The sequence below is a fragment of the Candidatus Thiothrix putei genome (assembly GCA_029972225.1).
Lineage (GTDB): Bacteria > Pseudomonadota > Gammaproteobacteria > Thiotrichales > Thiotrichaceae > Thiothrix > Thiothrix putei.
Window position 1 is genome coordinate 2,283,267 of record CP124756.1, and the last position, 56,093, is coordinate 2,339,359.

At 52.4% G+C, this 56,093-nt stretch carries 60 protein-coding genes, 1 tRNA gene, 3 pseudogenes and 1 riboswitch (2 of these 65 cut by a window edge); of the genes and pseudogenes, 37 read left to right on the top strand and 27 right to left on the bottom strand.

What is annotated here, in order from left to right; translation table 11 throughout:
* From QJT81_11615 to QJT81_11630, 4 genes are all read left to right on the top strand, one after another.
* A protein-coding gene (locus QJT81_11615) for an SDR family NAD(P)-dependent oxidoreductase (protein WGZ92523.1) crosses the window boundary here: on the top strand, positions 1-31 show its 3' portion. Its footprint begins 704 nt before the window's first position; only the last 31 of its 735 coding nucleotides appear in the window; its start codon lies beyond the left edge, outside the window; the stop codon is at positions 29-31.
* Between the two features lie 21 nt (positions 32-52).
* A complete protein-coding gene (locus QJT81_11620) occupies positions 53-322 on the top strand; it encodes a hypothetical protein (protein WGZ92524.1) in 270 nt (89 codons plus the stop codon).
* On the top strand, positions 319-1,659 hold the full coding sequence (locus QJT81_11625; protein ID WGZ92525.1) for an AarF/ABC1/UbiB kinase family protein: 1,341 nt from the start codon (positions 319-321) through the stop codon (positions 1,657-1,659). The genes QJT81_11620 and QJT81_11625 overlap by 4 nt, the downstream gene beginning before the upstream one ends.
* A 160-nt stretch (positions 1,660-1,819) precedes the next feature.
* A complete protein-coding gene (locus QJT81_11630) occupies positions 1,820-2,269 on the top strand; it encodes a PAS domain S-box protein (protein ID WGZ92526.1) in 450 nt (149 codons plus the stop codon).
* A 38-nt stretch (positions 2,270-2,307) separates the two neighbouring features.
* Here the strand turns inward: QJT81_11630 and QJT81_11635 are convergent.
* Positions 2,308-2,424, bottom strand: a pseudogene (locus QJT81_11635) (lipocalin family protein).
* 16 nt (positions 2,425-2,440) lie between these two features.
* Positions 2,441-3,373, bottom strand: coding sequence for an NAD(P)H-binding protein (locus QJT81_11640; GenBank protein WGZ92527.1), 933 nt, complete (start codon positions 3,371-3,373; stop codon positions 2,441-2,443).
* 195 nt (positions 3,374-3,568) lie between these two features.
* Between QJT81_11640 and lon the strand changes: the two genes are divergently transcribed.
* The 3 genes from lon to QJT81_11655 all read left to right on the top strand — a co-directional run bounded on the left by lon (position 3,569) and on the right by QJT81_11655 (position 8,001).
* The gene (lon, locus tag QJT81_11645; GenBank protein WGZ92528.1) at positions 3,569-5,908 is read left to right on the top strand and encodes an endopeptidase La; all 2,340 of its coding nucleotides are present in this window, start codon (positions 3,569-3,571) and stop codon (positions 5,906-5,908) included.
* A 61-nt stretch (positions 5,909-5,969) separates the two neighbouring features.
* Positions 5,970-6,653, top strand: coding sequence for a response regulator transcription factor (locus QJT81_11650; GenBank protein WGZ92529.1), 684 nt, complete (start codon positions 5,970-5,972; stop codon positions 6,651-6,653).
* Positions 6,634-8,001 carry an ATP-binding protein gene (locus QJT81_11655; GenBank protein WGZ92530.1) on the top strand — a complete coding sequence of 456 codons (1,368 nt, stop codon included), beginning with the start codon at positions 6,634-6,636 and terminating at the stop codon, positions 7,999-8,001. Before QJT81_11650 ends, QJT81_11655 begins: the two co-directional genes overlap by 20 nt.
* Here QJT81_11655 and QJT81_11660 read toward each other — a convergent pair.
* On the bottom strand, positions 7,979-8,413 hold the full coding sequence (locus tag QJT81_11660; protein ID WGZ92531.1) for a hypothetical protein: 435 nt from the start codon (positions 8,411-8,413) through the stop codon (positions 7,979-7,981). The genes QJT81_11655 and QJT81_11660 overlap by 23 nt on opposite strands.
* 88 nt (positions 8,414-8,501) lie before the next feature.
* Here QJT81_11660 and QJT81_11665 point away from each other — a divergent pair, with 88 nt between their 5' ends.
* The 4 genes from QJT81_11665 (at position 8,502) to QJT81_11680 (ending at position 12,144) form a co-directional block, all read left to right on the top strand.
* A complete protein-coding gene (locus QJT81_11665; protein ID WGZ92532.1) occupies positions 8,502-8,813 on the top strand; it encodes a TraR/DksA family transcriptional regulator in 312 nt (103 codons plus the stop codon).
* Between the two features lie 18 nt (positions 8,814-8,831).
* On the top strand, positions 8,832-9,116 hold the full coding sequence (locus tag QJT81_11670) for a DUF333 domain-containing protein (GenBank protein ID WGZ92533.1): 285 nt from the start codon (positions 8,832-8,834) through the stop codon (positions 9,114-9,116).
* A gap of 30 nt (positions 9,117-9,146) precedes the next feature.
* On the top strand, positions 9,147-11,420 hold the full coding sequence (locus QJT81_11675; GenBank protein WGZ92534.1) for a hypothetical protein: 2,274 nt from the start codon (positions 9,147-9,149) through the stop codon (positions 11,418-11,420).
* Between the two features lie 109 nt (positions 11,421-11,529).
* Positions 11,530-12,144, top strand: coding sequence for a hypothetical protein (locus tag QJT81_11680; GenBank protein ID WGZ92535.1), 615 nt, complete (start codon positions 11,530-11,532; stop codon positions 12,142-12,144).
* 124 nt (positions 12,145-12,268) lie between these two features.
* On the opposite strand, the gene QJT81_11685 is transcribed toward QJT81_11680, so the two are convergent.
* From QJT81_11685 to QJT81_11700, 4 genes are all read right to left on the bottom strand, one after another.
* Positions 12,269-12,345: transfer RNA gene (locus QJT81_11685), tRNA-Met, on the bottom strand.
* Positions 12,346-12,484: 139 nt separating this feature from the next.
* Positions 12,485-12,685, bottom strand: coding sequence for a DUF11 domain-containing protein (locus QJT81_11690; protein ID WGZ92536.1), 201 nt, complete (start codon positions 12,683-12,685; stop codon positions 12,485-12,487).
* A 14-nt stretch (positions 12,686-12,699) separates the two neighbouring features.
* On the bottom strand, positions 12,700-15,162 hold the full coding sequence (locus QJT81_11695) for an SdrD B-like domain-containing protein (protein ID WGZ92537.1): 2,463 nt from the start codon (positions 15,160-15,162) through the stop codon (positions 12,700-12,702).
* Between the two features lie 112 nt (positions 15,163-15,274).
* Positions 15,275-15,643 (bottom strand): hypothetical protein, encoded by a 369-nt coding sequence (locus QJT81_11700; protein WGZ92538.1) that lies wholly within the window; start codon positions 15,641-15,643, stop codon positions 15,275-15,277.
* A gap of 108 nt (positions 15,644-15,751) precedes the next feature.
* Between QJT81_11700 and QJT81_11705 the strand changes: the two are divergent.
* Positions 15,752-17,076 (top strand): annotated as a pseudogene (locus QJT81_11705) (UPF0236 family protein).
* Between the two features lie 18 nt (positions 17,077-17,094).
* On the opposite strand, the gene QJT81_11710 reads toward QJT81_11705, so the two are convergent.
* Positions 17,095-17,559, bottom strand: coding sequence for a hypothetical protein (locus QJT81_11710; protein WGZ92539.1), 465 nt, complete (start codon positions 17,557-17,559; stop codon positions 17,095-17,097).
* Positions 17,560-17,668: 109 nt separating this feature from the next.
* Here QJT81_11710 and QJT81_11715 point away from each other — a divergent pair, with 109 nt between their 5' ends.
* On the top strand, positions 17,669-18,346 hold the full coding sequence (locus tag QJT81_11715; protein ID WGZ92540.1) for a dienelactone hydrolase family protein: 678 nt from the start codon (positions 17,669-17,671) through the stop codon (positions 18,344-18,346).
* Here the strand turns inward: QJT81_11715 and QJT81_11720 are convergent.
* On the bottom strand, positions 18,334-18,939 hold the full coding sequence (locus tag QJT81_11720) for a PIN domain-containing protein (GenBank protein WGZ92541.1): 606 nt from the start codon (positions 18,937-18,939) through the stop codon (positions 18,334-18,336). The two genes, QJT81_11715 and QJT81_11720, sit on opposite strands and share 13 nt — an antisense overlap.
* Before the next feature lie 199 nt (positions 18,940-19,138).
* On the opposite strand from QJT81_11720, the gene QJT81_11725 reads away from it, so the two are divergent.
* Genes QJT81_11725 through QJT81_11750 form a run of 6 tightly spaced genes read left to right on the top strand, consistent with a single transcriptional unit; the run spans position 19,139 to position 23,826 of the window.
* A complete protein-coding gene (locus QJT81_11725; protein ID WGZ92542.1) occupies positions 19,139-19,573 on the top strand; it encodes a hypothetical protein in 435 nt (144 codons plus the stop codon).
* A gap of 14 nt (positions 19,574-19,587) precedes the next feature.
* The gene (locus QJT81_11730; GenBank protein ID WGZ92543.1) at positions 19,588-19,833 is read left to right on the top strand and encodes a hypothetical protein; all 246 of its coding nucleotides are present in this window, start codon (positions 19,588-19,590) and stop codon (positions 19,831-19,833) included.
* 3 nt (positions 19,834-19,836) lie between these two features.
* Positions 19,837-20,490: a CHAT domain-containing protein gene (locus QJT81_11735; GenBank protein ID WGZ92544.1), complete on the top strand. Its 654-nt coding sequence runs from the start codon at positions 19,837-19,839 to the stop codon at positions 20,488-20,490.
* A gap of 29 nt (positions 20,491-20,519) precedes the next feature.
* Entirely contained in the window at positions 20,520-20,792 is a 273-nt protein-coding gene (locus QJT81_11740) for a hypothetical protein (protein ID WGZ92545.1), read from the top strand.
* Between the two features lie 17 nt (positions 20,793-20,809).
* The gene (locus QJT81_11745; protein WGZ92546.1) at positions 20,810-21,751 is read left to right on the top strand and encodes an ISAzo13 family transposase; all 942 of its coding nucleotides are present in this window, start codon (positions 20,810-20,812) and stop codon (positions 21,749-21,751) included.
* A complete protein-coding gene (locus tag QJT81_11750; protein ID WGZ92547.1) occupies positions 21,718-23,826 on the top strand; it encodes a tetratricopeptide repeat protein in 2,109 nt (702 codons plus the stop codon). Before QJT81_11745 ends, QJT81_11750 begins: the two co-directional genes overlap by 34 nt.
* Positions 23,827-23,830: 4 nt before the next feature.
* Here QJT81_11750 and QJT81_11755 read toward each other — a convergent pair.
* The 3 genes and pseudogenes from QJT81_11755 to QJT81_11765 form a co-directional block, all read right to left on the bottom strand.
* A pseudogene (locus QJT81_11755) lies at positions 23,831-25,369 on the bottom strand (IS66 family transposase).
* A gap of 77 nt (positions 25,370-25,446) precedes the next feature.
* Positions 25,447-25,821 (bottom strand): IS66 family insertion sequence element accessory protein TnpB, encoded by a 375-nt coding sequence (gene tnpB, locus QJT81_11760; protein WGZ92548.1) that lies wholly within the window; start codon positions 25,819-25,821, stop codon positions 25,447-25,449.
* A complete protein-coding gene (locus QJT81_11765; GenBank protein WGZ92549.1) occupies positions 25,821-26,111 on the bottom strand; it encodes an IS66 family insertion sequence element accessory protein TnpB in 291 nt (96 codons plus the stop codon). Before QJT81_11765 ends, tnpB begins: the two co-directional genes overlap by 1 nt.
* 43 nt (positions 26,112-26,154) lie before the next feature.
* Here QJT81_11765 and QJT81_11770 point away from each other — a divergent pair, with 43 nt between their 5' ends.
* The gene (locus QJT81_11770; protein WGZ92550.1) at positions 26,155-26,529 is read left to right on the top strand and encodes a tetratricopeptide repeat protein; all 375 of its coding nucleotides are present in this window, start codon (positions 26,155-26,157) and stop codon (positions 26,527-26,529) included.
* Positions 26,530-26,631: 102 nt separating this feature from the next.
* On the opposite strand, the gene QJT81_11775 is transcribed toward QJT81_11770, so the two are convergent.
* From QJT81_11775 to gcvT, 9 genes are all read right to left on the bottom strand, one after another.
* On the bottom strand, positions 26,632-27,237 hold the full coding sequence (locus QJT81_11775) for an HNH endonuclease (protein ID WGZ92551.1): 606 nt from the start codon (positions 27,235-27,237) through the stop codon (positions 26,632-26,634).
* On the bottom strand, positions 27,234-27,548 hold the full coding sequence (locus QJT81_11780) for a hypothetical protein (protein WGZ92552.1): 315 nt from the start codon (positions 27,546-27,548) through the stop codon (positions 27,234-27,236). Before QJT81_11780 ends, QJT81_11775 begins: the two co-directional genes overlap by 4 nt.
* Positions 27,549-27,584: 36 nt before the next feature.
* Positions 27,585-28,175 carry a putative adenosine monophosphate-protein transferase Fic gene (locus QJT81_11785; protein WGZ92553.1) on the bottom strand — a complete coding sequence of 197 codons (591 nt, stop codon included), beginning with the start codon at positions 28,173-28,175 and terminating at the stop codon, positions 27,585-27,587.
* Positions 28,159-28,908 carry a YhfG family protein gene (locus tag QJT81_11790; GenBank protein ID WGZ92554.1) on the bottom strand — a complete coding sequence of 250 codons (750 nt, stop codon included), beginning with the start codon at positions 28,906-28,908 and terminating at the stop codon, positions 28,159-28,161. Before QJT81_11790 ends, QJT81_11785 begins: the two co-directional genes overlap by 17 nt.
* Positions 28,905-29,483, bottom strand: a complete 579-nt coding sequence (locus QJT81_11795; protein WGZ92555.1) for a ComF family protein — start codon at positions 29,481-29,483, stop codon at positions 28,905-28,907. The genes QJT81_11790 and QJT81_11795 overlap by 4 nt, the downstream gene beginning before the upstream one ends.
* Before the next feature lie 374 nt (positions 29,484-29,857).
* Positions 29,858-30,913 carry a transposase gene (locus QJT81_11800; protein WGZ92556.1) on the bottom strand — a complete coding sequence of 352 codons (1,056 nt, stop codon included), beginning with the start codon at positions 30,911-30,913 and terminating at the stop codon, positions 29,858-29,860.
* A gap of 604 nt (positions 30,914-31,517) precedes the next feature.
* On the bottom strand, positions 31,518-34,403 hold the full coding sequence (gcvP, locus tag QJT81_11805; GenBank protein WGZ92557.1) for an aminomethyl-transferring glycine dehydrogenase: 2,886 nt from the start codon (positions 34,401-34,403) through the stop codon (positions 31,518-31,520).
* Between the two features lie 70 nt (positions 34,404-34,473).
* Positions 34,474-34,860 carry a glycine cleavage system protein GcvH gene (gene gcvH / locus QJT81_11810; GenBank protein ID WGZ92558.1) on the bottom strand — a complete coding sequence of 129 codons (387 nt, stop codon included), beginning with the start codon at positions 34,858-34,860 and terminating at the stop codon, positions 34,474-34,476.
* Positions 34,861-34,877: 17 nt separating this feature from the next.
* The gene (gene gcvT / locus QJT81_11815) at positions 34,878-35,960 is read right to left on the bottom strand and encodes a glycine cleavage system aminomethyltransferase GcvT (protein WGZ92559.1); all 1,083 of its coding nucleotides are present in this window, start codon (positions 35,958-35,960) and stop codon (positions 34,878-34,880) included.
* 198 nt (positions 35,961-36,158) lie between these two features.
* Positions 36,159-36,259, bottom strand: a riboswitch (glycine riboswitch).
* A gap of 256 nt (positions 36,260-36,515) precedes the next feature.
* Between gcvT and QJT81_11820 the strand changes: the two genes are divergently transcribed.
* Genes QJT81_11820 through QJT81_11880 form a run of 13 tightly spaced genes read left to right on the top strand, consistent with a single transcriptional unit; the run spans position 36,516 to position 47,587 of the window.
* Positions 36,516-37,025 (top strand): Na+/H+ antiporter subunit E, encoded by a 510-nt coding sequence (locus tag QJT81_11820; GenBank protein ID WGZ92560.1) that lies wholly within the window; start codon positions 36,516-36,518, stop codon positions 37,023-37,025.
* Entirely contained in the window at positions 37,018-37,278 is a 261-nt protein-coding gene (locus tag QJT81_11825) for a monovalent cation/H+ antiporter complex subunit F (protein WGZ92561.1), read from the top strand. The genes QJT81_11820 and QJT81_11825 overlap by 8 nt, the downstream gene beginning before the upstream one ends.
* Entirely contained in the window at positions 37,278-37,616 is a 339-nt protein-coding gene (mnhG, locus tag QJT81_11830; GenBank protein WGZ92562.1) for a monovalent cation/H(+) antiporter subunit G, read from the top strand. The genes QJT81_11825 and mnhG overlap by 1 nt, the downstream gene beginning before the upstream one ends.
* Positions 37,613-37,867: a DUF4040 domain-containing protein gene (locus QJT81_11835; protein WGZ92563.1), complete on the top strand. Its 255-nt coding sequence runs from the start codon at positions 37,613-37,615 to the stop codon at positions 37,865-37,867. Before mnhG ends, QJT81_11835 begins: the two co-directional genes overlap by 4 nt.
* Positions 37,860-38,558: an MnhB domain-containing protein gene (locus tag QJT81_11840; GenBank protein ID WGZ92564.1), complete on the top strand. Its 699-nt coding sequence runs from the start codon at positions 37,860-37,862 to the stop codon at positions 38,556-38,558. The genes QJT81_11835 and QJT81_11840 overlap by 8 nt, the downstream gene beginning before the upstream one ends.
* Positions 38,558-38,914, top strand: coding sequence for an NADH-quinone oxidoreductase subunit K (locus QJT81_11845; GenBank protein ID WGZ92565.1), 357 nt, complete (start codon positions 38,558-38,560; stop codon positions 38,912-38,914). The genes QJT81_11840 and QJT81_11845 overlap by 1 nt, the downstream gene beginning before the upstream one ends.
* A complete protein-coding gene (locus tag QJT81_11850; protein WGZ92566.1) occupies positions 38,908-42,039 on the top strand; it encodes a proton-conducting transporter membrane subunit in 3,132 nt (1,043 codons plus the stop codon). Before QJT81_11845 ends, QJT81_11850 begins: the two co-directional genes overlap by 7 nt.
* A 14-nt stretch (positions 42,040-42,053) precedes the next feature.
* Positions 42,054-42,944, top strand: a complete 891-nt coding sequence (locus QJT81_11855; protein ID WGZ92567.1) for an NADH-quinone oxidoreductase subunit H — start codon at positions 42,054-42,056, stop codon at positions 42,942-42,944.
* Positions 42,945-42,948: 4 nt separating this feature from the next.
* Positions 42,949-43,590, top strand: coding sequence for an NADH-quinone oxidoreductase subunit B family protein (locus QJT81_11860; GenBank protein WGZ92568.1), 642 nt, complete (start codon positions 42,949-42,951; stop codon positions 43,588-43,590).
* 5 nt (positions 43,591-43,595) lie between these two features.
* Positions 43,596-44,132 carry an NADH-quinone oxidoreductase subunit C gene (locus QJT81_11865; GenBank protein WGZ92569.1) on the top strand — a complete coding sequence of 179 codons (537 nt, stop codon included), beginning with the start codon at positions 43,596-43,598 and terminating at the stop codon, positions 44,130-44,132.
* Positions 44,125-45,297: an NADH-quinone oxidoreductase subunit D gene (locus QJT81_11870; protein ID WGZ92570.1), complete on the top strand. Its 1,173-nt coding sequence runs from the start codon at positions 44,125-44,127 to the stop codon at positions 45,295-45,297. Before QJT81_11865 ends, QJT81_11870 begins: the two co-directional genes overlap by 8 nt.
* Positions 45,294-47,096, top strand: coding sequence for an FAD-dependent oxidoreductase (locus QJT81_11875; protein ID WGZ92571.1), 1,803 nt, complete (start codon positions 45,294-45,296; stop codon positions 47,094-47,096). The genes QJT81_11870 and QJT81_11875 overlap by 4 nt, the downstream gene beginning before the upstream one ends.
* Positions 47,093-47,587, top strand: coding sequence for a ferritin family protein (locus QJT81_11880; GenBank protein WGZ92572.1), 495 nt, complete (start codon positions 47,093-47,095; stop codon positions 47,585-47,587). Before QJT81_11875 ends, QJT81_11880 begins: the two co-directional genes overlap by 4 nt.
* Positions 47,588-47,608: 21 nt before the next feature.
* Here QJT81_11880 and QJT81_11885 read toward each other — a convergent pair whose 3' ends face one another.
* Positions 47,609-47,827, bottom strand: a complete 219-nt coding sequence (locus QJT81_11885) for a hypothetical protein (GenBank protein WGZ92573.1) — start codon at positions 47,825-47,827, stop codon at positions 47,609-47,611.
* Between the two features lie 286 nt (positions 47,828-48,113).
* Here QJT81_11885 and QJT81_11890 point away from each other — a divergent pair, with 286 nt between their 5' ends.
* The gene (locus QJT81_11890) at positions 48,114-48,647 is read left to right on the top strand and encodes a YceI family protein (protein WGZ92574.1); all 534 of its coding nucleotides are present in this window, start codon (positions 48,114-48,116) and stop codon (positions 48,645-48,647) included.
* Here QJT81_11890 and QJT81_11895 read toward each other — a convergent pair.
* From QJT81_11895 to QJT81_11915, 5 genes are all read right to left on the bottom strand, one after another.
* Positions 48,622-49,197 (bottom strand): PqiC family protein, encoded by a 576-nt coding sequence (locus QJT81_11895; GenBank protein WGZ92575.1) that lies wholly within the window; start codon positions 49,195-49,197, stop codon positions 48,622-48,624. The genes QJT81_11890 and QJT81_11895 overlap by 26 nt on opposite strands.
* A gap of 11 nt (positions 49,198-49,208) precedes the next feature.
* Entirely contained in the window at positions 49,209-50,864 is a 1,656-nt protein-coding gene (locus QJT81_11900; GenBank protein ID WGZ92576.1) for an MlaD family protein, read from the bottom strand.
* Entirely contained in the window at positions 50,861-51,493 is a 633-nt protein-coding gene (locus QJT81_11905) for a paraquat-inducible protein A (protein WGZ92577.1), read from the bottom strand. Before QJT81_11905 ends, QJT81_11900 begins: the two co-directional genes overlap by 4 nt.
* Entirely contained in the window at positions 51,486-52,100 is a 615-nt protein-coding gene (locus QJT81_11910; GenBank protein ID WGZ92578.1) for a paraquat-inducible protein A, read from the bottom strand. Before QJT81_11910 ends, QJT81_11905 begins: the two co-directional genes overlap by 8 nt.
* A 177-nt stretch (positions 52,101-52,277) precedes the next feature.
* Positions 52,278-53,147 carry a PfkB family carbohydrate kinase gene (locus tag QJT81_11915; protein WGZ92579.1) on the bottom strand — a complete coding sequence of 290 codons (870 nt, stop codon included), beginning with the start codon at positions 53,145-53,147 and terminating at the stop codon, positions 52,278-52,280.
* Positions 53,148-53,233: 86 nt separating this feature from the next.
* On the opposite strand from QJT81_11915, the gene QJT81_11920 reads away from it, so the two are divergent.
* From QJT81_11920 to hflC, 3 genes are all read left to right on the top strand, one after another.
* A complete protein-coding gene (locus QJT81_11920) occupies positions 53,234-54,193 on the top strand; it encodes a serine protease (protein WGZ92580.1) in 960 nt (319 codons plus the stop codon).
* A 147-nt stretch (positions 54,194-54,340) separates the two neighbouring features.
* On the top strand, positions 54,341-55,534 hold the full coding sequence (gene hflK / locus QJT81_11925) for an FtsH protease activity modulator HflK (GenBank protein WGZ92581.1): 1,194 nt from the start codon (positions 54,341-54,343) through the stop codon (positions 55,532-55,534).
* Positions 55,534-56,093 carry the 5' portion of a protease modulator HflC gene (gene hflC, locus QJT81_11930; protein WGZ92582.1) on the top strand. 313 nt of this gene lie beyond the right edge of the window, so 560 of the gene's 873 nt are visible here — the first part of the coding sequence; the start codon lies at positions 55,534-55,536; the stop codon falls past the right edge of the window. The genes hflK and hflC overlap by 1 nt, the downstream gene beginning before the upstream one ends.

Sequence of the window (56,093 nt, forward strand, 5' to 3'; positions counted from 1 at the left end):
TGACTTCATGGGTTTGCCGTTCGCGCCCTAAACCTTGTGACAGGAACTCCCCATGTACCGAGCCAAACTGCAAGCCCAACTCAAATCCCTCAGCAACGTTAACCCCACCACGCAATGCTGGGAGTGGCAGGGACAAATTTCCAATAGTGGGCGCGGACGTATTATGATTCAGGACGACGGAATGCCGCGTACAGTCGGTGCAGACGATGCCAGTTACATCGCCTTTTTCGGCGTGATTCCGCCTAAAACGCTGGTGCGTCAAACGTGTGGTAATCGCTTGTGCATCAATCCTGAACACCTTGAGTTAATGAAACTGCCATGACGACTATCGACGAAAAACACAATGCCAGCGTCCCCGCCGGACGCTTTGCCCGTATGGCGCGTCTCGGTTCACTCGCCACGGGTGTCGCGGGTGGCATGATCGCCGAAGGGGCGCGGCAGCTTGCCCAAGGTAATCGCCCCAAAGTCAGCGAGTTGCTGTTAACCCCCGCCAATGCCAAGCGTGTTGCCGACGAACTGGCACGGCTACGTGGGGCAGCGATGAAAGTCGGGCAACTGCTATCGATGGACGCAGGGGATATGTTGCCCGCCGAACTCACCGACATCCTCTCGCGGCTGCGTTCTGATGCCAAACCCATGCCCTTGAGCCAATTGGCAAAAGTGCTGGATGACAACTGGGGCAAAGGCTGGAACGCTCGCTTCCAACAATTTTCGTTCCAACCCTTAGCAGCAGCGTCGATTGGGCAAGTGCATTCGGCGCATACCAAAGACGGGCGGCATCTCGCGCTGAAAATCCAGTACCCCGGCGTGCGCGAAAGCATCAGCAGTGACGTGGATAATGTCGCGGCGTTATTGCGCATTTCGGGACTGATCCCCAAAGGCATCGACTATCAACCACTGCTCGAAGAAGCCAAGCAGCAATTGCATCAAGAAGCGGATTATTTGCAGGAAGCCGCGTACATGCAACGTTACCAAACCTTGCTGGCGGATAGCCCTGAATTTACCCTCACCGCCGTGCACGACGATTTCACCACCGTGAATATTCTAGCCATGACGCATATTGGCGGCGTGCCGATTGAATCGCTGATCCATGCGCCACAGGAAGAACGTGACCGCGTGGTGAGCTTGCTGATGGGCTTGTTATTCCGCGAAATTTTCCAGTTCCGGTTGGTGCAAACTGACCCGAACTTTGCCAATTACCGTTACGACCGTGACGCGCAGCAATTGATTTTGCTCGACTTTGGCGCAACGCGTGAATACCCCGCGACGATTGCCGAAGGTTATCAGCAAGTGATGCAAGGCGCGGTTCAACAGGATCGTGCCATGATGGATGCGGGCGCGGCGCAAATCGGTTTCTTTCAGGCATACATCAAACCCGAACAACGCGCCGCTGTGCTGGATTTATTTGCCCAAGCCTGCGAACCGTTGCGCTGGCAAGGCGCGTATGATTTCGGCACCTCAAATCTTGCCAGCCGAATTCGTGACGCAGGCATGGCGTTGAGCATGGAGCAGGATTACTGGCATACCCCGCCTGCGGATGCGTTATTTTTGCATCGCAAGCTGGGCGGGCTGTATTTACTAGCAGCGAAATTGCGGGCGCGGGTGGATGTGGGCGGCTTATTTGCGCAATACGCTACGCTGCCCACTTGCGCCCGTTAGCCGCTTAGCGCAAAGCAACGACAAATATATGTGCTATCGGGACTTGACATTTAGTAGGATGTTAAATAGGGCAAGCAGTTTTTCAGGAATAAGCCTACTACTGGTAGCCACTGCTCCAGCCCTTTATAATGATCTGCTATAAACCATGCAGGATACTCCCATGCGTAACGAACAAGAGTTCCCCATTCGCCCCGATTTATTATTGGCATTAATCGACCATGCCGAACACGGCATCACCATTGCTGAGCGCGAAGGCAGTGATACGATTTTGCTGTACGTCAACCGTGCTTTTGAAGAATTAACGGGCTATTCATCCGAGGAATGTTTATACCGTGATTGCCGTTTTTTACAAAACGGCGAACGTGAGCAAGCAGGCTTAGCCAACATCCGTGAAGCAATTGAGAATGACCAACCTGTGCGGGTGGTATTGCGTAATTACCGTAAAGACGGTAGCTTGTTTTGGAATGACCTGACGATCACCCCCTACTTCGATACAGAAGAAGGCGTGACTTACTACATCGGGGTACAAAAAGATGTCACTGATCTGGTCACCCTCCAGCAAGAACTGGAGGCTGCCAAAGCAAGAATTAAGGCGTTAGAACAAAGCTAAACGGCTGTATTCACAGTTAGTTTTGCTTCACCAAAATCAATATCCCCGTCATCACGCTGGCTGTATTCCGCTGTCACTTGTTCCAGACCTCGCTCGAAGGAATGATCCAAACGGGCAATTTCATACCATTTACCAAGGTAGCGTTCGACATTAAACCCGGTAGTTTCATACTCAACCTTTTGTATTCAAGTAAGCTAAATTTTCCAATGCAAAGCGCTTGGGCTGAATACCGAAGAGTTGCCAAGCCGACATATCGCTACACGTATTGCCTTCCAACAACATCACAATCTGATCACGGGTAATCGGAAACCATGCTTGCTTATCCAATAAGCCCGCCACCACTTTGAGAATTTCTGCTGGGGCTGGCACAGCAAGTTTGCGCTTACGCCCTGACGCCTGTGCCAACGTTTGAATAATGGTTTTCCAACTCACTGCATCCGTACCGCACAATGTGAAGGTTTTGCCAAGTGCTGACGAATTATCCAATGCTCCCGCGAATGCTTGCGCCACATCGGTGACATGCACTGGCTGCATCTGAAATTCACCGGCTTGCAAAATACTGACGCCGCCAAAGAACAGCGGTGCGGGGATCGGTGGTAATACCAGTTCTTTTTGCAATTGAGTACAAAATTCTGCCTTACCACGCGGGTCGCCGAAAATGACAGAGGGGCGAAAGATTGTCCACTGCAAACCAGATGCTTTCACACATTCTTCGGCGCGAAACTTGGTGTCTTGGTATTGCGTGCCGCCCGCTTTCACGCCATTGGCACTCATTAAAATGAAATGTTTCACGCCTTGGCGTTGTGCCGCAGCAACCGTGCGCTCCACACCCTTAAATTGGCTTTCCTCGTAAGTAATTCCTTTAGCGGGAAATTCGCGCAGGATACCAATGAGATAAATCACTGCATCCGTGCCTTGCAGACAACGATCGAGTGCTGTGGTGTCACTGATGTCACCGGAAACGATTTCACATTGACTGGGGGCTGCGAGCTTGCTCTCGCTGCCCGCACGCACTAACACGCGCGGCGTATGTCCTGTTTGCAGTAAAGCGTCAATGAGGTAAGTACCGACGAAACCCGTGCCGCCGATGATGCTGACTTTCATATTGGAATCCTTGTCATTGGGTGATACATACATTGTCTTACTCTAGTATAAGGCTTGCCAAATAACCGGAATTCACTTGAGCCGATTCGTCAACACGCTGAACACCTCCTCTTGAAATAACGCAAGCCATCACAATCTTATACAACAGTGATACTTGATATATTTACTGGGTTTAATCCCAACCGAGGTAACAGAATGAACGAATCTCTTATCCTAATCCCCATGCGTGACGTGGTACTGTTCCCCGGCATGGCGATTCCCATCACCATCGGGCGCGAACAGTCACTCGCTGCTGCCCAAGAAGCCGTGAAAAGTGGGCGTAAAATCGGTTTAGTGTTGCAAAAACAAGCCGAAACCAACACTCCTGAAGGCCATCATTTGCACAGCATGGGCACAATTGCCAACATCTTGCGGTATGTCACCACTTCCAGTGGCACACACCATTTGGTCGTGCAAGGCGAAGAACGCTTCCGCATCGTGAATTACGTGCAAGATCAGCCGTATCTAGAAGCAAACGTCGAGATTATTCCCGAAGTCGAAACCGATGACGCTGACATCAAAGCCCGGATGCGCCATTTGCAAGAAAAAGCCATCGAAACAGTACAATTGTTGCCGCAAGCACCGCCTGAAGTCGTGAGTGCTATCCAAAGCATCGAATACGCGGGTGCCTTGGCAGACTTAATCAGCAATTTCCTTGACATCAGCCCGCAGGAAAAGCAAGCGATTCTCGAAACCACTGCTTTGCGCGAACGCCTCGACAAAGTTGCCGAGCATGTGCGTCACCAGCTCGAAGTGCTGAAACTTACCCGCGAAATCGACCAACAAACCCAACAGTCGATGGATGCCCGTCAGCGTGAATTCATGCTGCGCGAACGCCTCAAAGCCATCAAAAAGGAGTTGGGCGAAGACGATGACGACAGCAACCAAGCCGAAATCGACGAACTGAAACAGGCTATTGCCGACGCGAATATGTCTGATGAAGCCGCTGAACAAGCGCGTAAGGAACTCAAGCGTCTGCAAAAAATGCCAGAAGCTTCCGGTGAATATTCAATGATTCGTACCTACCTCGACTGGCTCACTAACCTGCCTTGGAACGTGCTCGCCACCGAAAACATCGACATTGCCAAAGCCCGTGAAGTACTCGACGAAGACCATTACGGCTTAGAGAAAATCAAAAAACGTATCCTCGAATACCTCGCGGTACGTAAACTCAACCCGCAAGGCCGCAGCCCGATTCTGTGTTTTGTAGGGCCTCCCGGTGTTGGCAAAACCTCCTTAGGCAAAAGCATTGCACGCTCCCTAGGCTTACCCTTTGTCCGCACCAGCCTTGGCGGGGTACATGACGAAGCCGAAATTCGGGGACATCGACGTACTTACATGGGTGCACTTCCCGGCAATGTGATTCAGGAATTGCGTAAAGCCAAACACCGTAACCCCGTGTTCATGCTCGATGAAATCGACAAGCTCGGCGGCGGCGGTTATCACGGTGACCCCGCAGCGGCATTGCTCGAAGTGCTTGACCCAGCACAAAATGAAACCTTCCGTGACAACTATTTAGCGTTGCCGTTTGACTTGAGCAAAGTGGTATTTATTGCTACTGCCAACGTGCTGGACGCTATTCCGGGACCATTACGTGACCGCATGGAAGTGATCAGCCTACCCGGCTACACCGAAGACGAAAAAGTGGAAATAGCCAAACGCTATTTGTTGTCCCGCCAGCTTGAGGCACACGGTTTAAAACCGGAGCAAGTGCATGTCAATGAAGCCGCTTTACGCAGCATTGTTGCCGACTACACCCGTGAAGCGGGTTGCCGCAATCTGGAACGTGAACTTGCCGCCGTCATGCGCAATGCGGCGATTCAGATTGCCGAAGGCAAGACCGAGCGCGTGGCGATTACCCCCGCAGAATTGCCCGATATTCTTGGGGCGCAACGTTTTGAGAGCGAGGTAGCCATGCGTACCAGCGTCCCTGGCGTTGCCACGGGATTAGCATGGACACCTGTGGGCGGCGATATTCTATTCATCGAAACCACCAAAATGCCGGGCAATGGCAAGCTGATCATTACCGGACAATTGGGTGATGTGATGAAGGAAAGTGCACAAGCTGCGCTCAGCCTGATTAAATCGCAGGCAAGGCGTTTCGGCGTTGACCCGCAAGTGTTTGAGAAACACGACATTCACCTGCACGTTCCGGCAGGTGCAATCCCCAAAGATGGCCCTAGTGCTGGGGTGTCGATTTTCACCTCACTGGTGTCTTTGCTGAGTGAGCGCAAGGTACGCAGTGATGTAGCCATGACGGGTGAAATCAGCTTACGTGGTTTGGTGTTACCGATTGGCGGGGTAAAGGAAAAATGCCTTGCTGCCTTACGAGCAGGGATTCATACCGTGATGTTACCTGCACGTAACCGTAAAGATCTGGAAGATGTGCCGGAAAATGCCCGCAAACAACTTAATTTTGTGTGGCTGGAACGGGTGGAAGATGCGATTGGCGCAGCACTGGAGACAGCGGAATTAGACATGCAGGCTGCTGCATGATAGCTGAACATTACAAGATGTTCATCGCACAAGCAGCGGCAAGTGTTTTATCCTTTGCATCATGAATATCCTAATCGTTGAAGATGACCGCCAAACCGCCAGTTTCATCCAGAAAGGCTTGATGGAAAGTGGCTATATTGTTGACCATGCTGCTGATGGCGAGGATGGTTTGCACCTTGCCCTGCAAGGCCATTACGATGTGTTGATTGTCGACCGTATGTTGCCCAAACGCGATGGCTTATCCTTGATCCAAACCCTACGCGCTCAGGGGATGCAAACACCGGTGCTGATTCTTAGCGCCTTGGGCGATGTGGATAATCGGGTGGAAGGCTTACGTGCCGGTGGGGACGATTATCTGGTCAAACCTTACGCTTTCAGTGAATTACTGGCGCGTTTACAAGCGCTGTTGCGCCGTACCCAACCTGCACAAGAATACACCGTCCTCAAAGTGCGTGATTTGGAAATGGATTTGCTGAAACGCCGCGTAACCCGCAGTGGGACGGTCATTCCCCTGCAACCTCGCGAATTCAACTTGCTCGAATACTTAATGCGCCACGCAGGACAAGTTGTCACCCGCACCATGTTGCTGGAGAAGGTGTGGGATTACCATTTCGACCCGCAAACTAACGTGATCGACGTGCACATTAGCCGTTTGCGTGGCAAGATTGACAAAGATTTTGACCCGCCATTGCTGCACACTATCCGAGGCGCTGGGTATTTATTGCATGACCCGCAAACTGCTTAATACCTCTGTTTTTCGGCTCTCACTGGTGTATGCGCTACTTTTTAGTACCGTAGCGGCAGGTGCATTGGGTTTTATTTACTGGATGGCGAAAGGGCAAATGGAACAGCAAACCGATGCCCGCTTACAACTGGAAACCGATGCCCTGCTTAACCTTTACCGCAGTCTTGCGGTCGAAGGCTTAACCGGCGCTATTAGTATGCGTAACAGTGAAAACGGCTCGCGCTTTCTGATTTCGCGCCTGATTCACCGCAGTCAGCAAGATTTGACCCGTGACCTTCAGTTTGACAGCTTCACGCAAAACCCCAAACAAATTGTTGCCAGTTTACCGCTCAGCATTATTACCGGAAAAAAAGACCATACTGAACCCGCCCGCATGATGCTCACCATTTTGCCCGGTGGCTATCAATTGTTAGTCGTCACAGACCTAAAAGAACAGCACACCCTGCAAGATCGCTTATTCCAAACCGTGCTGGGAGCCATTGGCATTATTGTCGCGTTAGCCTTAGCGGGGGGGATTTTCATGGGGCATAACGTGCAACGGCGTATCAATGCGGTGGGGCGTACTGCCAATGACATTATGAGCGGCGACTTAGCTCGCCGAATGCCCGTTACAGGGCGCAACGACGAATTTGATAGCCTCAGCCGGGTACTCAATACCATGCTGGCACGTATCGAACACCTGATGCAAAGTATGCGCGACGTGACCGATAACCTAGCCCACGACCTGCGCAACCCACTTAATCGCTTACGCAATCGTCTGGAAACCAGCCAGTATCACCCCACTGCACACACCGATTACCCACAACTGATCCAAGACACGATTGTAGAAGTCGATGAACTCATCAAAACCTTCAACGCCCTGCTCAGCATTGCGCAAATAGAATCCAGCAGGCAACGTCAGGATTGGGCAGACATCGACTTAACCCTGTTGATTGAAGAATTAGCTGACCTGTATACGGCGGTTGCTGAAGAACAAAATCTCACCCTAACCTATCAAGCGGAGGCGGGTTTGCATCTGCATGGCAACCGCCAATTAATCGCTCAAGCCATTACCAACTTACTGGACAATGCCGTGAAATATACCCCCCCAAGCGGGGCTATCCGCTTGGAAGCCACGCAGCAGCCCAAGCAGATATGCATTAGCGTGGCGGATAATGGGCCGGGCATTCCCGAAACACAGCGTGAACAAGTCTTCAAACGCTTTACCCGTCTCGATAATGCCCGCAGCACCCCCGGTAACGGGCTGGGGTTAAGTCTGGTGAAAGCAGTAGCTGAATTGCATGGTGCAAGCGTGCAATTGCAGGATAATCACCCCGGCTTAAAGGCTAGTATCCTGATTTCCCGTTGATTTTATCCAGTGCTTCCTGACCAATACCCTGAGCGGTATCTGCCGTGGCACGATTGACGGCTTGCACCAAATCACTGTCAGGAATTGATATGCCATTAATCATCATCGCGGTGGGCGTATTGGCATATTCCCCCATGGCATTGCGGTAATCCATATCAGGGCTGCTGAGGCCATAGATACACACTGCCTGGGAAATCTCGCCGTCTGCCTGCCCCACTAACGCAAAGTCCAGCGTCACTTGCAGTTGTACACCGGTTTGTTCGGTTTGTTTTTCGCCATGCCAAACCACACTTTTATCACCCGCTAACACACTAGTAACGGCTTTACAGGTTTTGATGGGAGAATCCAGCCCATGCCCGCCTGAACAACTTGCCAACATGAATACACTTGTTAATACTACCAGCTTGCGCATTTATTAATCCCTCTTTTGCACTACATCATGCCGGAAACCCGACAATGCGTTATCATCATTCCTTTAAGCCTTAATGAGAACAGAAAACATGTATGAAGAAAAGCATAAGCATCTAAAAGAACTGGAAAAAGTGCTTGTCTCACGCATTGATAACGTCAGCCATGACCTTAGCAGCGAACACAGTGCCGATTCTGCTGAACAAATCACCGAACGTGAAAATGAAGATGTGCTGCGTAATTTAAAAGAAGAAACCCAACTGGAACTGAAGCAAGTGCGCAGTGCTCTAAAACGCATTGACAGTGGTGAATACGGCATGTGTGCCAAGTGTGGTGAGCCGATCAGTGCGGCGAGATTGGATGCACTGCCTTATGCAACGCTATGCATCCGTTGCGCCAGTTAACGTAACAAAGGAACTATCATGAGTTTGAGATTAGGCTTTTTCATTAGCATCGTGGTAACAACACTCAGTGCTTGTGGCAGTACGCCTCCTCCTCTAAACGCTGCACCTCATGCAGTACGTGCAGCCAGCCCCGCATCACTCAATTGCCTTCAGAACCACGGCAAACTAGACATTCGCCAAACCCCAGAAGGCGAACGTGCGGATTGTGTATTACCCAGTGGTAAACGTTGTGATGAATGGGAAATGTTCCGGGGTAATTGCCCGACTCGCACCGTTAACGCCAACGGCATCTTCGGTTTTTAGTCGACTAATGAATATAAGGGCTACAACAATATGCAGACTAAAATAATAATGGTGGCAGCGTTATCGCTGTTACTGAACAGTTGCGGTGGCGGGGGTGAAACCAGTAACCCTCCCCCGTCTTCCAGTAATAACGGGCGTTTGTTACTGCTTGACCCGACCCGCAGCAATGCCGAAACGCCCATCAGTGGTTTGCAATACCTCAGTGCTGGCAATGTGAGTGGTGCAGATGGCAGTTTCACCGCTCCCTCTAGCAACCTACTGCTTCACTTAGGCAGCAACACGCAACTGTCAGTAATCGGCAAAACCAGCTTAACGCAACACGATATGGCAGCGGCACTGTGCAGTGGCAATGCAGACCTTAGTGCCTGCACCTACCATGTGCGTAAAAATCTGGAACGTTTTTTCCTCAGCCTCGACAGCGACCGTAACCCCAGCAATGGTATTCAACTGGGCGCAAACGCCAACAGCCTGAACTTAGCGTGGAACGTTTCGCCTGATCAATTTGAAAACGTGTTAGCTCAACAACTCAGCGTCTATGGGCAAACACCGGCAGCCCTGTTCCAACCGTCGCTGGGCATTAATAGCGAAGCACCACAAGCTGAACAAAACAGCATTTCGTCCCCCATACCTTTTGCCGACATTTTTCGGGTTGCCCGTCCTTTGCGTGAATATTCCTGTAAAGACGTGGTTTATGATGAAAACGGCTGGGCGACTACACCACCCAGCACTACTTGCATTATCCGCACCTTCCTGCTGGATAGTGCCGTGCAAGGTCAAGTTCCCAATGGACGTTACACCGTGTTGTACGAAGGCAATGGCAAGCTGGAATATTCTGGCTACGCCAAAATGGTGAGCAACACACCGGGGCGTGATGAAATCGACATTACCCTACCCGTCAAACTGGATAGTGTCCCCACCAATAACCGTATCGGTGTAAAAATTGTCAGTGGCACTGTCAAAAATATCCGCATTGTCATGCCCGGTGGTATTTGCGAAGGCAAACCGTTCACGCGAGTAGACAGCGCGGCTAATTGCCCAGCAGGTCAGTACCGCAGCTTTGAAGACACTTTGCGCACTGACCGTAATGCCATTGTCTTCAACCCCAGCTACTTAAACTTCCTCAAAGACTTCCGCGTGGTGCGCATGATGAATCTGATGGAAGCCAGCCCAAGCTACCTCACCTGTGCGCAAACCGAACCCGGCAAAACCAACAGTTTCATCCGCGATGCCGATGGCAATCTGATCTTTGACCAAACCTGTTTGGTGCAAGAATTCCGCTGGGATCAGCGTAGCAAACTCGCGGATGCGGTATGGGGCGCATCCGGCAATATCGCGCGTCTGGAACGTTACGGGCGTGGTGTGCCTATTGAAGTACAAGTCGAACTGGCAAACCAGTTAAACGCGCACCCGTGGTTTAACATCCCTCATAATGCTTCTGAAACCTACATCAGGGAATTTGCCCGCTACGTTGAAGCACACCTCAAACCGGGTTTAAAAGCCCATGTCGAGTACAGCAATGAAACCTGGAATGGTATTTTCTGGGCGTATCGTTACGTGCTCAAAAAAGGCGAAGAACTGGGTAGCCCTACCGATGCCTGGCGCGGTGCTAATTTCTACGCAAAACAAGCCAGCAAAGTCTTTCAGATTTGGGAAGATGAATTTGGCGGCACGCAACGTCTGATCCGCCTATTGGGGACATACCAGAATGACGCCAACCGTACCGAACGAATGCTGGCCTACAGCGATACGCGCCAATATGTGGATGCGATTGCGACAGGTGGCTATTTCTATGCTTGTTGGCGCAATGACGATGCCAAACTGCCTGCCTGCAATGATAGTAACAAAATCCCCAAACCGCTGGTGAATGCTACCTCTGTCGATGATATTTTTGCCGCGATTGATAACCCCAGCGATCCTTTCGGTATTGAAGGTCTCAAGAACCAGTTCGCCAAGCAAGCAGCAGTCGCCCAAAAGTATGGCAAAGCCTTATACGCTTACGAAGGCGGGCAACACCTGACCATTGGCGGCGAAATCGCTACCGACCGCAGGCAAAACATGATTGATTTACTCCATGCCGCCAACCGCGACCCACGCATGGGCGAACGTTACCAGCGCCTGTTGGAAGCTTGGAAAGCTGCCGGTGGGCAAACCTTTATGCTATTTAGCGTGCCACACACCTTCAGTCAATACGGCAGTTTCGGGCTTAAGGAAAGTCTGAATCAACCGCGTAGCAGTGCACCTAAGTACGATGCGGTAATGAAGTTTCAGGAGAGTCAGGGGAATTGTTGGTGGAGCGGGTGTTGAATAGCACACCCTAACGTCGCGTTATCTGCAACTTCCCTACCCTAAGCTATTCGGTTCGTCAGGTTTGGTGCATGATCTTCCCACTGTTAACAATATAAGGAGGAAGATCATGCGCCACTTACTTCGCTACATACTCATTGCTCTTTTGAGTGTTGCTTCGTTCGGTTGTGCAACGAACGCTTTGCATTCCAGCAAAAACACCAGCACTGAAAAAATCAACAGTTTCCTCATCACCCCCGATAAAGCCACGCTAGTAGTTGCTGGTGAACAACACCACTTCATCTTCCCGCTGAATGAGCCGCTGAGATCCGTCTTGCAATGGAACGGACGTACCAAACTCACCCCGACATTCGGCAAATTCACCGTCAATGCAGGGCAAAGTGTCAGCGGCAGCTACACCTTGCAAGCGGATGTAGGGAAACTCACGGTAGATGAACACCAATTCCTCACCCAACGCGGTTTCAGCCAACAGGGGAATACCTTGGCATACAGTGCGAATATTCAGGGAACGCGCTATTTGGCAGGCAGCGTGAAAGTGCCGCAAACCGCATTCTTCCGCCAGCCGTATGAATTGACCATTGTTGCGCCTGATGGTGTGGCGGATACTGCTGCGAAAATTGCCCTGACGCCGCTAACGCTGGCTGCGGATGGCGTGACTGCTGTGCTGGGTGGAATTGTACTTGCACCGTTTTTTGGCTTGCTAATGATGTCCGGTGGGCTGTGAGCTAATCTTTCTGAAAATTATTTTCAGAGGTGGTCAGGATCCATGTGTGGGGTTTATGAAAGCCGAAAAAATTACCAAAACGAAAAAGGGCTGCACCCGTTAAGATGCAACCCTTTGAATTTGTTGGTGGCTACACCTAGATTCGAACTAGGGACCCCATCATTATGAGTGATGTGCTCTAACCAACTGAGCTATGTAGCCAAGAGGCGGCGATCATAACCACTATTATCCATGCTGTCAATAGTCAGTATGCACTAACAATAAAATAAGTGTGAAACGGTTGCAGATATTCGACAGGCGGCTACACAAAAACAGGAGAACATCTGTCGTAATTCTTATCTCAGCGCACCTTTGCCATAATCTGTAACTGCCGATTATCCTTCGCCGCCAACCACCCCACATTCCACACCCCCGTCAGCGCATCGTATTCCCCCACCGGACTAGCCCGTTGAAACTGCAAGGACTCCGGCAACACATCGCGCACTTGCACACCCGACGCATCATCCGCCCCCGTATTACTCACCGTCAGCGTGTAAACCACCGCCTCACCGCGTTTTACCTGCTGTCTTGCGCCCCATCGCCATTCACGTCAAACCACACCTTATCGCCCAACGCGGCTGGCAATGTAAACCCGAAGTCATAATCCGCCGCAAAACTGCCCGCCGCGCCGGTACTCGCCGCCTCAATCCCCTTTGGCTGCATTCCACCCAGCGGATTGCCTGCCAAATAATCCTCTGCCTTATCCAGCTTCACGCTATAGGCATGGTTAGGCAGCAAACCCCAGAAAGCGTAATGCCCCACTGCATCGGTCAGCGTTTCTGCCACCAAAGTTGTGCCGTCATACACGCGCACCGTCACCCCTTCCAACGGCGGCTCGCCTGCATCCTGCTGCCCATCGCCATTGCGGTCAAACCACACGTAATCCCCCAAACCCGCCACTGCCGCCGTATCCACCATCACTAAACCCACTTTCGGCGGCTCGGTCGTCAGCAGCGTTTCGGTAGCCTTAGTCGTCGTGTCGTAATAACTCGCGGTGTAGGCAAAACTGTTCCACGCCACGCTCAGATTCGCGGGCATTGCCTCACCCGCCAACTGCCGCACGGGTGCTATAATCCGCAACTTTTCCCCCGGCAATAATCCACCCGCTGGCAACCACGTGAACTGAAAGGATTGCCTACCACTGCTGGTATCTTGCACTTCACCCGCAGGCACAGCGGTCACACTGCCATCCACCGCCACCCGCTGCAAAGCAATCTCACCCGCCAATTCCATGCTCCATTGCGATTGCCGCGCACCTCCTGTGACCAGCGCAGTATCACCCAGCGCAGGCAACACATCCTGCACCTCCAGTTGCGTATCGGTCACATTGCCCGTATTGCGGATTTCCAGCACATACGTCCCCGCCCCGCTCAAGCCGGTTTTGCCCGTGTTTGGGGTACGGCTGAACCCGCTATCCAGTTCGCCCTTCACCCATTTCACGCTGTCGAGCGTGGTCAATTCCGGCACATCGAAATTAGCGTTGGCGGAACGGCACAACACCCGCCCTGTCTTGCCCGCATCCGCGCCATTCACGCACGTCACCAGCGGATGGTCGCCCGTGGAAAATTGCGCCACATTGGTAATCTGCGTGCCGACACTGATACCGGGGTGAATCCGTGCGCTAAAATACACCGCAATGCCAAGATCAGACTGACTGACAGGCAACTGGCAACCGGGAAATTCCCAACGTAACTTCACGCGCCCATCGGCTTGCAACGTGCGGCTGAATTGCGGGATTTGGCAGGCGGTTTGGTTGGTCGCCACGCTATTGCTCGGCACAGAAACTCGCCACCAGTTACCACCCTGCCCAGTCGCGTAGTCGAGAGCGGCGGGCAATACATCTTCCAAAATCGGGTATTGCGTGCCTGTACCGGAAAGCTCATCCACCCCCAGCGACACGCGATATACGTGGTCGTTGCTGCTAGGGGCAGGCGCAATCATCGGTTTCCATGAAGGTACAGAGTACGTAATGGTTAAACCATCAGCCGACACTTTCCCACCCGTTGGGGTAATTTTGCTGATACTCAAAATAGGTTCGCCCTGCCCCAATACCGGAATTAACGGCGCACAACTCGTGCCATGCTGCGATGACTCCACACAGTTGCGGATACCATCGCCGACGTAATCGCCATCAACTACAAAGGCTAAATCCAGCTTTTGCGCGGCAATATTGGCAGGCACCGACCAACGCAAACGTTTGATGCTGCTAACCGTCAAACCCGAAGGCAGCAACGTCGTTGGGCAACCTGACGTGTGGAAATCATCCACCCCATCATCGGTGCAATCCACTTCTGGGTTGCCCATCACCTTGGGCGTATTGCTGGCAGTCGCACTGTAAACCTGCATTCCGGCGGGAACATTTTCCGTCACGGTGTAAGCGGTCGTGCTGGTCGGCAGGCTGACGCTCCAACGTTCCAGCCCACCCGGTTGCACAAAGGCGGCGCTGCCTGTTTTGGCAAAACCGGGGCTGGGTGCAGGCGGTGGTGTCGGGCAAGCCGCATCAATGCCAGCGGGAACAGTAACGCCCAGCACCGTTGCAGGCGGCGCGTTAACGCCACAGGTGGGAAATTTCAGTTGCACCTTGATCATGCCGGTCGAACCAGCCGCCAAGCCGTCAGCGGGAACACCTTCCGGCAAGCTATCGGGCGGCGTTGCCAACTGCCAGGTCAAGGTTTTGCCCACCAGCGTAGCAGCGGCGACACTGCCGCCCATCGGGGTATAACTGACGATTTTCAGCGGTGCGGGAATCGTGTCGGTAATGGTCGGCGCAGCACAATACAACTCGGACATGCTCGCGCAACGGTAGCGGATGGTGTAGGTGAAGGTTTCGCCCGCAGCAGGTGCCGTGGTGCTCATTTGTTTGACCACCAACAGGTCAGCGTCCGCCGCGTGGGAGGGGGTCATGAAGAAGGAGAGTGCGCAAACAGCCAGCCACAAGGCGGCTTTGACCCGTGCGGGGCGATTATTATTATTCTGCATGAGCAAGCCTGCTGGTGTATTTTTAGAAGAATTTCAATAAGTAAATTCTATTTACAATAGACATAAAATACAAACAGGTTTATGCAATGAATCGAATTTAACCCCAGTTTGCCTAGTGCTGAATTCGTAGTTTCTGGACTTCTTCCAGTGGCAAGCCTGCAATACGGGCAATATCAGCTTCGGGGATTACGCCCAGTTGCAGCAAACTACGGGCGATTTCTTGGGCTTTTTTGTACTCACCTTCTTTGCGGCCTTGTTCGATGCCCTTTTCGATACCCTTTTCGATACCATCCCTCATGCCCCAGCTATAGGAGGCAAATTTAGTTACATCCACTTGTGTCAACATTTGTTCAGCCTCTTTGATGTTGGGTTGCAGGTCACGGTTTTCGGCGAGGGTTTCGAGCATCTCGAAATAGTTACGGAAACCACGTTCGTCTTCGCCCATGAGTTCACGTAGGCGCAATACGATGTAGTTTACCATATCCTGTGTAGGTTTCCCCTTGAAATCACACAGAAGGGTGTGAACAAAAGTGCGGTGTCCTGTAGACTAAGATGGCATCCCCTAAAACCAGAGAAAAAGGACTTTCCCATGTTGACAGTTAGCTCCCGCGACCAAAAACTTTTAGAAGCCTTGAACCGCAACCCCGCATTAAAAGCTCGGATGGAAGGGCTAATCGAGGTGGTTGAAAATGCCGGTGATGACATTATCAAAGCAGCAGACGCCGAACAGCGGGTGATAGAAGAACTGCGCCAAATGGGAAATGATGCGATCACTGCATGGGCAAACAAACGTGTAGAAAAATGCACAGCCCCAGCCTGTGAAGAAGGCATTGGGAAGTATGTAAAGAGTGGAAAAAAAACTGTCATTGGCACACGACCTACGGAAAAATCCACATAAGCGAACCGGTCTACCGGATTCCCGGCAAGCGTGTCCGCCCCTTTAGCCAGAGTGCCGAGGTTGTTTGCCGAGGCTGTTCGCTCCCGCTGCAACGGGCGGTGACGGACTTTGGGGCGGACTGTTCATTTGCTCAAGTGCCTGATAAATTAGAAGAACATTACGGGATACGGCTGGCATCCAGCAGCATCCGACACATCACCGAAGGTCACGCCAAACGCATCCATGAATCCCAAGTGTTGATAAAAGACTATCCAAGCACGTTGGGAAAAGCCTATGTCATTGCCGAAATGGACGGCAGCATGATCCCCATCGTCGAGATTGACGAAACAGCCCCCGACAAGCGCAAAGGCAAAAAGGAAAGCTGGAAAGAAGCCCGCCTGTGTCTTGCCCACGCCAAAGGCAGTGCTACGCCAACGTTTGGCGCAATATTCGGTGGCACGGTAGAAGATGCTGGAAAAATCTTATTCGACACCGCCTGCCGTGCTGGATTTGGAAAAAGCACGTTCCTCCATGCGGTGGGTGATGGGGCAAGCTGGATCAACCGTCAAGTGGATGAACAATTTGGCACACAAGGACATTACCTGATTGATTTTTATCATGTTTGTGAATACCTATCAGCAGCATCCGCAAGCTGTTCATGCCTCAAGGACAAGGATAAATGGTTTGCCAAACAGAAAAAAGCCCTACAGGATGGTCAAGCTCAAGCGGTCATCGACACACTGAAACCTTTCCTCGAAGCAGAAACGGTAGAAGACAGTAACGCCCCAGTACGAGCTTGTCACCGTTACCTGAGCAACCGCATTGAGCAACTGGATTACCCGACAGCAAAATCCCTCGGATTGCCCGTGGGGTCGGGCGAAATAGAAAGTGCACACCGTTACATCATCCAGCAACGCTTAAAAAAATCGGGGGCATGGTGGAAAAGTGATAATGCGGCGGATATGTTGGCGTTGAGGGTCATGCGGGGAAACCAGCAATGGAAGCATTATTGGCGAAACACCGCTGAGGCGGCATGAGGTTTACCGCACTTTTGTTCACACCCCACACAGAATTGCCAGAACCAAGGCATCGGGGGTGTCTTGCTCCAACAACAGGCTGCAATCGACGTTGTGCATATCGAGGATGGGGTAATGGTAGGCAAGCGTTGGAGCATTGAAATGGTCGGGCATGGTTAAGCGGTCACGCCCGATGTAAATCAGGTGTTGGTGAATGGAATAGCCGGGATGCGCGAGTTGGATGTCGGTGAAGTAGCGCAACATCCGCAGCGGCATACTGCTGTCGTTTTGGTTTTGGATTTCGATGTGCAGGATGAAATCTTGCCCGTCGGCTTGGCGGCGCATCCGCGCTACGAGGTCGGCGCGGCGTTGTTCAACGCGCTGCTGTTCGGTGTCGAGCAATTCTACGCTGTCCATCTCTACACCTAAGCCTAGCAACAGGTTGGCGATGTCGGCTGCCAGATGACCGAGTACGGATTTGCTGATGATGTCTTTGTTTCCCATGTGGGGAGTGTAGCAGGGGATGAGCTGTTTGTTGGGGCATTCTGATGGAATGCTGGGCTTTGTGCTACCATTTCGCCATCGTAAACCACCGCAAACGTAAGGAGTGGTGATGGACTATTTGCCTGCTGTTGAAGTTGAACCCACCTCCCCCGCCACTGCTGCGGTCATCTGGCTGCACGGTTTGGGCGCGGATGGGCATGACTTTGTACCGATTATCCCGGAACTGGGTTTGCCGCCCGACCACAGTATCCGTTTCATTTTTCCACACGCGCCAGACATGCCCGTGACCGTCAATGGCGGTTATGTGATGCCCGCGTGGTATGACATTCTGGAAATCGCCCTCGACCGCAAGGTGGATGTGGCGCAATTGCAAGCATCCGCCCGCGAAGTGGGCAAGCTGATTGAGCGCGAAATCGCACGCGGTATTCCCAGCGAACGCATTGTGATTGCGGGCTTTTCGCAAGGCGGCGCGGTGGCGTATCAAGCTGCATTGAGCTACCCCAAACCGCTGGCGGGCTTGCTGGCGCTGTCGACGTATTTTGCCACGACGGATACGGTTGTGTTGGATGCAGCGAATGCGCAGTTGCCGATCCACATTTTCCACGGCAAGCAGGACACGATTGTGCCGGATTTGCTGGCACTCAAGGCGTATCGCTGGCTGCGTGAGCGTGGGTATGCGCCACAGTATTCGGAATATCCGCTGGGGCATAATGTGTTTGCGGAGGAGATTGCGGAAGTGGGACGGTGTTTGCGGGCGTGGTTGCAACCAATGCATTACAAACAGTAGCTAACCTTATTGTTTTCATTGATATTAATGAGCTTGCGCTGCTCTAGCTGCTTTACCAAACCAGCAACTTCACTCTCAGCTAATTGCTTCGCAAACGTGGAATGAATGTAAGCAAGCAGACTGTCACGTTTTGCAGGGCGATTTTTAGCGTGGGTGGTAAAGCGTTCGGTCAACAAGGTTATTTTATCGGTGACGGGTATTTTCTGGTGATCAACAAACACCGGAATTTGAGCAAATTCGTCATGCCGCGCCGCTGATACTTTCAATTGCTTCAAGTGCGTAATCAGCGGGTCAAAGCCTTTGTCTTTGGAAACGATGTGGAAATAGCCCGTTGGGTCTTGCTTCGCCCATTGCCCAACGTGGAAGGCAAGCACGAAATCCAGCGCATTCTTCCCCGCGCAATTTGCTTCAATCAAACCCACTTGATCGGCGTGCGCCAATAACTGTTTGATCAAGGGTATCGGTAACTGCTTTTGTTTTTCGCCCATCACCAGCAACAGGATGACAGGCTTACCGCTAATCAAACCAATATCGTGTACTTGGGTATTCTCAAAATCGACGAAGATGTAGTTGGTACGTCTGGGGTTTTCCATTGTTATGCTTATTCCTTGCAACTTGCGGGTATCTATTCCCTATCCCTTTTGCCAATATCGATGTCCGGCTTATTAACGCCCGAAACCTCCTTCAATGGACAAATGTCATTCTTCACAAAACGTTACACCTATCACACTTTTTAAGCAGCAATTCTGGTAAAATCCAATACACGATCCACACCTCAGGATAAGGCTTGCCATGACCGAACCTTCACCACCACCGTTTGAAGTCACCACATCTGCCTTGAGCAAATACGACGAGTCGTTGCTCGACAATTTTGCCAAAGATGTTGCCGCGCAATCCACCCGGTTGGATGACCTCGCCAAACAGTTAATCACGCTGAATATTGCGATTCCGGGTTTGTATGCCACGGTGCTCAAATTCATCAGTGGCGACAAGGCGGTGGTCAATGACCCCGTGTTGCTACTCATCACCTTTGCCGCATGGTTGCTGGCATTAGGATTCGCGCTCGCCAGTTTGTTCCCGCAACGCCATCAGGTAGACCCGGATAGCCTCAGCGAGGTCGAAACCTTCTTTTACCGCAGTGCCCAGCACAAACGCATATTGCTGGCAGCGGCAAGTTTGTTGAGCTTTTTCGGGATTTGTTTTGCCGTTTTCAGCTTATTTGTTTAACAGGGGAATACAACATGGGGCAAAAAATCAAACGTGTTACGCAGTGTGGTCACTGTGGTAAATCATTTCCTTACACTTACGACCTGGAACGTGTTCCAGCGGGGATGACCAGCTATGACTTGCCTTGCCCATTTTGCCAAACCCGCCAGAGCGTGCCGCTGCAAAGTGTGCGTAAGGTAGAAGTATTGAAAGATGGCACACAGCAGGAAATGATGGAATTAACCCTGTCAGAACATCCTGTCGGCAAAGTGGAGGAATAAACGATGACAACCGCTCCGCCTTTCACCATTACTCCACCGGCTGACCTGCTGCGCACTCACCCACACATCAAGGGTATGGCAGATAGAATCAGTACCGCCTACGAAAAACATTTGCTGGTGGAAGAAGAACACTTGCAGGCAATGGGGCAAGCCCTGTGGGATGCGCTGGCACTCGGCGATAGCCTTGAGCTTGCCAAGCAAGCCAGCGGGCAACAGGTATTGCCGATCATTATTGCATCGGCTGATGCAGCCATCCTCACCTTGCCGTGGGAAACGTTGTACCACCCCACTTATGGTTTTCTGGGGCGGGAAGCGGGTTTCAGTTTGTCACGGCGCAACCTAACGGTCAGCGTGGCGTTGCCTGCGTTGCAACGTGAACCCTTGCGCGTATTACTGTTCACTTCCCTGCCCGATAATTTGAGCGAACTGGAACGGTTGGATGTGGAAGCCGAACAAGCCGCCGTGCAGGAAGCCTTGATGGAACAGGAACGTCTCGGTGAAATCGTGCTGGAAATGCCGGATGACGGACGGCTGGACACTTTGCGCGATACCTTGCAACAGTTCCAGCCGCATCTGGTTTACCTCAGCGGGCATGGCAACTTTACCCACGAACACCATAAGGAACTGTCCCGAAATAACTTCCCTCTTTTCTGCTAACAGCGAAAGGGGGAAGATAGCCCCTTGTAATGCCAATCAACACCGAGGATGAGCCAATGGATGTTTACCCATCAGCCATAGAAAAACAAATGCAGCGGTTCTACCAATCGCTCAATGAGCGTGACCGCCGCCGCTACGCCGCCGTGGAAGCCGTCCGGCTTGGGCACGGGGGGCAGGACTACATTTCCCGGTTATTGGACTGTGACCCCAAAACCATCCGCCACGGGTTGACGGAGTTGGAATCGGAAGATGGCTTGCCCACCGTAAGGCAGCGAAAAAAAGGGGCGGGCGCAAACGGCTGAACGCTACGCACCTGCAATTGGATGAGCATTTTCGCCAAGTTTTAAAGGATCATACGGCAGGCGACCCCATGCGGGAGGCGGTGAAATGGACGAACCTGTCACGTCGGCAGATTGCCCGGCGGATGCAGGCATTGGGGACATCGGCTGGGAAAAACGTGGTGTCGCGCCTATTACGGGAGCACGGCTACCGCCGCCGCAAGCCCCAGAAGAAACGCACCATGGGGCAACACGCTGACCGTAATGCCCAGTTTGAAAAGATTGCCCAACTCAAACAAACCTACCTGCAAGCAGGCAAACCCGTGATCAGCATTGACACCAAAAAGAAGGAACTGCTGGGCAACTTTTACCGTGAAGGGGTAACGGATGCCGTCGAACCCACGGAGGTCAATGACCATGACTTCCCCAGCTATGGCAATGGTCAGGTGATCCCCCACGGCATCTACGACCTTGCCCGCAACGAAGCGGCACTGCACCTGAACACCAGCCACGACACCACCGAGTTTGCCTGCGAAAGCCTTGGCTTATGGTGGCGTGAGCAAGGGAAACCCAACTACCCCGAAGCTGACGAGCTGTTGGTCTTATGTGACGGTGGTGGCAGCAACAGTTCCTCTGCGTACCTGTTCAAGCAAGACTTGCAGGCATTGGCGGACAGCCTGAACCTGACAATACGCATCGCCCACTACCCGCCCTATTGCTCCAAATACAACCCGATTGAACACCGACTGTTCCCCCATGTGACCCGTGCCTGCCGGGGTGTGCCGTTGGAAACGGTCGAAACCGCCAAACACTACATGGCAAAAACGGAAACCACCACTGGCTTGAAGGTCGCTGTCCGCATCATCAGTAAAGTTTTTGAAACCGGGCGCAAGTATACCCAAGCGTTCAAGGATAACATGACCATCCAGTTCGATGACTTCCTGCCAAAATGGAACTACTCCGCTGTCCCTCAGTCCCCCTGATTTCGGGAAGTTATTTCGGGACAGTTCCTAAACAACGGGCGTATGGCAGCTTCCTGTTTGAAGATGCATTGGGGCGCGGGCAATTGGTTGCTGAAAATGAATTGGTCGCCTGTTTCCAGAATACGCGGGTACAACTGTTGGTGATGTCCGCCTGTTTGAGTGCCAAACAACACCCCGACTACCCGCATAACGGTTTGAGTGCAGCGTTGTATCGGGTGGGGATTCCGCACGTTATCGGGATGCGTGAATCGGTGTTTGACAAGGCGGGCATCCAGTTTGCCAAAGCCTTGCTGCTCAAATTGGGTAAGCACAGCACGGTGGATGTGGCATTACAACACGCCCGCGCCGCGATTACCCAACCCTTCAAGGAAGCGGGTGGCTACCGCGATAGCAACAACCCGCTACGCACCGAAGCCTCGTATGGTCAATGGTGTTTGCCGCAATTGTTGAGCCATGACTTGCAACAAGGCTTGGTCGATTGGGGGTTTACGCCACAGCCCAAATCACAAAGCGAATTGAAGACCTTGATGGGGCAAGTGTCCGTGCCGGAAAAATTCCGGGGTCGTCGTCGTGAGTTGCGCCAATGGCAAAACCGTTTGCGTGACAAAACCACCAATAGCCTGTTGATTACGGGTGTTGGCGGCATGGGCAAAACCTCACTGGCCTACAAACTGCTGCAAGGCTTGCACAAAGATGGCTACCAGACGTTCAGCTTTTCGCTGCGCCCGGAGCATGACTGGCAAAGCATCCTGCTGGATATGGAACTGGAGCTTTCCGAAGATGAGAAAGCCTATAAAAAGTACCAAATTCTGCAAAGCAAAGGGCTGGATGAAGCAAAACAAGCCGAGTATTTCCTCAAGTTCCTGCTGACACGTTATGACGGCAAGCTGGCGTTATTCTTCGACAACCTCGAATCCGTACAAGATGGGCAATACCCTCATGCCATCACCGACCCCACGCTGCAACACTGGCTGCAAGCGGCACAGTCACTGACCCGGCAAGGCTTGAAGCTGATTCTCACCTCACGCTGGCGGTTGCCGGGTTGGGCGGATGCGGAACACTACCCGCTGGGCAAACCCGTGTATGGCGATTATGTGGCAATGGTGCGGCTGCAAGGTTTGCCATTGCAGGGTAAACGCCTGCAAACCGCTTATGAAACCTTGGGTGGCAACTTCCGCGCTTTGGAATTTTTCGCCAAGGCAACACAAGGCATGAGCGCACAAGAGGAGCATGAATTTACCGCCAGTTTGGGCAAAGCGGCGGCTGAAAGCCAAACCGATATGGCATTGGCAAAGGTAGTAGAGCTACGCAGTAGCGAGGAAATCGCGCTGCTGCATCGTTTATTGGCGTATCAGACGACCGTGCCGTTGTTGGGGGTGGAGATCGTGGGAGAACCCCTCACCCCCTGCCCCTCTCCCTCAAGGGGCGAGGGGAGCAAGAGCGAAACGATGGATACTGTGTTGCAGCGGTTGTTGGCGGTGTCGTTGGTGGAGCAATACGCCAACCCGCACACGCAGCAAACCGAATACCAGCTTGCGCCGTTGGTGCGTAGTTGGTTGCTGGCAAACGGTGCGCCCGAACCGGATCAACCCCTATTGCAAAAAGCGGCTAATTTCCTGCTGTGGGAATGGGAAGAGAACCAGAACACCACATGGGAACATTTAATGGCAACCCATGCCGCGCTGCTGGCTGCCAACCTCACTGAACAGGGGCAGCGGTTGGTACTGGACTGGATTATCGGGCCTCTCAACAATGCGGGCATGTACCGCACCCTGCTGGACGACTGGCTGCCCCCGCTCGCCGAGGCTGACAACCAGCAGATCAAAGGGGAAGCACTCGGGCAGATCGGCAAGCAATACCACCATATTGGTCAATACGACACCGCTCTCGACTTCCTCAAACAGTCGCTCGCCATTCAACAGCAAATCGGCGACAAAAAAGGCGAAGGCTCTACCCTCAACAATATGGCGACAACTGCACATGCACGCGGCGACTACGACACCGCTCTCGACTTCCTCAAAAAGTCGCTCGCCATTCAACAGGAAATCGGCAACAAAAAAGGCGAAGGCACGTAAACGGTCATTCTAGCCCGTCGTTGATATCCGCAAACAAATCCGAGCGCAATGGCTTATCCGCAAACCGTTGTTTCCAACATCTTGGCGTAAGGTCTTGCACCTGAGAAGCGGGATGCTCACTAACGCGCAACAGAACATCCATCAGATAGACATACGGGTTAATGTCATGCAGGCGGCAGGTGGTGATCAGGCTTTGGATGATGCCCACGTGTTCCGCGCCGAGTTCTGTCCAGCAGAACAACCAGTTTTTCCTGCCCATGGGGATGGGCCGCAGGGCGCGTTCGATGTGGTTGGTATCCATTGGCACGTCGGGATCTTCCAGAAACACGCGCAGTTCGTGTTCGCGGCGGATGACATAACCAAGGGCTTTGGTCAGCGGGTTGGAGGGGATTAAATCGGTACGTTGTAATTGGGTTTGGCACCATTCAAAGAACTGGTCGACCAACGGCTTGCTGTGGGTGAGGCGGTAGGTACGTTTGGCTTCCCCGTCGAGTTTTTTCTCGTTAATCTGGGCTTCGTGCTGATAGAGTGCCGCGATAGTGTCAAGGGCTTGGCGTACTGCTTGTGGTTCAGCGGTTTCGGCGGCAATGAAGGTGCGACGGCTGTGTACCCAGCATTGGGCATGGGTAATCTTGTCATTGGCGTTGACGTAACTGGCATAAGCACGGTAACCGTCGCTGAGCAGTGTGCCGCTGAACTGTTGGCGAAGAGTCTTTTCAATGTGTTGCCGCCCACGGCTGGCGGAGAAGGTGAAGACGATTTCGTCCTGATCCCCGTACAGCGGCCAGAAGTAGCCTTGCTTCATCTTGCCGTTGCCTGCGGGGCTGGCTTTGATGGGGGTTTCGTCCATCGCCAGCAGCTTGCTTTGCAGTACACTGGCGAGTTGCGCTTCGGCAATGGGTTTGAGCAGGTCGATGGCACGTTTCACCGCATTGGTCAGCGTCGTGCGGCTGAGGGTGATCCCCGCTTGGGTCAGGCGTTGGTGCTGGCGGTACAACGGCAGGTGGTACTGGAACTTGTCCACCAACATCCCCACCAAAAAGCTGACATCGGTGACACTACGTTCCAGCACGTTGGCGGGTGCAGGGCTGGGAAGTGGTGGGTTGCTGAGCGAAGCCGAAGCACTGCCCTTACGTTTGATGACCGGGCGCTCGTATTGCAGGATGAGGTAGCTGGCAGGGCGTTGCGCCACCCGATGGGTCACCTGGGTGCCGATCACCTCATACTGGTCAGCCTCTTCCCCCTGAAGTTCCGGCGGGGTGAGGTGAATCACCTTGACCGGGACATCGGCGGTAAAGCGTAACCCGCTGTCATTCACGCAGTCATCCGGGCGCAGCTTGGGGGCTTTACCGCGTTGGTAGGTGACGGTAATGCTTTCACCCTCGGGTGCGGCAACCGGGGCGGCGGCGGGGGCAAACAACGGCAACTGCGCCACCGGTATCTCAACCGGACGCTTTTCCGATTTGCTGCCAAAGACATGTTGCCTGAACCACGCCAATTGGCGTTTCAATTCAGCTATATCCTGTTTCAGGGCAGCATTTTCCTCACGCAACGCCAGCATTTCCGCCACAATCGGCGGCATGGGAACGCTGGTGTCAGACGGGGTGGATGGCTTTAAAATCATGGGCTTATTGTACCAGAATGTGGCTGCACAGGATACTGGTAACGCTTGAATTGTCTGGATTTTTGCACCTCAATGCCCGCCAAAATCAACTGCAAATCCGTCCGGGTCAGTTCGCGCTGCCCGCTGGTTGTCGGCTGCACCCGGTATTGGCCCTGCTCCAGGCGTTGGCTCCATAAGCAATAGCCGCTGGGTTCAAAATAGAGGATCTTCATCTGGGTTTTACGTAGGTTCACAAACACGAAATAATGCCCACTCAGGGGATTTTGCCCTAACTGGTTTTTCACCAAAGCGGTCAGCCCCGTAAAGCTTTTGCGCATGTCGGTGGCTTGGGTGCATAGCCAGATGCGGGCGGTGGCTGCGGGGGCAAACATCAGCGTTGGCTCAGGCGTAGTTCAACACCATTCCCCAAACTCAGCACAATGTGCCAGCCTTGCCCCAGCGCGGCATGACCCGCCGATAATGCTCCCAAGTCGATGAAGGTATTGGCGGGAACGGCTGGTTCCTCCACGCCATCTGCGGAGCGTAGACGCTGCCGCCATTGGCAAAAACTGGCGTAACCGATACTGTGCTGTTCACAAAATGCCGGGGCGGATAAGCCGCTGGCTTGCCATTGGCTAATGAGGGTTTGCCATTCGCTGGCGCGGCGGTGAGGGCGTTTCATTGAGGTTTCCTTCGGTTGTTCAGGTTGGAAACCAGTTTAGGACGTGGAAATCGCGAGGGCTAGACGTGCTGAAATGGTCGCTTACGAAGGCACTACCCTCAACAATATCTCGCTAATCTATTCTGCACGCGGCGACTACGACACCGCTCTCGACTTCCTCAAAAAGTCGCTCGCCATTCAACAGGAAATCGGCGACGTGGCGGGTTTGTGCACCACTTTATTCAACATAGCTTTTATACAGTGGCAAAACGGTGAACACGACGAAGCCAAACGCTCATGGGTGAAAGTTTACGGCATCGCCAAAAAGATCAATCTGGCACAGATACTACAAGCATTGGAAAGTTTGGCTGGGAATATCGGCTTAGAAGGTGGGCTGCAAGGCTGGGAAATGCTGGCACAGCAAATGAACGAAGCGTAAGAAAATCCCCCTCAATCCCCCTTTTTCAAAGGGGGAAGCCAGAGAAGGCATTTTTCTTACTCCCCTCCTTTGCAAAAGGAGGGGCTGGGGGAGGATTTTCTTTTACCGATAACTATCCACACTCGGACAAGAACACACCAAATTCCGATCCCCGTACACATTATCAATCCGGTTCACGGTAGGCCAATACTTCGCCGTCGGGCTAACACCCTGCGGGAACACCGCCTCGGTCTGGCTGTAAGGGCGTTCCCAAGCATTCACCAAATCATCCAGCGTATGCGGCGCATTCACCAGCGGATTATTGTCGAGAGGCCACACGCCCTCCTGCACCTTACGAATCTCTTCCCGAATCGCAATCATCGCATCGCAAAAACGGTCAAGCTCGGCTTTCGGCTCGGATTCGGTCGGCTCGATCATCAGCGTACCCGCCACCGGAAACGACATGGTAGGCGCATGTGTTGCCGGATCAACGCGGGGATTCCACAAAGCAGGCTGATCATCGACAGGCCAATCATCTGATTTGAAGTTGTTACATTTCGGACAGCTATAGACCAAATTCTCAATGTCGTCGCTGCCACCTTTGGCCTGTGGCTGGTAGTGATCAATCGTCAACTCGCTGGCGGCACTCTCTTCCGTAACACCACAAAATTCACAAGCACAGCCTGCCCGTTGGTGTACTTGCTGACGAATATCTGCCGTTATGGTCATACGGCTTTTTGCAGCGGAATAGAAGCGATCAGTTGGCTGCGCAAGCCTTCAATTTCTTGACGCAATGCCTTGTTTTCGAGCATTACCTCTTGAATACGGCGAGTCATGCTCATCAGTTGCGTCAACGTGGCATCAATCTGCGCCTGAAGTCTGGCAACACCTGTTACTTCTGGAACGGCGGCATACATCGCAGCTTCCTCTGCGTCCTGTTCGTCGTACCAAGTTTGCAACTGTACCTGCTCCTCAGCGGATAGGGTCATACCGCGAGTGGCTTTGTCGTGTAGTACCTTTCCCAATTCATTAGAAATCATGCTAAGTACCTTTTTTCATGCGTAACATTCAACAGTTTACACAGACACCACAATTCGTTCAAACAAGGCTTGTAACGGCGGCAAGTCACCCGCATACCCCGCAATATTCGCCTCTACCCACTCGCTACACTCGACCTTTGCCCAATCCAGCCCGAATCCGGCGTTGATTGCCAGCAAATCAAAAAACAGGCGTTGCGTCCGTCCGTTACCTTCGCGGAAGGGGTGAATCACGTTCAGTTCGCAGTAGTAATGTGCCAGCCGTTCCACAAAGGCGGATAGTGGCACACCGACCAGCCAGTTTTCCTCTGCCAGTTTGCCCAGCAGTTTGTTGGCTTCGGTTGCAATGTAAGCGGCGGCACAAAAGCGGGTATTGCCCTTGCTGAGGTCAGTGGAACGCAATTCGCCTGCCCACGGGTACAAGTCTTGGAACAGGTGGTGGTGAATGGCTTGCAAGGCTGGCAAATCAAATACCTGCAAGCGCGTCTCGAAGGATTCAGCGCGTAGGTAACTCAACACCGCGTCTGCCTCTGCCAAGGTGCGGCTGTCCTGCAAGCCCAGCTTGTTGACCAGCGTGCTTGTGCCGCTGTAACAGGCGGGGTCTTCGGCTATCTCATGCTTGCTGTGCATAGCGGTCTTTGGTTTGCTGGATCAGGGTTGCTATGCCTTGCGCCGTTACTGGCAAGGGCAAAGCGGCAATGTCATCCGGTAAGGATAGCCCTTCCAGCCGCAAACTGGCGCGGTAATTGTGGTTGCGGGTTGCTTGATAATAACGCTGTTTGCGCTCATCCGGCGATGGTGCGGCAAAGCTGAGGGTGTTTTGTGCCATGCCATCCAGTGTTTGCAAGGTGGCGGTCAGTTTGATCTTTTTGTCTATTTCCGCGACGGCTGCGGGGTCGCATTTATCCAATAAGGTGCGGGCATCGTCTACGCTGGAAACGGGATAAAATGCGTTATCCGGGGCGAAATAGACCAAGGCTTTTTTGCGCTGTTTCAAAAACGCCAGCACATTATTGAATGAACCGGGGCTTTTGCCATCCCATAGCACAAAACCGTAATCGGCAAGCTGCGCCATTGCTTTATCTTTTTGGGTGTAAAAAGCGCGTCCGGTTATATTGGCATCCACACTGATGTGTTTGACAGACCAGTTACCCAGATTATTGCGGCAAACATTTCCGGCACAAAATACCGTGACGTGTGGGTATTGCAAGGTCGTCAGGTGTTTTTGCAATGCCTTGTCTGCGCCGTTGGCATCGCCCACCACAATGGCAAACTGTTTATCAATGATGTTTTGCAAACGTGCCAGTATGACGTTGTTCAAACGAGTAATGGTGATTGAGCCTGATAGAAATACCGTGGTCATCGTTTACTCCGGGTTTTGGTCATTACCAGCACAAAAACATTTTTCACATTGGCTTGTTGATACAGAATATCGGTGGCAACTGTCAGGGTTGAACCAGAACGGTAAAGATCATCGAGCAGCAGGATATTCTTTCCAGCCAGATTAGCGTTGGGATTTAATGTCAGGGAGGTTTTCAGCAAAGCTTGCCGTTCTTGCGGGTCGTCAACGTTTTTCAGTTCTTGTCCGCCCGTTTGCTTTTGCAAAGCATTGTCCAGCACTGGCACATTGATCCGCTTGGCTAAGGCTTGGGCGATTACGAGTACGGGTTGAATCTTGCGCTGCTTATTGGTGGATGGCACAGGAATAATGGCATCCATCGTTTCCAGCCCCTTGTACTTGCCGAGTATATCGACAATCTGCCCCACGACTGACGCATCACCCTGATATTTCAGGCGATAGAGCAACTCACCCATCTCGCTGCGGGTGGTTTGCCAAGAATCGTGACCATGCTCATCCACGCCCATGTACACGCTGTCCAGCGTATGCACATCGTAGGCAAAGCCGCGTTTCCAGTTACCTTTCAGTTCGATGGTCATTCAGTCAACATTTGTGATATTTGAGACTCAAAGAGTAGCAGTTCAGGTAGGCAACTCCAACCGAATATTTCACAAGAGACAGTGATCAAAAAGTAATATGAGCGACTTGCAAAATCCGACAAACTGAGTTGCTCAATTCACAAGAGACAGTGATCAAAAAGTAATATGAGCGACTTGCAAAATCCGACAAACTGAGTTGCTCAATTTTCAGCATTGACCGAACGCCGCATATTCAGCCGATTTTTTACTCAATTTGACCAACGAAACCTGAGCTTTTTCAGTTTTACCGTAACTTTTGCTAAATTTCACCCATACCGATGCGACTGCTCCTGTTTTTCAGTCAGTCTTCCCGTGTTTTTTCAAACCCAGTCGCTTTATAACAAGACACGCATCAGTTGATCAGCACTCAACACCAAAATCCCAAACATCAAGTGGCTGTAAACTTTTTGCGCACCTTGCACCCACACATTCCGACCACCAAATTCATCCTTCAGGCGGGCATTGGTTCGTTCTACGGTGCTGCGAATTTTGTAACGCTCGGCATCAGCAGGTTCAAACGCTTCTTTCTGTCCGCCGCGAGGATTGTGATCAATCAGAGGGACATGCCCCAGATGACGGCTGTATTCGTGCAAATCAGCACTGCAATAGGCCGCATCCATCAGGTCGTAGAGACTGGTGACACGTTGGGCACTGATTTGAGAGAGTGGGATGGCTGCCCCGCTGTCGTGAAAGGAGGCGGAAGACAGAATGGCTGCTATCGGGACACCACAATCGGCGGTATCGATATGCAGTTTGTAGCCGTTCCAACTGTGCTTGTAGCCTTGGGCATTCTTCTTCGTCCCCCGGTTACACTGAACCGGTATCTCATCGAGTGCTTGCTGAAGTGACTGTTCCCGTTGGCGCTGAATCCGTGTTTGCCCTTGTTTTTTCTTTGGCTTTTCCTCGGCAACAGGCCGTTCACGTGCCTCAATGGCTGTTGAATCCCGACACAGGTGGCCGATCAGCGCATCGCCCAAATACGTTTTCACCAACGTTTCATGCACACGTTCCGCTAAACGCTGTTCAGCAAATTCAGCGAAGGCACGTGAAAAGGTGGATTCGGAAGGCAGTTTCTTGGTCAGGGGAAACCCGCAGATGCGTCGCAGGGAGCGATCGTTTTGCAGCCGGTCAATGAGTGCTCGCGTATTGACAATATTGAGCACGCTTTTGGCGACAAAAGCATTGGCAAACCAAGATCGCTCCGTCGCTGGCCGTCCAGACCCATCACGAAAAGAGCGCACAAAATCTTCAATGCGCGTCAGCTCCAGTACGTGAATGAGCTTTTCAAGCTTGGGGGTCAATGTGCCAAAGGCATCATTGAAGCAAGGCAGTATTTCAATTTGCAGCAAACTCCAGCGTTGTGCAATCAGGGCGCGTTCGGTAGAATTCATAGCGTGGGCTTAATGGTTGTTTTGATGCTTCTATTATCGCCGAAAACGGCAGCCCACACTTCTTTTTTCCTTCAGATGAAGGAAGGTTCACGCTGAAAATGTAATTTTGCAAGTGGCTCAAATATATGATGAATTACTATACAAACATAGAAAAATTTGAGTATATTTACTACCTATCTATCAACAACACCCAAGTGTAAGGTAGTCCCACAACTACCTTAGCGTTATCAACCACTTAAAAAACACGATGTGTTCCCCCCTCCCCCATTCATTCCTTTTCAGGTCAACTTACAGGAAAGCGACAACATCACCATAGGGAAAACATCCTCATCCGGTTATTTTTATCCATTATCAATGAGTTATGATTTATTCTTACGCGAAGCGAGATAGCAAAAACACAGCAAAGTTGTGTATATCTTCACCAAAAATACAGCAGAAAAGAAAATCCGCCACCCTCTATTGTAAAAAACGACACTGCATCAAGTTAGCACTTTTGCGGCACTGGACACTTTCAAAAAGTATGCAACCCTTTGAAAATCAAGAGACAAGAATTTAAGAGCAAGGCCGCAAACCCAACAGGATCAACGGCCTATTGAACAAGAATCTACCGGTAACTATCCACACTCGGACAAGAACACACCAAATTCCGATCCCCATACACATTATCAATCCGGTTCACGGTAGGCCAATACTTCGCCGTCGGGCTAACACCCTGCGGGAACACCGCCTCGGTCTGGCTGTAAGGGCGTTCCCAAGCATTCACCAAATCATCCAGCGTATGCGGCGCATTCACCAGCGGATTATTGTCGAGAGGCCACACGCCCTCCTGCACCTTACGAATCTCTTCCCGAATCGCAATCATCGCATCGCAAAAACGGTCAAGCTCGGCTTTCGGCTCGGATTCGGTCGGCTCGATCATCAGCGTACCCGCCACCGGAAACGACATGGTAGGCGCGTGGAAACCGTAATCCATCAAGCGTTTAGCAATGTCCGACTCATCAATCCCCGAAGCCGCCTTCAACGGACGAATGTCGATAATGCACTCATGCGCCACCCGCCCATTCGCCCCCCTAAACAGCACCGGATAATGCTCAGCCAAGCGTTGCATCATGTAATTGGCGTTCAAAATCGCCATCTCCGTCGCCCGCTGCAAACCCGCCGCGCCCATCAACTTAATGTACGCCCACGAAATCGGCAAAATCGCCCCGCTACCATAAGGAGCAGCCGACACCGCACTATTCCCCAGCGCAACCCCATCCGGCGGAGTCACCGCATGGCTGGACAAAAACGGTGCAAGGTGCGCCTTCACCCCAATCGGCCCCATGCCAGGGCCACCGCCGCCGTGCGGAATCGCAAAGGTCTTGTGCAAGTTCAAATGCGACACATCCGACCCCATCTTGCCCGGTTTCGACAAGCCCACTTGCGCATTCATGTTCGCGCCATCCATGTACACCTGCCCACCGAACTGATGCACAATGTCGCAAATTTCCACGATGTCCTGCTCAAACACCCCGTGCGTAGACGGATAAGTCACCATCAAGCATGACAGGTCGTCGGCGTGTTTTTCCGCCTTGGCACGCAAATCCGCCACATCCACGTTACCGTTCGCGTCGCACTCGACCACCACCACCTTCAGGCTCACCATCGCCGCCGAAGCCGGATTCGTGCCATGCGCCGAACTCGGAATCAAACACACATCCCGATGCCCCTGCCCAATACTCGCCTGATAACGACGGATCGCCACCAGCCCTGCGTATTCGCCCTGCGCCCCCGAATTCGGCTGCATCGAAATCGCATCATAGCCGGTGATTTCCACCAACCAATCTTCCAACTCCTTGATCATGGCGCGATAACCCACGGTCTGCTCCTGCGGCGCAAACGGGTGAATATCCGCAAACTCTGACCAAGTAACCGGCAGCATTTCCGTGGTCGCATTCAACTTCATGGTGCAAGAACCCAACGGGATCATGCCGTGCGCCAACGAGAAATCCTTATTCTCCAAGCGCTTCAAATAGCGCAACATTTCTGATTCCGAATGGTGCGAATTAAACACCGGATGCGTCAGAAACGCGCTCGTGCGCTGGTAGCCGGACGGAATCCCGCTGAAACCTTCCGCGATAACCGCAGCATCCAACGCATCCACATCCAACCCATGCCCCGCCCCCAGCAACACATCGAACAGCTCGGTGATGTCAGCGCGGGTTTTGCGCTCATCAATACTGATACCGATGTTGCCATTGTCGAACTGACGGAAATTAACGGGTATTGCCCCCTTCACCCCTTGCGGGGGAAGGGCTGGGGATGGGGGGTTGGTGACGACAGTCAGCGTATCAAACCAAGTGTCATTCAACAGTTGGACACCTTTCTGCTGCAAGCCCTTCGCCAGAATATTCGTCAACCGATGAATCCGCCCCGCAATCGTCTTCAACCCTGCCGCACCGTGATACACCGCGTAGAAGCCCGCCATATTCGCCAGCAACGCCTGCGCCGTACAAATGTTGGAAGTCGCCTTCTCACGCCGGATATGCTGTTCACGGGTCTGCATCGCCATCCGCAACGCCTGCTTGCCATGACTATCAATCGAAACCCCAATCACCCGCCCCGGCATGGTGCGCTTAAACGCATCCTTCACCGCAAAAAACGCCGCATGAGGCCCCCCGAAACCCATTGGCACGCCGAAACGCTGCGAGTTACCGACCACAACATCCGCACCCATTTCGCCGGGAGCTTTCAACATCACCAACGCCATCAAATCCGAAGCCACACAAACCAAGGCTTTTTGCGCGTGCGCCTGTTTGATCAAGGCTTCAATATCAACGACTTCGCCGGTGGTGCTAGGGTATTGCAGCAACACACCAAACACTTCATGCCCCGCCAACTCGCTATACGGGTTGCCGATCACCAGTTCAAACCCGAAATGTTCCGCACGGGTTTTCAGCACATCAATGGTTTGCGGATGCACGTCCTCACCCACAAAAAACTTGTCCGATTTGAGCTTGTTGGAACGCTTACACAGCGTCATTGCTTCCGCCGCTGCGGTCGCTTCATCCAACAAGGAGGCGTTGGCAATGTCCATGCCCGTCAAATCCGTGACCATCTGCTGGTAATTGAGCAAGCCTTCCAGCCGCCCTTGGGAAATTTCCGGCTGATACGGCGTATACGCGGTGTACCAACCGGGGTTTTCCAAGACATTACGCAAAATGACCGGCGGCACAACCGTATCGTAATAACCCATACCGATGTACGACTTAGCAACCGTGTTTTGTGCCGCCAGTGTTTTCAGGTAAGCCAGCGTTTCGGCTTCGGAACGGCTGTCGTCAATCGCCAACGGGGCTGACAAGCGAATGCTCGCAGGCACAGTGCTGTCAATCAGCGCATCCAGCGATTCCGCACCCACGGTTTGCAGCATTGCCGCTGTGTCTGCCTCGTTGGGGCCAATGTGGCGGGCAATAAAATCATCGTGTTGTTCAAGTTCGTACAAGGTTGTCATTTAATCGTTACCTGATCTTGCTCCCTTCACCCCTTGCGGGGGAAGGGTCGGGGATGGGGGATCTTAAAAATTACTCGTCACATTCCGCTTTGTATGCGTCTGCATCCATCAATTCGCCCAGCGCGTCTTCGTCATCCACGCGCATGACGAACAGCCAGCCGTCACCGTAAGGGTCGGAATTGATCAGTTCCGGCGAGTCTTGCACCGCTTCATTGCTCTCGATAATGACACCCGGAACAGGCGCGTAAATATCAGATGCTGCCTTGACCGATTCCGCGACCGCGCAACCGTCTTCCGCACCGAATTCAGTGCCAACTTCTGGTAAATCAACGTGTACCAAATCACCCAGCAACTCTTGCGCGTGATCAGTAATGCCGACAGTAACAGTGCCGTCGCCGTTATCACGTACCCACTCGTGGGATTTGGTGTATTTCAAATCGGATGGAACATTGCTCATAAATAACTCCTAAAAACTTAATTTAAAACAGATTTGCCATTGCGTGCGAAAACCGGCTTCACTACTTTTGCCGGGTGCAATTTGCCACGAATATCGACCTCGCAAGTCTCACCGCAGCTCGCCGGAACTCGCGCCAGCGCAATCGCTAAGCCGAGTGTAGGCGAAAATGTGCCGCTGGTGGTTTCTCCCTCACCGCCTTCACAAATAACTTTCATATGGCTGCGCAATACGCCCTTGCCTTCCAGCACCAGCCCGACGAACTTTTGCGGCACACCAGCGGCTTTTTGAGCTTCCAACGCGCTACGCCCGATAAAGTCACGGTCTTCCGGCTGCCAACCGATTGTCCAACCCAAACCCGACACTAATGGGGAAGTGGTTTCGTCCATGTCTGTGCCGTAAAGGTTCATGCCCGCTTCCAAACGCAAGGTGTCGCGTGCGCCCAAGCCGATGGGTTTGATACCAGCGGCTAACAACGCATCCCACACTTTGTGGGCTTGTTCGTTGGGGAACATCATTTCAAAGCCGTCTTCGCCGGTGTAGCCGGTGCGGGCAATGAACCAGTCGTTGACGAATGCGCCGTAGAAGGTTTTCAGCGGTTCAACAATAGCCACTTCATCCGCAGGCATAATACCCAGCACTTTGGCGCGTGCATTCGGGCCTTGCGCGGCAATCATGGAAAGATCATCACGTTCGGTCAGAGTGGCATCAAAGTTGGCGATTTGCTGCTGCATCCACGCAATGTCTTTGTCGCGAGTGCCAGCATTCACCACGATGCGCCATTGGGTTTCGGTGATGAAATACACGATCAAATCGTCAATCACCGTGCCTTCGGGGGTCAACATGCAGCTATACAACGCCTTGCCGGACTCTTTCAGCTTATCAACGTTATTGGCGAGCAGGTATTGCAAAAAGGCTTTGGATTGCGCCCCCACGAGGTCGAGGATGACCATGTGCGACACATCAAACATGCCCGCGTCATTGCGGACTTGGTGGTGTTCTTGCAGTTGTGAGCCGTAGTGGATGGGCATTTCCCAGCCCGCGAAATCGACCATTTTCGCACCTGATTCAAGGTGCTTGGCGTAAAGTGCAGTACGTTGCATTAGGATTCTTCCGGTTTAACAGGCACAAAAAAAGGGCGGCAAGCCGCTAAGCTTGCCGCCCCTCTGTCCGTTTACCTGAGAGATTCCTCAATTTACCCCCCTTCCCCGACCCTTCCCCCGCAAGGGGGGCAGGGAGGAAGAGGCAATCAAGTTACTACCCTTCGGTGAGTGCGTCCGCACTGCTCTCCAGAGTCAGATCTAGTGCTGCCAGTCCTGTTGCCTGAGCGTTTCCGGGCGGAATTGCGCCTTCGGCGGTTGCGGCAACCTTGCGGTGTGCAACGCTCTCCTGCCAGTGTTTACTGAATGCAGGGGATTGTAGCGGATGCAGTGCAGCAACTAAAGCACCATTTACGCCTGCGAGGTGAAAAGGGGGTTGCCGATTGTATCTGATGCAGTGCAACACCCCAAGCAGACTTTGGGCAAACCTTGCTTTATATCAGGAGACTCGCATAAACCCCAACGCCACCATTTATCCCTGAGCGCGGTAAGAACATAATCAAACCCTAATAAAGATACACAAACACTGACCACAGTTGGTAGGGAGAATGAGCCATCATGAGCAAGGGCAAATCCACGGTGCGCGATACCGTCGTCCTGTTTGCGACCTTAATGTTGTTCTGGTTAATGCTAAGCGGCACGCTAACGGCGGATGTTTTGTTGGTCGGTGCAGTCGTCTCGCTGTTAATTGCGCTGCTCTACCCCAATGGTTTGTCGTTTTTTACCGAGTTTCGGTTTACCCCGGCGGCAATCGTTGCGGGTTTTCGCTACTACGGTTACTTCTTTAAAGAACTGGTCAAATCCAATCTGACCTTGGCGGGCATTGTGCTTTCGCCTTCGCTGCCGATTGCGCCCACCATCGTTAAAGTACGCACCAAACTGAAAAGCCGGATGGGGCGCTTAATGCTGGCGAATTCCATTACCCTGACACCGGGAACGCTCAGCGTTGAGCTGGAGGGTGAATGGCTGTATGTGCATTGCGTCAGCGTGGGAGCAACCGAGGTGGAAGCAGCAACAGCGGAAATTGTCAGCGGTTTTGAGTCCTATCTTGAGGTGATGTATGGTTGAGCTATTGATTGCTGTGGCGGCAGTCATCGCCGGAATAGCGTTTTTACTGGCATTGGGGCGGTTTATTTTGGGACCGTCGCGCTTGGATAGGGTGGTGGCATTTGATGTGCTAACCGTGATTAGCATTACCTTTATTGTGCTGGCGGCATTGTTGGAAGAACGCGGTATTTATTTGGATGTGGCGTTGGTTTACGCGCTGCTGTCATTCCTTGGGGTAATCGCCATTGCTCGCTATTTTGAGGGCAGATTCTGATGGCTGTAATACTTGATCTTATCGGTGGTGTGTTGCTGGTGTCCGGTGCCATGTTCCTGCTGTTTGGGGGTTTGGGGCTGGTACGAATGCCGGATATTTTCAACCGCATTCAGGCTGGCACGAAAACCACCACACTGGGAACCTTACTCACCCTTGCCGGAGCTGCGTGTTTGCAACCCGCTTGGGGCTGGAAACTGTTGCTGATTGGGGTATTTCTAATCTTTACCAACCCCGTTTCGGCGCAAGTATTGGCAAATACAGCCCATCGGCGCGGTGCTTATCAAACCCCGCTGACGCGCATAGATAAGCTGGCGGAAGATCGGGAGGGTACGTCATGAATAGCGTGATGTTAGGTATCGCTGCATTGCTGGCAGTGGCGATGCTGGGTGCGGCATTTGTCACCATCATGGCGAAACGCCCCGCTACCGCCATGTTGGCAGCGGGCATGATCAGCCTGTTTGCGTCGGTCATGTTTTTATTGCTTGCCGCCCCCGATGTGGCAATGACGGAAGCCGCGATTGGCAGTGGCTTAACCACCTTCTTATTTTTCTTTGTGCTAGGGCGAGTACGTGGAGGCAAACATGATTAGGCGTTTTGCCGTATTCCTATTGCTGTTGGGCTTGGGTGTAATCTTTGCCAAGCTGTTGCTGGGCTATACAGCAAGCGAGGAACTCAACCTGACGGCACGTTACTACGCGGAACACACCGCGCAAGATTTGGGTGCTGCCAATATCGTCACGGCGATTATTGTCACTTACCGGGGGCTGGATACACTGGGCGAAGTGACCGTGTTGTTTTTGACCGCTGCCATTATTGGCATGGTGTTAGCCCAAGGGCGCAAGCAACAAGCGTTACAACGGCAATTACCCGCTTCTGGGGAATTATTGACGACGGGTAGCCGTTTGCTCGTGCCACTGATTTTATTGCTGGGGGCTTATGTGTTTATCAATGGGCATTTGACTCCCGGCGGCGGTTTTCAGGGTGGGGCAATTATCGCATCGGCGGCGTTGCTGCTGCTATTGACCGACCCGCTCAAACGTTTTAGCCATCGCTTGATTGCACGGGTGGAAGCGCTTTCTGGGCTGGTATTTATCACCATCGGGGTGCTGGGCATGGTGTATGCCAGTGGCTTTTTGGATAGCCGTTTGCTGCCTAGCGGAACCTTTGGCACGCTGTTTTCGGCGGGAGTTATTCCGGTGATTTATAGCGTTATTGGCCTCAAAGTTGGGGCTGAATTCACTTCCATGTTGACCAATCTGGCAGAAACGGAGCAATCGTAATGGACTGGATCGCAATGACAACCGGCTTTTTGCTGATTTTGCTGGGGCTGTACGGCGCACTCACTAACCGCAATATCTTGCGCATGATTGTCTCGTTTACGGTCGCCAATACCGGCGTGAATCTGGTGCTGGTATCGGTAGGCTATATGCTGGGGCGCACTGCACCGATTCTCGATGAAACGCTTGCCGCTACCGAAGCTGTCACCCGGATTATCGACCCTGTGCCGCAAGCGCTAGTATTGACCGCGATTGTTATCGGGGTAGGCATTACCGCGATGATGCTGACTTATGCCTACAAATTGTATGAAGCCAAAGGCACGCTCGACATTGCCCAATGCAGGGATCTGAAATGGTAAGCGCACTCTCTATTATTGCTCTCGGTCTTGGCTCTGCTTTTCTGCTGGGGCTGTTACCGGACACTTGGCGCAAGCTGGCTTATGGCATCACCCTTGCCGCACTAGCTGCAATGGCGTGGATTGCCGCAAGCTGGTTATGGCACTTTAGCGTGACGGGTGCAATGGCGGTGGAAATCTTCACGGCAGGAACCGCGCCCCCGTTTGCGATTAACTTGCGGATAGGCATGACGGAAGCGGCTTTGGTAGCACTGGTGACATTAACCGGATTACACGCGGCATTTTACCTGCGCGATACCCTGTTTAAGCACGGGCGGCGGGCAATGGCGGTATTGCTGATTCTGATCATGGCACTGTGTGGCGTGATTATGACCCGCGATTTATTCAACCTGTTTGTGTTTATGGAATTGGTGGTCATTGCTTCGGCGGGTTTGGTATTGCTCTCGGCGGATCAACGCGCTTTAGGAGCAGGCATTAAATACCTGATCGTGGCGCAACTGGTGTCAATTTTATTGCTGATCGGGATTATTTTTGCCTACCACGCCACCGGCACACTCAACATCGACGGCATGGCAGCGGCGCAAGCCGACCTGTTCAAAGGCGGGGCGTTGGCGTTTTTCCTGATGTTGATGGCGGTGCTGGCAGAGTTGAAACCCTTCCCTGCCAACGGTTGGGGGCTGGACATTTATGAATCGGCACACCCTGCATTTGCGGCACTGTTTTCGGCAGCAACCGGGGCGGCAACCGTGTATGCGGCGGACAAACTGTTGCTGATTGGCGGGGCGCAGTGGTTGCCACTGGCAAGTGCCATCGGGATTATGACCTTTGTGGTTGCCAATATTTTTGCCTTGGTGCAAGACAATGACCGGCGGTTGCTGGGCTATTCCTCGGTAGCACAGGTGGGGTTGATCCTGACGGTAATCGGGCAGCGCGATTTGCTGGGGGAACAGTATTATTTTGTGGCAGGCGGTATCTTGCTGGCTCATGCAGTTGCCAAGGCGGGGCTATTCTGGCTTTCCGGGTTGGTAGCAGCGCGAGGCTTGGGTGACTGGGCGGCGTTGCGCGGGCATCCGGTGCTGGTGTTTGCGTTTGTCACCTTTATTGCGTTGTTGGTGGGTTTGCCGCCCTTCCCCGGCTTTTATGCCAAGTGGGAACTGGCGCACGCGCTGGCAGCAAACGGGCAATTGTGGTTGTTGGGGCTGATCCTGTTCGGGGCATTGCTGGAAGCGGCGTATTTGTTCCGCTGGTTTGGCTACGTGCTTAAACGTGAACAGCCGCAAGCGGGTTTGTTGCTGCAAGCCATCAAGGAAGATGTTGCCTTGAGTACGGTGGTGGTTGCGTGGTTATTGGCTTATCTGTGGGGCGAACTCTCCGGGCAAGGTAATCTGTTGCACGCCATCCCTTTGTTGTTTGCGCTGCTGTTTTTGCCGCTGGACTGGCTACCTGCCAAGCTCAAAAACGGGTTGGCGATTGCTGGGCTGGTCGGTTGGTTTTACCTGCATTACCCCAGTTACGATGAGCTGCAATTGATTTTTGCAGCGGTGATGTTGCCGGGTGGCGCGATTATTTTGCTGGCAAGTTTCCAAACGCAGCAACGGCGGGTGGGGTTCTACCCGGCAGCAATGCTGATGTTTGCGGGCTTGGCGATGTTGATTGAAGCCAAAACCTCGTTTGCATTTTTTGCGGCGTGGGAATTGCTGACGGTGGGTTCTTATTTCCTGATTCTGCGCGGCAAGCATTCTGAACCACACGCGCTGTCGTACATTGTGTTCTCGCTGGGCGGGGCATTCCTGATGCTGGCGGGGTTTGCACTGGCGGCGCAAGGTGTGCCGGACTTTAAGATCGCGGCCTTGGCACAGGTAGCAGAACCGTTTGCACCGTGGGTATTTGCGCTGCTGGCGATTGGTTTCATGACCAAAACGGCGGCGGTGGGTGTGCATATCTGGTTGCCCGGCGCACATGCCGAGGCAGAAACCGATGTGTCGCCACTGGTGTCCGGTATTTTGCTGAAGGCAGGGCTGTTCGGGCTGTTCGTATTGCTAATGACGATGGGCAAGCAGCAATTGTACGGGGTGGAACTCACCCACGTGATGCTGTGGATTGGCGCGATTTCGGCACTGATTGGGAACTTGCTGGCGATTTTTCAGGAAGACGCGAAACGCTTGCTGGCTTATTCTTCCATCGGGCAAATGGGCTACGCGCTGTTTGGGCTGGCAATGATGAATCATCTGGGCTGGCTGATGGCCTTGATGTTTGTCATTAACCATTACATTTACAAGTCGATGCTGTTCCTGTCAGTGGGCGGGGTTGCCAAACGTACCGGCACGCGGGATATGTACCGCATGGGTGGGCTGATTACGCTGATGCCACTGTCGTTCATTGCCACTATGATCGGGATTATTGCGGTGTCGGGTGTGCCGCCGCTGTCCGGGTTTGGCGGACGCTGGATTTTCTACAATGCGATTATGACGGCGGAATACCGTTTGCCGATGGTGATTATTTTCCTCGCGGGGCCGATTGCGTTCCTGTACCTGTTCCGCTTGATTCACACCATTTTCCTGGGGCAGTTGAAAGATGAATTGCGCACCGTGAAAGAAGCACCGTTCTGGATTGTGTTGCCGCAGATGATTTTTGTGGTTGCCTTGTTGGTGTTCGCGCTGGTTCCGGGCATGGCCTTGCGGCATGTGGATGCTTACCTTGCGCCGTTCTTTGGCGGGCAAAGCGGGCTGGATTGGGCAGGGTTGACCATTACCAGCGAATTCGGTTACTGGAGTCCGGTGTCGATCATGCTGGTGATCGGGGTGATTTTTGCCACGCTGTTTGCTTGGTTGCTGTTCGTCAACCGCAGGGCGCAGCCGGTGAAGCAGTTCAATATTGTGTTTGCCGGTGAACGCCCGTTCCGCCCGGAAACGACCCATTTTGCCTGGAACTTCTTCGCACCGTACCGCAAGGCATTGGGCTTTTTGACCCAACCGCTGGTCACGATTTTTTGGGAAACCCTCACGGAATTGCTGCATTCGGCGGCAGACATTTTACGGCGGATGTATACCGGGAATGGGCAGACTTACGCCATTCACCTGCTCGCCTTTGTGATTATCGTCTACCTGTTGTGGATGGGGGGCTTGTGATGGAATTTGAATGGATGAGAATCCCCTGGGCGTTGCTGACATTGTTTATTGTCATCAACTACGGCTTGCTAATGACGGCTTTGGTGCAAAAAATCGGCGCACGGGTGGGGCGGCGGCATGGCATCCCCCTTTGGCAAAACTACATTGATATGCTGAAGAACTATGCGCTGCGTACCTCCATTACCCACGGGGTGATGTTCTATCTGGGGCCGGTGTTCCGGCTGTCCGGCGGGGTGGGCTTGTTGCTGTTTGTGCCGAGCATTTACGGCTCAGAAATGTTTGCCAACTTTTCGTTTGCAGGCGATTTGATTCTCGCGCTGTATTTTGTGTTCTTTGGCACGCTGGGCATGGCATTGGGTGCGGCAGAAAGCGGGCATCCCTATTCCGCTATAGGCATTACCCGTGGCTTGTCGCAGATGACGGCGGCGGAATTGCCGTTTGCACTGGCGGTGTTTGCGGTAGCCTTGCAATACCAAACGCTTTCCGTGACCGAAATTGTAGCGGCACAACAAGGTGGGGTGTTGCACTGGACATTGTTTACCAATCCATTAGCGGTGGCGGCAGCAATGATGTCGTTCCTTGGCTCGATGATGCGCCCGCCGTTTGACGTGGTACTTGCGCCGCAGGAAATTCCCATTGGCCCGCCGACCGAATACCATTCCTCGTTTCTGGCGATGATGCAGACCAACCGGGCGTTGTTCCCAGTCGCCAAGATCGTGGTGTACATGAACCTGTTTTTTGGCGGGGCGGGAAGCTGGCCGGAATTTTTCCTCAAGGTATTCCTGATTTACATGGTGTCGGCGTTTGTCGGGGTAGTATTCCCGCGTTTCCGGGTGGAACAGTCGATCCGCTGGTTTTTAATCTGGGCAGTGCCGTTGGGCATCCTCGCCGTGGTACTGGTGTAATGACATGAAAGAAGAATTACTCAAACGCATTGTAAAAACGCCGGATGGTCAGGAAATCGAAATTGACCCGCTACGCGATTATTACTGCGAAGCAGGCCCTACGGTGCAACCGCCTGCGTACACCGCGATTATTGAAAAGCTGTTTAACTGGGCGCGTTCCGAATCGTTGTGGATTTTGGGCTTTGGCACGGGTTGCGGAGCGATCGAAATGCGCCCGTTAATGACACCGCGTTTTGATGCTTACCGTTATGGCATTCAGTGGCGGCCTACACCGCGCCAGTCCAATCTGTTTGTGATTTCTGGCTATTTGTCGGTGAAAACCCTCAAGCGCGTGATCCGCTCCTACGAGCAGATGCAAGGGCCGAAATACGTGGTGGGGTTGGGGTCTTGCACCATTAACGGCGGTATGTATTGGGATTCCTACAACACCATCAAACGGCTGGATGATTATTTGCCGGTGGATGTGTATATCGCGGGCTGTATGCCGCGCCCGGAAGCCTTGCTGGCAGGGTTTGAGGAACTGAAAAAAATCATCCGCGCTGGCAAAGCCGAAGGCGCGAACCAATACGCCGCCAACTTTGACTGGTACAAAGCCAACCAGAAAAGCGTCATCCACGACTGGGACATGCCGGACTATAACTGGTGAGCATTATGCAGCAACTTTACGACACCCTCACACAACGTTTCTCACTGGGCGAATTCACCCGGCAACGCGCCGACCTCGCCTTTATCACGGTGGAAGCGGTACGCCTGCACGCCCTGTTACGGCATTTGCGTGATCAGGAAGGTTTCACCCATCTGGTGCTGTTAACGGCGGTGGATTGGCTGGAAGACGGGCAATTCCAACTCACTTACCTGCTCAACAATCGCAGCAAGTGTCAGGATTTGGGCTTGCGGGTATTGATTGCCCGCGACAACGCCAGCATGGAAAGCATCCACGACCTGTGGGCAGCCGCAGCGACTTACCAACGTGAATTGCGCGAAATGTTCGGCATCGACTTCCCCGGTAGCCCACGCCTGATGGACGATTTCATTCTGGAAGGCTGGAATGCCGCCCCGCCCTACCGCCGTGATTTCGATACCCTCGAATACGCACGCGCCACTTACCGCGAACGCCCCGGACGCGAAACCCGTGACCCGGCAGCGCACATGAAACAACAACTGTACGGGGACAAAGGCGATGTTTGAGTTAGACCGCAGCCAGTACCCGCAGAAAAAAGCCGACGGCACACTGGACATTGATCTCACTTCCGGTAAATACCTGAAACTGTGGCAAGGCCCGCAACACCCCGGCATTACCGGCAATATGGCGATTGAACTGACCGTGTGCGGCGACGAAGTGGTGGACGCAACCACCCACGTCGGCTATTTGCATCGCGGCTTTGAAAAGCTGATGGAACGCCGCACCTTCATGCAGTGCTTTCCGATTGTGTGCCGCATTTGCGTCCCCGAACCCGATTTCAACGAATACTGTTACGCCGCTGCCGTGGAAGAACTCGCCGGGCTGGAAATCCCCGAACTGGCGCACTGGATCCGTACCCTGATTCTGGAAATGGGGCGCGTCAACAGCTACCTGATGTACCTCGGCGGGCAAGCCGGTGCCTTCGGGCAAGGCGTGATCGGGCAATGGACAACGTATGTGCGTGACCTGATGCTCGACCGTTTCGAGGAACTGACTGGCGCACGTATTTACCACATGTTCATTATCCCCGGCGGGGTGCGCGATAACCTGCCAGACGGGTTTGCGGGGCGCATGGAAGAAACCTTGCGCGAAATCGAAAGTGTGCTGGCGGATGTGGATCGGGTCATGTTCCACAATGCCGTGTTCAAGAAACGTGCGGTTGGCGTGGGCGTGATTGATAGCGCATGGCTCGACAGTTACGGCATTACCGGCCCGAATGCCCGCGCAGCCGGAGTCGCCAAAGACGTGCGCAAAGACCAGCCTTATCTGGTTTACCCCGAACTCGACTTTGAAGCGGTAACGGGTAAGGATTCCGACATTTACACCCGTGCGGATGTGCGCCGCCGTGACTTGTTACTGTCGCTGGATCTGATCCGGCAAATCTTGAGCAGACTGCCTAAAACGGGCGCGGTGATGACCAAGTTACCCAACGTATTGCACTGGAAAATCCCGCGCGGTGAAACCTATATCCGTGGCGAATGTTCACGCGGCGAATACGGTTATTACCTCGTCACCGATGGCAGCGGCTACCCGCGCCGGGTGAATGTACGCGGGCCGTCTTACACGCATTCGATTGCGCTGTTTGAACGCATGGTCATCAACGCCAATATTTCTGATGTTGCCGCTTTGCTGGTGTCGCTGCACACCTACCCGCCGGAGATCGAACGATGAGTATCAGTGATGTACTGTCCCCGTTTACCGCTTGGAAAAACCTGTTCCGCGACCCGGTAACGATCAAAGACCCGCTCAATGACCGCCCCGGTGCGGCGCGTTATCGCGGCTTCCACAAGAATGACATGGACAAGTGCATCGGCTGCGGAACCTGCGAAACCATTTGCCAAAACGGTGCGATTGACATGCTACCCGTAGATGGCATTCTGGCGGTGCAAGGTGATTCCGGCTTGCGCCCGCGCATCGACTACGGGCGGTGCTGCTGGTGTGCGCTGTGTGTGGATGTATGCATGACCGGCTCGCTCACCATGTCCAATGAATACAAATGGGTGGAAAGCGACCCCGACCTGTTCCGCTTTACCCCCGGCGTGGACAAAAAATATTGGGACAATGCCGAACTCGGCTACCAGCGTCATGATGAAAAGCATCTGATGCCCCTGGCACGCGAGGAAATGCCGGAACTGCACCCGGAAGCGCGGCTGGATTCGTTTGTCGAAATCGTCAAAGGTTACAGCATCGAACAGGCCAAACTGGAAGCCGACCGTTGCGTATCTTGCGGCTTGTGCATTGCCACCTGCCCCGCGCACATGGCGATTCCCGACTACATCAAGGCGGTGCGGGACGGCGATTACGAACGCGGTGTGCAATTGCTGTACGCAACCAACCCGTTTTCGCAAGTGTGCGGGCGGGTGTGTACTCACCGTTGCGAAGATTCGTGTGCGGCACGGCACGAAGGCGATCCGATTGCCATCCGCTGGCTCAAACGCCACATCATTGACCAAGTGCCGCAAGAAAAAGTCATTGAATTGATTGGCAAACCGGCAGCGTCGACGGGCAAAACAGTTGCCATTATTGGGGCGGGGCCTGCGGGTTTGACGGCGGCATTTGACCTCGCCCGTCTGGGTCACGCGGTCACTGTCTATGAAGCGCAAGCGGCTGGCGGCGGCATGACGCGCTACGGCATCCCCGAATACCGTTTGCCTTACGACGCGCTGGACAAGGATATTGCTGTCATCACCGCAATGGGTGTCGAGATTAAATACAACCAGCGGGTCGGAACGGACATTGCCATGCAGCAACTGCAAAGCGATTATGACGCGGTAGTGCTGGCAATCGGCTTGCATCAAGGGCGTTCCACCCGCATTCCCGGTTCTGAGCATCCGCAAGTGCGCAAAGCGGTTGACCTGTTGCGCCAGATTACCGCTGGCGAAACCATTGACGTACCCAAATCCATGGTCGTGATCGGCGGCGGCAACGTGGCGATGGACATTGCCCGCAGCATGGCACGCCTGCAATTGCAGCACTACGGCGAAATCCGTGTCACCCTGACCGCACTGGAAGACAAGGCACATTTCCTCGCCGATCCGGTGGAAATCAAGGAATCGCTGGAAGAGCAAATCAACATCCTCGACAGCCGAGGCCCGCAAGCCTGTGTGATCGACGACAATGGCAAGCTGCTCGGCTTAAAAACCTGGAAAGTCTTGTCGATATTCGACGCGGAACGCCGCTTCGCCCCAAAATACGACCCGACAGACGAGCAACTCCACGAAGGCGAAATGATCGTCGAAGCCATCGGACAAATGGCCGATGTCAGCCTGCTCGGCGATGCACTTACCGAACGGCTGGAATGGAACCGTGGACGCATCCAAATTGACCCGAACGGACGCACCTCCGAAAACTGGCTGTGGTCAGCAGGCGATTGCGTCAAAGGCCCGGATGTCATCAACGCCGTTGCCGACGGACACCGCGTCGCCACCAGCATCCACCGCGCCCTTACCCCACAGGAGGCAACCGCATGAGCGAAGCCAGCATCCAACGGCTGCAAAGCAAAACCACCCTCAAGGAAATCTTGGAAGTGGCGACCGAGTTTGAACGCACTGCCCGCGATTTCTACACCGACCTGATCCCCAAGGTACACAAAAGTATCCGCTATCTGGTGGAAGAACTGGCGGCTGAGGAACAAGGCCATTACGACCTGTTTACCCAAATGGCAGCGCGTGACGATCTGGAACAGCAGCTCAAAGCCGAAGTGGAACGGCCTGCCAGTGACCACAAGTTTTCCGACTGCATCCACCTGCCCGACCTTGGCGAACAGCCGGACGATCAGGCGGTGTTACAGTATGCGTTGCGGCGCGAACATGCAGCGATGGAGCAATACCATGCCTTGGCACAAGGCACGGAAGCGGGGCCGATTCACGACCTGTTCCTGTACCTTGCGAATGAAGAAACCAAGCATAAAAATGAGCTGGAAAAACTGTACTACGCGACGGTGCATAGTGGCGGGGTGTGAAACATCAAGCGGCGTGGCAACTCAGTGTTGCTGCACCATCGGCGTAATGCCGGTCTGCCGCCCTTGCTTGTCATAGTTGTACAACAACGCGCCTTTTTGCACGCTAATGCTGTGCGCGTTATAAGCCTTTAAACCGTCAGTGGGTAAACGGCTGGGGGCTGAAATGGAGGTCACTGCTTCGCCATTTTGGTCATAAATGTAAATTAATGTACCGCGCTGCACGGCTTTGCTGATCGCCATATGGTATCTCCCTATGTGGTGTAAGTATTTTGTTAAAATTTTCGGTAATTCTATCTCTATTGATAGAGTATCATATAACTCTTATTGGTCATTGACTTAAGTCAAGCGGATTTCACCCCAAAGTGAATTTCCATACCATTACCGCAGTATATCCGACCAACGGTACAGTTCAGTTAAGCTGCTATGACACCGATATTAACCATTATGGGAAAAATAAATTATGCGACGTGCTCTACCCTTTGTTTGCAACACCGTTCTCAGTTTCGCTTTGCTCTCCGGTACCGCCATGGCAGATTGGGTACTCGACAATACGCAATCGGCGCTGTATTTCGTCTCCATTAAGAAAGACCATATTGCCGAAACTCACACCTTTAAAACGCTCTCTGGTGCGATTACCAAAGCGGGGCAAGGTTCTTTGAACATTGATTTGGCAAGCGTCAGCACCAATATCGACATCCGCGATCAACGAATGCGCGAACAATTGTTCGATACCAAAAAGTTTGCTATGGCAAGCGTTAGTGTGGACTTGAGCAAAACTGGCGTAAAACCGGGCATCCAAACCGTTAACGTCACATTGGATTTGCATGGCGTGAAAAAGGAAATACCTGCCACCGTTGCCATCACCGAAGTCGGCAACACCGTGCAAGTGACCACTGTTGCCCCGATTGTGTTGAATGCGGCGGATTTTGACCTAGCTGCTGGTGTCACTGCCTTGCGCGAAATTGCGGAACTCTCCAGCATCAGCAATGCCGTGCCTGTCACTTTTTTCCTGAGTTTTGTGAAACCGGCTGAAGCTAAAGCGCCACCAAACCCCGCGTAATCTGATTAGCCAAATCCGCCAGCAAACCGCTTTGCGCTTTGACCAGCCCCGTCACTCCCGCCTCCGGGGTTTGGCGGGTCAGCATCACCGGCTCTGTAGCAAGAATTTTTCCGTCATTACCCGCCTGAAGTTGCCATACCCCACGTAACCACGCTTTGCCCCCCGGTGTGCCATCAAACTGATCCAGTTTTACCACCACCTGATATTGCGGTGTTTGACTGAGTTCCCAAGGCACGGTTTGCACCCGTGTGGCAGGCAAACGACTTTGCAACTGTTGGGCTAAGGTGCGTTGGAATTCATCTTCCAACTGCCCGCCCCATAAGTGCGTGTCAGATACCTCCAAAGTCGTCGCATCTTTGCGAATCACCATGCCCTCGCGATCCAGCAAAGTGGGCAAGGTAATCGGGCCTACACCCACGCTCTTAATGGATGCTGTCACCACCGGCACGGCTGCACTCCCCATATCCGTTGATAGCGTGTGATATTGCGTCGGGGTGCTTGAACAAGCGCTCAACATCACCAATATCCCGCAAACAAACCATCGTTTCATCATGATTTTCCTTACTTGCCGCGCAGCAATGCACTGGGTTGGCGTTGCAACGTTTCGGTCAAACTGCGCAAAGCACGGGAAGCAGCGGTCACTTCTTCCAGCATTTCTTGCAACTGGTGTTGCGTCGGAGAATTTTGTGCAGTCAATCGATCAAGCTGCCCCATCGAACCTTGAATTTTTTGCATGGTATTGCTCAAATCCTGACTGATTTTATTAACATCATTGGTCACGCTAGGCAGGGTATCTTTATCCACGGTTTTAAGCGTTTCTTTAGCCGCTTTAACCGCCTGTTCTGCTTCTGCTAATACCTTATTGAGGTTATCCACGGTTTTATCCAATTTACCGCTATTCACCAGCTTATTAATGCCTGCCAAGGTTTCATCGAGGCTTATCATAATGTCGGTGGCTATAAACGGTAACTCTTCAAACGCCGTTCCAGTGGTCGGAAACTCACTGTAGAACTGTGTCGCTTTAATAGTAGCCGGTGGCGGATCAGTTTCCATACTCAGCGTAATTACTTTTTGTCCGGTTAGAAAACTCACTGTATCTAATTTGGCACGCATCCCTTTTTCCACCAGTTTACGCATCGCGATTTCCCCTGTTTCTTTCGTAAGGGATTCATCAAAATATTGGGGTTGAATCGAGACTAACACGGGAACTCGCACCGCTAGCGAATCTTTATCCATTTTTAGATCAATCTTTTCGACTTTACCAATGGGAATGCCCTGAAACTCTACGGCTGAACCCACCCCCATACCACGCACAGAACCATCAAAGTACATGACGTAATACAATCTCGTCGCGTATTGCTTTTCCTGCGAACTGGCATAATTGCGGTGTAATACAAAGGTATCCCCTTGTTTACTCACTTCTCCCCCGGCAACCCCGGCAGGCGTTTCAAACGCAACCCCTCCAATCAATACCGAAATCAGCGATTCCATGCGAAACTCTGCCCCGGTCGAATTCATGTTAAGCTCTACCCCGCTAGCATTCCAGAAACGGGTATTTTCATGCACATACTGAAAATAAGGGGCTCGAATAAACAACTCCAATTGCACACGATCTTGATTATCTAATAGTTCGTAGTCAATCACTTCACCGACCTGCAACTGCTTGTAAAATACCGGCGCTCCCACGTCCATTGAACCTAACGAATCCGATATTAAGAAAAAACGTTTACCGTCTTCTGCGGGTGCAATCACTGGCGGGCGTTCAGCCCCTTTATAAAAACTTTGATCATCGTTATCGGTTCCCGGATCCATTCCAATATAAGAACCAGAAAACAATGTCCCTAAACCCGATACCCCGGAACGGTTCACACGCGGGCGTACTACCCAAAAACTGGCATCGCTGCCCAAATGTCGCCCGATTTCCTTGTTCAGCTCAATGATGGCCTCAATGTATTTCAGCTCATTATCCAATTTGAGTTTTTTGACTTTACCGACCGTTACCGCTTTATAGCGTACTTCGGTTTTGCCCGGTTCAATCCCTTCTGCACTGGAAAACTGCACTGTCACAATCGGCCCACGCTGATACCAAGCTTGAAACAATAACCAGAAACTAATCAATAATGCCGCCAGTGGAATTAACCATACGGGCGAAGGCCAGCGTTGCTCACGTACTTCCACTTCTGGCAAATTATCATCAAGCCCTTTATTATCATTCATGTATGCGATTCCTCTTGTCGGGTAATATCCCAGATCAAGTGCTCATCCAACGTGCGGGCGGCAAACATGGTTAACACCACCACCGCCGCAAACGACAAACTGCCCAGGTTTGCATCGACCCGAGCCAGATTACCGAATTGTACCAACCCGGTCAAAATCGCAATCACAAACACATCCACCATTGACCAGCGCCCCACGTATTCGGTGATGCGATACAAACGCATCCGGTCATGTTGCCGCCAGCGTGAGCGCCGCTGAATACTGATCAACAAAAAACTTAAGGTAAACAATTTCAATAAAGGCACGACAATACTCGCCACAAAAACAATCAATGCCAGCGGCCACTGCCCGGCTTCCAGCAAATGGTACGCCCCGGTGATAATCGTGTCTGGTTGCCCTGCTCCCAACATGTACACACTCATAATCGGTAACATATTCGCTGGTATGTACAGAATCGCAGCCGCAATCAACAATGCCCACGTCACTTCCACGCTATTGGACTGTTGTGCTAACTTCACCCGCGCCCCACAACGCGGGCAATGCATGACCTCAAAGCGCTTTAATTGCGTGGACGCATGACTCAAACAGCCACAGACGCGGCATTGCAGCAAAGCATCATGCTCAGCCATTGTTTTTCCCCAACGCCCGCCATACGCTGAATGGGTCTAATAATGCAGTGGCGGCTGCCATCGTCAGAATCAGCCCCGCGAATGACCAGAAAGCAGTCCCCACTATCAGGGTAGCCAAATCGCCCAATTTTACTACAGCGACCAGCACCCCTAGCATAAAGACCTCCAACATCCCCCACGGTTTGAATTCACTCATCCAACGAAACAAAAAAATCGCCGTACTCGACCGCCAGCGGTAGCGAATAGTTAAAACCACGACCAATACCGTCAATAATTCAAACAAGGGAAAAATGATAATATTGAGAATGATCAGCCCTGCCAACAGAGGGTAACCCTGATCCCAAAATGCCAGACTTGCCCCCAGCAAATGCAACTCCTGCTCTGCCCCTTGAGCACGTAAGCCCAGTAACGGAAACACATTGGTCAACACAAACAATACCAGCCCGGCTAAGGTCAGTGCCAGCACTGAATCCAGCATATCCGGGCGATTGCGGTATAATACAGCTCCACAACGGGTACAATTGGCAGTTTTACCCGGCGCAAGCGGGCTATAACGGTGCAATTGACCGCAGTCGTGGCAAGCAATAGGTTCGGCAGAAACTAACATGCTTGCATTGTAACGCACTTCTCCAAAAATGACCGATAAGTTAGATTGAAGATAAGCTGTTCTGTTAGACTCTATAGAAGGCGCAATAGCCGCAAGGAAGAAAAAGCATGAGTGTCGTAGACGAAAAATCTATCTTTATCGCCATGCAACAGAGCGATAGTTTGGTCGCTGCTTGCATTAGGCCAAATGTAAAAAACCACTCAACCCCTGTTGCTGTACCTTATGCCCTGCCATTTTCACCGCATAACGCAGCGCCTCTTCCAGCAATTGTCCGGTAGCTAACGCATGGATCAAACAAGCGTTGAACACATCCCCTGCCCCTAGAGTATCCACCACATTTACCGGCAATGCAGGTGCATGGAATACCACCCCCAGTTGGTCGATTGCCCATGCTCCTGCTTCTCCCCAAGTGCAGGTCATCCACACATTACCATGCTTCGCCTGCCGATCACGTAAAAAATGTTCGGCATCCTTAAAGCCTTGTGCCTGGGCATAAGCACGCGGAAACATAACCAAATCGACCAGCGGTATCAGTTCTTCCAAGCCCTCACGCACTTTTTCAATTTCCAAGGACACGGGTTGGTCAACAATGTTTTCACGGGTATAAGCCAGCATCTTTGCCAACTCCGTCACATTACGCCCTTCAAAATGCAACCAATCGTAATGCGCCACAGGAATGTGATAAAAATCTTCCGCCACCAACTCCACTAAATCACGATGATGCACAATGGTGCGACTACCATTTTGCTGATTCAAGGTGATGTACGATACGGGGGATTTACCCGGCTGTCGCGTCACCTGCTCTAAATAAATCGACTTTTCCATTAATGCACTGCAAATAAAATCACCATCATTATCTTGGGCAATTACCCCGGTGAAATCACAGCGGTGCAAATGTGCAGCCAACACCTGCGCCACATTAGCGGCATTACCACCGGTATCCCGCCACTGATGTAAGGCACGCATTTCCTCATCTTCCTGCGGGTAATGATCGACCACATTGACAATATCCAAGGTGGCATTGCCTGTTACCAAAATAAAACTCATAAATTTTTCTCGTCCATGTGCAGTATTTTCTAAAATCTTGCGGTCGTAATCATTGGGCCGAATGATAACGTCACAGGGGATTTATAATGTACAAATTATTGGGGCTAATACTCCTCGCACTCTTACCAATGCAAACCGTGAATGCTAACGAGATGACCATGCGTATTGTAGGCGGTAATCCTGTCGGGCAAAATGCTTGGCCTTCTGTCGTCGCCATCAAAACCACACGAGATGGGCAAGTGCTTTGCGGTGGCAATTTAATTCACCCCATGTGGGTGTTAACCGCAGGGCATTGTATCAAAGGTGAAGCGGAAGGCTTGTACTATGAATACGGCACGCCCGACTTGGTTATCTTTTCCGGGGCAACTGGATTAGATTCCCCCAATGGTCGGCACATGCAAATTCAACGCATCGTTGTGCATCCAAACTACAACATGAGTAACGGTGCCAACGATGTGGCACTACTGATGTTATCAGCCCCCTTAGAAGGTGCCACCATGCCGGTGTATGCCGACAATCCCGCACCCGGAACACCCGCCACGGTAGTCGGTTGGGGTGCACGCACTGCCAAAGCCAACAATGGCTATCCCGGCAATTATCCGAAACAAATGGAGCAAGTCACTGTACCTATCGTCCCCAATGAAGTATGCAATGCCCCGAATTCTTACGGCGGTAAAATCCAATCCAGCATGTTGTGTGCTGGATACCCTCAAGGAGGCCGGGATGCTTGTGTTGGCGACAGTGGTGGACCGCTGATGGTGCAACAAAACGGTGTTTACCGACAAATCGGCATTGTGAGTCAGGGAGAAGGCTGTGCCATGGCAGGAAAATACGGTATTTATACCCGTGTAGCGAGTTACGCAGGGTGGATCCAGCAATTTGCCCCACCACCGTATGCACAAGCCCCAGTAGCACAAGCTAATGACCCCCGTGCCAATTATCCAGGCGGTGCAGGTGCACTAGATATGACTTGGTTTGGCTTATTAAGTTTACTATTGCTGATCTTGAAAAAGGATCTGTTCAGATCACGACAACAAGATCTCTAACCTAAATCCATAACCTTGTCGGGATTTCAACACCATTTTTTCAGGGTGAGTTGGGAACTCCTCGGCCTAATCTGTTATGCTTCGCGTTGAAATTTATTCTGTAACCTCAACACTAGCAAACAGTAGAACATTTTAGGAGCTTCAACTATGCCCTGGAACGAACCGGGTGGGAATCAACAAGACCCTTGGTCAGGAAAAAAACGTGGCTCAGGCGGCAATGACCCTGAAGAGCTAATCCGCAAATTGAATGAAAAATTAGGCAAGCTATTCGGCGGTTCCGGTGGCAATGGTGACAACCCCAGTCAAAACAGCAACAAAGGTATCATTTTCTTACTAATACTGTTTGTTGTTGGCTGGTTATTATCAGGCTTTTACACGGTTGACGCACGTCAACAAGGTTTAGTGCTACGGTTCGGGGCTTATCAAGCCACCACGGATGCTGGTTTGCATTGGCGTTTACCCTACCCCATTGAAACTGTTGAAATTATTGATACCGAACAAAACCGCAGTGCCCAAGATCGCAACACCATGTTGACCAAAGACGAAAACATCGTCGAGGTCGGGGTCGCGGCACAATACAAAGTTCGTAATCCTGAAGATTATGCCTTCAATATCCTCAATCCGGATTTCTTGGCTGATCAAACCCAAGGGACACTTTATCAAGTCATGCGAGGTGTTACCCGTGAAGTGATTGGACGCAATGATATGGATTTCATCCTCAAAGAAGGTCGTGCGCAAATTGCCGGTGATATTCAAAGCCAAATGCAACAGGTACTGGATAATTATAAATCAGGTTTGCAAATCATTACGGTCAACCTAACGTATGCTGAAGCCCCGCCGCAAGTCAAAGAAGCGTTTGATGAAGCCAATAAAGCACGTGAAGATGCCAACCGCTATCAAAACGAAGCCCAAACTTACGCGAATAAAGTGATCCCTGAAGCGCGTGGTAAAGCCGCACGCTTAAAAGCGGAAGCCGAAGCGTTCCGTCAGGAAACGGTCAGCAGAGCGGAAGGTGATGCTTCACGTTTCATGCAGTTGGTCACGGAATACCGTAAAGCACCTCAGGTTACCCGCGAACGCCTGTACTTGGAAACGATGGAAACTGTCATGGCTGGTAGCCGCAAAATCGTGATTGACTCCAATAGCAATAATATGTTGTACCTGCCCCTGGATCAATTGAACGCTCAAACCAGCACGGCTGCTGGCAATACGCCCCAAGCTGCCGCCGCTGCCATGCAAAATGCGACTGACAAATCGAATGCGACACCTAGCGATGCCACGGTTAATAGTACCGACGTCACGCGTACAGGTCGGGAAACTGGTGTAAGGGAGAGCCGCTAATGGATATTAAAAACATACTCGCGGTCGTCGCGGGTGCGCTTGCTTTGCTGATCTATTCATCCGTGTATACCGTGGATCAACGCGAAAAAGCAATCTTGTTCAAATTCCGTGAAATCGTGAATGCTGACATCAAACCGGGGTTAAACTTCCGTATGCCGTTTATTACCACCGTTAGCAGATTTCCAGCAACGATTCAAACACTTACCTCACGCCCGGAGCAATTCCTCACTGGTGAGAAAAAGTATGTCACGGTGGATTTCTTTCTGAAATGGCGTATTGAAGATGTCTCGGCATTCTACCGTTCAACCGGCGGTGGACGCATTACTGATGCGGAAAATCGTCTGGAACAGCTCATGAAAGACGGCTTGCGTAACGAGTTCAGCCGCCGCACCATCCAAGAAGCCTTGTCTGGTGAACGAGGCAGCATCCTCCAAGGGGTTGAAAGCAAATCCAAGGAAGTCGCCAAACAATTAGGGATAGAAATCGTTGACGTGCGGGTTAGCCGCATTGACTTCCCCGATACTGTCAGCGATTCCGTCTACAACCGGATGCGCTCCGA

What these genes read in the sequence shown, in the direction of transcription:
- QJT81_11775 (WGZ92551.1), bottom strand. Translation starts at nt 27,237, where the DNA reads ATGACCATAACGGCAGATATTCGTCAGCAAGTACACCAACGGGCAGGC.
- QJT81_11750 (WGZ92547.1), top strand. Translation starts at nt 21,718, where the DNA reads ATGGAACTACTCCGCTGTCCCTCAGTCCCCCTGATTTCGGGAAGTTAT.
- QJT81_11820 (WGZ92560.1), top strand. Translation starts at nt 36,516, where the DNA reads ATGAGCAAGGGCAAATCCACGGTGCGCGATACCGTCGTCCTGTTTGCG.
- QJT81_11650 (WGZ92529.1), top strand. Translation starts at nt 5,970, where the DNA reads ATGAATATCCTAATCGTTGAAGATGACCGCCAAACCGCCAGTTTCATC.
- gcvH (WGZ92558.1), bottom strand. Translation starts at nt 34,860, where the DNA reads ATGAGCAATGTTCCATCCGATTTGAAATACACCAAATCCCACGAGTGG.
- QJT81_11920 (WGZ92580.1), top strand. Translation starts at nt 53,234, where the DNA reads ATGTACAAATTATTGGGGCTAATACTCCTCGCACTCTTACCAATGCAA.
- QJT81_11730 (WGZ92543.1), top strand. Translation starts at nt 19,588, where the DNA reads ATGGGGCAAAAAATCAAACGTGTTACGCAGTGTGGTCACTGTGGTAAA.
- QJT81_11720 (WGZ92541.1), bottom strand. Translation starts at nt 18,939, where the DNA reads ATGGAAAACCCCAGACGTACCAACTACATCTTCGTCGATTTTGAGAAT.
- QJT81_11895 (WGZ92575.1), bottom strand. Translation starts at nt 49,197, where the DNA reads ATGAAACGATGGTTTGTTTGCGGGATATTGGTGATGTTGAGCGCTTGT.
- QJT81_11715 (WGZ92540.1), top strand. Translation starts at nt 17,669, where the DNA reads ATGGACTATTTGCCTGCTGTTGAAGTTGAACCCACCTCCCCCGCCACT.
- QJT81_11835 (WGZ92563.1), top strand. Translation starts at nt 37,613, where the DNA reads ATGAATAGCGTGATGTTAGGTATCGCTGCATTGCTGGCAGTGGCGATG.
- QJT81_11665 (WGZ92532.1), top strand. Translation starts at nt 8,502, where the DNA reads ATGTATGAAGAAAAGCATAAGCATCTAAAAGAACTGGAAAAAGTGCTT.
- QJT81_11725 (WGZ92542.1), top strand. Translation starts at nt 19,139, where the DNA reads ATGACCGAACCTTCACCACCACCGTTTGAAGTCACCACATCTGCCTTG.
- QJT81_11795 (WGZ92555.1), bottom strand. Translation starts at nt 29,483, where the DNA reads ATGACCATCGAACTGAAAGGTAACTGGAAACGCGGCTTTGCCTACGAT.
- QJT81_11695 (WGZ92537.1), bottom strand. Translation starts at nt 15,162, where the DNA reads ATGCAGAATAATAATAATCGCCCCGCACGGGTCAAAGCCGCCTTGTGG.
- QJT81_11675 (WGZ92534.1), top strand. Translation starts at nt 9,147, where the DNA reads ATGCAGACTAAAATAATAATGGTGGCAGCGTTATCGCTGTTACTGAAC.
- QJT81_11825 (WGZ92561.1), top strand. Translation starts at nt 37,018, where the DNA reads ATGGTTGAGCTATTGATTGCTGTGGCGGCAGTCATCGCCGGAATAGCG.
- QJT81_11865 (WGZ92569.1), top strand. Translation starts at nt 43,596, where the DNA reads ATGCAGCAACTTTACGACACCCTCACACAACGTTTCTCACTGGGCGAA.
- QJT81_11710 (WGZ92539.1), bottom strand. Translation starts at nt 17,559, where the DNA reads ATGGGAAACAAAGACATCATCAGCAAATCCGTACTCGGTCATCTGGCA.
- QJT81_11885 (WGZ92573.1), bottom strand. Translation starts at nt 47,827, where the DNA reads ATGGCGATCAGCAAAGCCGTGCAGCGCGGTACATTAATTTACATTTAT.
- QJT81_11850 (WGZ92566.1), top strand. Translation starts at nt 38,908, where the DNA reads ATGGTAAGCGCACTCTCTATTATTGCTCTCGGTCTTGGCTCTGCTTTT.
- QJT81_11630 (WGZ92526.1), top strand. Translation starts at nt 1,820, where the DNA reads ATGCGTAACGAACAAGAGTTCCCCATTCGCCCCGATTTATTATTGGCA.
- tnpB (WGZ92548.1), bottom strand. Translation starts at nt 25,821, where the DNA reads ATGTTTGCCCCCGCAGCCACCGCCCGCATCTGGCTATGCACCCAAGCC.
- QJT81_11840 (WGZ92564.1), top strand. Translation starts at nt 37,860, where the DNA reads ATGATTAGGCGTTTTGCCGTATTCCTATTGCTGTTGGGCTTGGGTGTA.
- QJT81_11860 (WGZ92568.1), top strand. Translation starts at nt 42,949, where the DNA reads ATGAAAGAAGAATTACTCAAACGCATTGTAAAAACGCCGGATGGTCAG.
- QJT81_11680 (WGZ92535.1), top strand. Translation starts at nt 11,530, where the DNA reads ATGCGCCACTTACTTCGCTACATACTCATTGCTCTTTTGAGTGTTGCT.
- QJT81_11845 (WGZ92565.1), top strand. Translation starts at nt 38,558, where the DNA reads ATGGACTGGATCGCAATGACAACCGGCTTTTTGCTGATTTTGCTGGGG.
- gcvP (WGZ92557.1), bottom strand. Translation starts at nt 34,403, where the DNA reads ATGACAACCTTGTACGAACTTGAACAACACGATGATTTTATTGCCCGC.
- QJT81_11670 (WGZ92533.1), top strand. Translation starts at nt 8,832, where the DNA reads ATGAGTTTGAGATTAGGCTTTTTCATTAGCATCGTGGTAACAACACTC.
- QJT81_11735 (WGZ92544.1), top strand. Translation starts at nt 19,837, where the DNA reads ATGACAACCGCTCCGCCTTTCACCATTACTCCACCGGCTGACCTGCTG.
- QJT81_11855 (WGZ92567.1), top strand. Translation starts at nt 42,054, where the DNA reads ATGAGAATCCCCTGGGCGTTGCTGACATTGTTTATTGTCATCAACTAC.
- QJT81_11785 (WGZ92553.1), bottom strand. Translation starts at nt 28,175, where the DNA reads ATGCACAGCAAGCATGAGATAGCCGAAGACCCCGCCTGTTACAGCGGC.
- QJT81_11870 (WGZ92570.1), top strand. Translation starts at nt 44,125, where the DNA reads ATGTTTGAGTTAGACCGCAGCCAGTACCCGCAGAAAAAAGCCGACGGC.
- QJT81_11900 (WGZ92576.1), bottom strand. Translation starts at nt 50,864, where the DNA reads ATGAATGATAATAAAGGGCTTGATGATAATTTGCCAGAAGTGGAAGTA.
- QJT81_11790 (WGZ92554.1), bottom strand. Translation starts at nt 28,908, where the DNA reads ATGACCACGGTATTTCTATCAGGCTCAATCACCATTACTCGTTTGAAC.
- gcvT (WGZ92559.1), bottom strand. Translation starts at nt 35,960, where the DNA reads ATGCAACGTACTGCACTTTACGCCAAGCACCTTGAATCAGGTGCGAAA.
- QJT81_11620 (WGZ92524.1), top strand. Translation starts at nt 53, where the DNA reads ATGTACCGAGCCAAACTGCAAGCCCAACTCAAATCCCTCAGCAACGTT.
- QJT81_11660 (WGZ92531.1), bottom strand. Translation starts at nt 8,413, where the DNA reads ATGCGCAAGCTGGTAGTATTAACAAGTGTATTCATGTTGGCAAGTTGT.
- QJT81_11640 (WGZ92527.1), bottom strand. Translation starts at nt 3,373, where the DNA reads ATGAAAGTCAGCATCATCGGCGGCACGGGTTTCGTCGGTACTTACCTC.
- QJT81_11800 (WGZ92556.1), bottom strand. Translation starts at nt 30,913, where the DNA reads ATGAATTCTACCGAACGCGCCCTGATTGCACAACGCTGGAGTTTGCTG.
- QJT81_11890 (WGZ92574.1), top strand. Translation starts at nt 48,114, where the DNA reads ATGGCAGATTGGGTACTCGACAATACGCAATCGGCGCTGTATTTCGTC.
- lon (WGZ92528.1), top strand. Translation starts at nt 3,569, where the DNA reads ATGAACGAATCTCTTATCCTAATCCCCATGCGTGACGTGGTACTGTTC.
- QJT81_11655 (WGZ92530.1), top strand. Translation starts at nt 6,634, where the DNA reads ATGACCCGCAAACTGCTTAATACCTCTGTTTTTCGGCTCTCACTGGTG.
- QJT81_11875 (WGZ92571.1), top strand. Translation starts at nt 45,294, where the DNA reads ATGAGTATCAGTGATGTACTGTCCCCGTTTACCGCTTGGAAAAACCTG.
- QJT81_11915 (WGZ92579.1), bottom strand. Translation starts at nt 53,147, where the DNA reads ATGAGTTTTATTTTGGTAACAGGCAATGCCACCTTGGATATTGTCAAT.
- QJT81_11905 (WGZ92577.1), bottom strand. Translation starts at nt 51,493, where the DNA reads ATGGCTGAGCATGATGCTTTGCTGCAATGCCGCGTCTGTGGCTGTTTG.
- QJT81_11625 (WGZ92525.1), top strand. Translation starts at nt 319, where the DNA reads ATGACGACTATCGACGAAAAACACAATGCCAGCGTCCCCGCCGGACGC.
- mnhG (WGZ92562.1), top strand. Translation starts at nt 37,278, where the DNA reads ATGGCTGTAATACTTGATCTTATCGGTGGTGTGTTGCTGGTGTCCGGT.
- QJT81_11780 (WGZ92552.1), bottom strand. Translation starts at nt 27,548, where the DNA reads ATGATTTCTAATGAATTGGGAAAGGTACTACACGACAAAGCCACTCGC.
- QJT81_11880 (WGZ92572.1), top strand. Translation starts at nt 47,093, where the DNA reads ATGAGCGAAGCCAGCATCCAACGGCTGCAAAGCAAAACCACCCTCAAG.
- QJT81_11740 (WGZ92545.1), top strand. Translation starts at nt 20,520, where the DNA reads ATGCCAATCAACACCGAGGATGAGCCAATGGATGTTTACCCATCAGCC.
- QJT81_11765 (WGZ92549.1), bottom strand. Translation starts at nt 26,111, where the DNA reads ATGAAACGCCCTCACCGCCGCGCCAGCGAATGGCAAACCCTCATTAGC.
- hflK (WGZ92581.1), top strand. Translation starts at nt 54,341, where the DNA reads ATGCCCTGGAACGAACCGGGTGGGAATCAACAAGACCCTTGGTCAGGA.
- QJT81_11700 (WGZ92538.1), bottom strand. Translation starts at nt 15,643, where the DNA reads ATGGTAAACTACATCGTATTGCGCCTACGTGAACTCATGGGCGAAGAC.
- QJT81_11910 (WGZ92578.1), bottom strand. Translation starts at nt 52,100, where the DNA reads ATGTTAGTTTCTGCCGAACCTATTGCTTGCCACGACTGCGGTCAATTG.